The 57,671-nt window shown below is 44.3% G+C and carries 52 protein-coding genes (1 of these 52 running past the window's edge); 22 read left to right on the plus strand and 30 right to left on the minus strand.

Annotation, left to right across the window (positions count from 1 at the left end):
* A partial coding sequence (locus AC1DP6_RS26330) for an FAD-binding oxidoreductase (RefSeq protein ID WP_477057518.1) occupies positions 1-823 on the minus strand: 823 nt, incomplete at its 3' end.
* Between the two features lie 191 nt (positions 824-1,014).
* On the opposite strand from AC1DP6_RS26330, the gene AC1DP6_RS26335 reads away from it, so the two are divergent.
* Complete coding sequence (locus AC1DP6_RS26335) at positions 1,015-1,203, plus strand: hypothetical protein (protein ID WP_477057519.1); 189 nt, start codon at positions 1,015-1,017, stop codon at positions 1,201-1,203.
* 233 nt (positions 1,204-1,436) lie between these two features.
* Here the strand turns inward: AC1DP6_RS26335 and AC1DP6_RS26340 are convergent, their stop codons facing one another.
* The 11 genes from AC1DP6_RS26340 to AC1DP6_RS26390 form a co-directional block, all read right to left on the minus strand.
* Positions 1,437-2,147: a CPBP family intramembrane glutamic endopeptidase gene (locus tag AC1DP6_RS26340; RefSeq protein WP_477057520.1), complete on the minus strand. Its 711-nt coding sequence runs from the start codon at positions 2,145-2,147 to the stop codon at positions 1,437-1,439.
* 63 nt (positions 2,148-2,210) lie between these two features.
* On the minus strand, positions 2,211-2,807 hold the full coding sequence (locus AC1DP6_RS26345; RefSeq protein WP_477057521.1) for a Crp/Fnr family transcriptional regulator: 597 nt from the start codon (positions 2,805-2,807) through the stop codon (positions 2,211-2,213).
* A gap of 149 nt (positions 2,808-2,956) precedes the next feature.
* On the minus strand, positions 2,957-3,979 hold the full coding sequence (locus AC1DP6_RS26350; protein ID WP_477057522.1) for an OmpA family protein: 1,023 nt from the start codon (positions 3,977-3,979) through the stop codon (positions 2,957-2,959).
* A gap of 101 nt (positions 3,980-4,080) precedes the next feature.
* On the minus strand, positions 4,081-4,563 hold the full coding sequence (locus AC1DP6_RS26355) for a YybH family protein (RefSeq protein WP_477057523.1): 483 nt from the start codon (positions 4,561-4,563) through the stop codon (positions 4,081-4,083).
* Positions 4,564-4,652: 89 nt separating this feature from the next.
* The gene (locus AC1DP6_RS26360; RefSeq protein WP_477057524.1) at positions 4,653-5,207 is read right to left on the minus strand and encodes a cysteine hydrolase family protein; all 555 of its coding nucleotides are present in this window, start codon (positions 5,205-5,207) and stop codon (positions 4,653-4,655) included.
* A gap of 74 nt (positions 5,208-5,281) precedes the next feature.
* Positions 5,282-5,866, minus strand: coding sequence for a Crp/Fnr family transcriptional regulator (locus AC1DP6_RS26365; RefSeq protein WP_477057525.1), 585 nt, complete (start codon positions 5,864-5,866; stop codon positions 5,282-5,284).
* A gap of 254 nt (positions 5,867-6,120) precedes the next feature.
* Entirely contained in the window at positions 6,121-7,875 is a 1,755-nt protein-coding gene (locus AC1DP6_RS26370; RefSeq protein WP_477057526.1) for a SusD/RagB family nutrient-binding outer membrane lipoprotein, read from the minus strand.
* A gap of 17 nt (positions 7,876-7,892) precedes the next feature.
* Positions 7,893-11,447, minus strand: coding sequence for a SusC/RagA family TonB-linked outer membrane protein (locus tag AC1DP6_RS26375; RefSeq protein ID WP_477057527.1), 3,555 nt, complete (start codon positions 11,445-11,447; stop codon positions 7,893-7,895).
* A 301-nt stretch (positions 11,448-11,748) separates the two neighbouring features.
* Entirely contained in the window at positions 11,749-12,900 is a 1,152-nt protein-coding gene (locus AC1DP6_RS26380) for a FecR family protein (RefSeq protein WP_477057528.1), read from the minus strand.
* A 72-nt stretch (positions 12,901-12,972) separates the two neighbouring features.
* Positions 12,973-13,560, minus strand: coding sequence for an RNA polymerase sigma-70 factor (locus AC1DP6_RS26385; protein ID WP_477057529.1), 588 nt, complete (start codon positions 13,558-13,560; stop codon positions 12,973-12,975).
* Positions 13,561-13,729: 169 nt separating this feature from the next.
* Positions 13,730-14,539 carry a class I SAM-dependent methyltransferase gene (locus tag AC1DP6_RS26390; RefSeq protein WP_477057530.1) on the minus strand — a complete coding sequence of 270 codons (810 nt, stop codon included), beginning with the start codon at positions 14,537-14,539 and terminating at the stop codon, positions 13,730-13,732.
* Positions 14,540-14,667: 128 nt separating this feature from the next.
* Between AC1DP6_RS26390 and AC1DP6_RS26395 the strand changes: the two genes are divergently transcribed.
* On the plus strand, positions 14,668-15,426 hold the full coding sequence (locus AC1DP6_RS26395; RefSeq protein WP_477057531.1) for a DUF2314 domain-containing protein: 759 nt from the start codon (positions 14,668-14,670) through the stop codon (positions 15,424-15,426).
* Between the two features lie 102 nt (positions 15,427-15,528).
* Here the strand turns inward: AC1DP6_RS26395 and AC1DP6_RS26400 are convergent, their stop codons facing one another.
* A complete protein-coding gene (locus AC1DP6_RS26400; protein WP_477057532.1) occupies positions 15,529-15,936 on the minus strand; it encodes a winged helix-turn-helix transcriptional regulator in 408 nt (135 codons plus the stop codon).
* A 105-nt stretch (positions 15,937-16,041) separates the two neighbouring features.
* Between AC1DP6_RS26400 and AC1DP6_RS26405 the strand changes: the two genes are divergently transcribed.
* Positions 16,042-16,422, plus strand: a complete 381-nt coding sequence (locus tag AC1DP6_RS26405) for a nuclear transport factor 2 family protein (protein WP_477057533.1) — start codon at positions 16,042-16,044, stop codon at positions 16,420-16,422.
* 22 nt (positions 16,423-16,444) lie between these two features.
* On the opposite strand, the gene AC1DP6_RS26410 is transcribed toward AC1DP6_RS26405, so the two are convergent.
* Positions 16,445-16,813 carry a winged helix-turn-helix transcriptional regulator gene (locus AC1DP6_RS26410; protein WP_441577905.1) on the minus strand — a complete coding sequence of 123 codons (369 nt, stop codon included), beginning with the start codon at positions 16,811-16,813 and terminating at the stop codon, positions 16,445-16,447.
* A gap of 161 nt (positions 16,814-16,974) precedes the next feature.
* Here AC1DP6_RS26410 and AC1DP6_RS26415 point away from each other — a divergent pair, with 161 nt between their 5' ends.
* A complete protein-coding gene (locus tag AC1DP6_RS26415) occupies positions 16,975-17,727 on the plus strand; it encodes an SDR family NAD(P)-dependent oxidoreductase (RefSeq protein ID WP_477057534.1) in 753 nt (250 codons plus the stop codon).
* A 25-nt stretch (positions 17,728-17,752) separates the two neighbouring features.
* Here the strand turns inward: AC1DP6_RS26415 and AC1DP6_RS26420 are convergent, their stop codons facing one another.
* Complete coding sequence (locus AC1DP6_RS26420; protein WP_477057535.1) at positions 17,753-18,598, minus strand: AraC family transcriptional regulator; 846 nt, start codon at positions 18,596-18,598, stop codon at positions 17,753-17,755.
* Between the two features lie 84 nt (positions 18,599-18,682).
* Between AC1DP6_RS26420 and AC1DP6_RS26425 the strand changes: the two genes are divergently transcribed.
* Positions 18,683-20,245: an MFS transporter gene (locus AC1DP6_RS26425; RefSeq protein ID WP_477057536.1), complete on the plus strand. Its 1,563-nt coding sequence runs from the start codon at positions 18,683-18,685 to the stop codon at positions 20,243-20,245.
* Between the two features lie 5 nt (positions 20,246-20,250).
* Here the strand turns inward: AC1DP6_RS26425 and AC1DP6_RS26430 are convergent, their stop codons facing one another.
* Positions 20,251-22,473 carry a S41 family peptidase gene (locus AC1DP6_RS26430; RefSeq protein WP_477057537.1) on the minus strand — a complete coding sequence of 741 codons (2,223 nt, stop codon included), beginning with the start codon at positions 22,471-22,473 and terminating at the stop codon, positions 20,251-20,253.
* Between the two features lie 446 nt (positions 22,474-22,919).
* On the opposite strand from AC1DP6_RS26430, the gene AC1DP6_RS26435 reads away from it, so the two are divergent.
* Both AC1DP6_RS26435 and AC1DP6_RS26440 read left to right on the plus strand, forming a co-directional pair.
* Positions 22,920-23,639 carry a hypothetical protein gene (locus AC1DP6_RS26435; RefSeq protein WP_477057538.1) on the plus strand — a complete coding sequence of 240 codons (720 nt, stop codon included), beginning with the start codon at positions 22,920-22,922 and terminating at the stop codon, positions 23,637-23,639.
* A gap of 138 nt (positions 23,640-23,777) precedes the next feature.
* Complete coding sequence (locus AC1DP6_RS26440) at positions 23,778-24,188, plus strand: L-rhamnose mutarotase (RefSeq protein WP_477057539.1); 411 nt, start codon at positions 23,778-23,780, stop codon at positions 24,186-24,188.
* Here the strand turns inward: AC1DP6_RS26440 and AC1DP6_RS26445 are convergent, their stop codons facing one another.
* Positions 24,189-25,499, minus strand: a complete 1,311-nt coding sequence (locus AC1DP6_RS26445; RefSeq protein WP_477057540.1) for a DUF1963 domain-containing protein — start codon at positions 25,497-25,499, stop codon at positions 24,189-24,191.
* 294 nt (positions 25,500-25,793) lie between these two features.
* Between AC1DP6_RS26445 and AC1DP6_RS26450 the strand changes: the two genes are divergently transcribed.
* Positions 25,794-26,672 (plus strand): retropepsin-like aspartic protease, encoded by an 879-nt coding sequence (locus AC1DP6_RS26450; protein ID WP_477057541.1) that lies wholly within the window; start codon positions 25,794-25,796, stop codon positions 26,670-26,672.
* A 97-nt stretch (positions 26,673-26,769) separates the two neighbouring features.
* On the opposite strand, the gene AC1DP6_RS26455 is transcribed toward AC1DP6_RS26450, so the two are convergent.
* Together AC1DP6_RS26455 and AC1DP6_RS26460 are read right to left on the minus strand one after the other, a co-directional pair.
* Complete coding sequence (locus AC1DP6_RS26455) at positions 26,770-28,059, minus strand: vanadium-dependent haloperoxidase (RefSeq protein ID WP_477057542.1); 1,290 nt, start codon at positions 28,057-28,059, stop codon at positions 26,770-26,772.
* 237 nt (positions 28,060-28,296) lie between these two features.
* Positions 28,297-28,755, minus strand: a complete 459-nt coding sequence (locus AC1DP6_RS26460) for a YdeI/OmpD-associated family protein (RefSeq protein ID WP_477057543.1) — start codon at positions 28,753-28,755, stop codon at positions 28,297-28,299.
* A 211-nt stretch (positions 28,756-28,966) separates the two neighbouring features.
* Between AC1DP6_RS26460 and AC1DP6_RS26465 the strand changes: the two genes are divergently transcribed.
* On the plus strand, positions 28,967-29,698 hold the full coding sequence (locus AC1DP6_RS26465) for an ankyrin repeat domain-containing protein (RefSeq protein ID WP_477057544.1): 732 nt from the start codon (positions 28,967-28,969) through the stop codon (positions 29,696-29,698).
* Between the two features lie 21 nt (positions 29,699-29,719).
* Here the strand turns inward: AC1DP6_RS26465 and AC1DP6_RS26470 are convergent, their stop codons facing one another.
* From AC1DP6_RS26470 to AC1DP6_RS26480, 3 genes are all read right to left on the minus strand, one after another.
* The gene (locus tag AC1DP6_RS26470) at positions 29,720-30,685 is read right to left on the minus strand and encodes a S41 family peptidase (RefSeq protein WP_477057545.1); all 966 of its coding nucleotides are present in this window, start codon (positions 30,683-30,685) and stop codon (positions 29,720-29,722) included.
* Positions 30,686-30,751: 66 nt separating this feature from the next.
* Positions 30,752-31,540, minus strand: coding sequence for a helix-turn-helix transcriptional regulator (locus tag AC1DP6_RS26475; protein WP_477057546.1), 789 nt, complete (start codon positions 31,538-31,540; stop codon positions 30,752-30,754).
* 20 nt (positions 31,541-31,560) lie between these two features.
* Positions 31,561-32,562, minus strand: coding sequence for an AraC family transcriptional regulator (locus tag AC1DP6_RS26480; protein ID WP_477057547.1), 1,002 nt, complete (start codon positions 32,560-32,562; stop codon positions 31,561-31,563).
* Positions 32,563-32,672: 110 nt separating this feature from the next.
* On the opposite strand from AC1DP6_RS26480, the gene AC1DP6_RS26485 reads away from it, so the two are divergent.
* The 4 genes from AC1DP6_RS26485 to AC1DP6_RS26500 all read left to right on the plus strand — a co-directional run bounded on the left by AC1DP6_RS26485 (position 32,673) and on the right by AC1DP6_RS26500 (position 36,846).
* On the plus strand, positions 32,673-33,488 hold the full coding sequence (locus tag AC1DP6_RS26485) for an alpha/beta fold hydrolase (protein ID WP_477057548.1): 816 nt from the start codon (positions 32,673-32,675) through the stop codon (positions 33,486-33,488).
* Positions 33,489-33,602: 114 nt separating this feature from the next.
* Positions 33,603-34,007: an antibiotic biosynthesis monooxygenase family protein gene (locus AC1DP6_RS26490; RefSeq protein ID WP_477024373.1), complete on the plus strand. Its 405-nt coding sequence runs from the start codon at positions 33,603-33,605 to the stop codon at positions 34,005-34,007.
* A 130-nt stretch (positions 34,008-34,137) separates the two neighbouring features.
* Positions 34,138-34,455: a hypothetical protein gene (locus AC1DP6_RS26495; protein WP_477057549.1), complete on the plus strand. Its 318-nt coding sequence runs from the start codon at positions 34,138-34,140 to the stop codon at positions 34,453-34,455.
* Between the two features lie 183 nt (positions 34,456-34,638).
* Positions 34,639-36,846, plus strand: a complete 2,208-nt coding sequence (locus AC1DP6_RS26500; RefSeq protein WP_477057550.1) for a glycosyl hydrolase family 8 — start codon at positions 34,639-34,641, stop codon at positions 36,844-36,846.
* Positions 36,847-36,920: 74 nt separating this feature from the next.
* Here AC1DP6_RS26500 and AC1DP6_RS26505 read toward each other — a convergent pair whose 3' ends face one another.
* A complete protein-coding gene (locus tag AC1DP6_RS26505) occupies positions 36,921-38,192 on the minus strand; it encodes an LVIVD repeat-containing protein (RefSeq protein ID WP_477057551.1) in 1,272 nt (423 codons plus the stop codon).
* Positions 38,193-38,465: 273 nt separating this feature from the next.
* On the opposite strand from AC1DP6_RS26505, the gene AC1DP6_RS26510 reads away from it, so the two are divergent.
* From AC1DP6_RS26510 to AC1DP6_RS26535, 6 genes are all read left to right on the plus strand, one after another.
* Positions 38,466-39,605, plus strand: a complete 1,140-nt coding sequence (locus AC1DP6_RS26510) for an efflux RND transporter periplasmic adaptor subunit (RefSeq protein ID WP_477057552.1) — start codon at positions 38,466-38,468, stop codon at positions 39,603-39,605.
* Between the two features lie 5 nt (positions 39,606-39,610).
* On the plus strand, positions 39,611-42,778 hold the full coding sequence (locus tag AC1DP6_RS26515; protein ID WP_477057553.1) for an efflux RND transporter permease subunit: 3,168 nt from the start codon (positions 39,611-39,613) through the stop codon (positions 42,776-42,778).
* A complete protein-coding gene (locus tag AC1DP6_RS26520) occupies positions 42,775-44,172 on the plus strand; it encodes an efflux transporter outer membrane subunit (RefSeq protein WP_477057554.1) in 1,398 nt (465 codons plus the stop codon). The genes AC1DP6_RS26515 and AC1DP6_RS26520 overlap by 4 nt, the downstream gene beginning before the upstream one ends.
* Positions 44,173-44,215: 43 nt before the next feature.
* On the plus strand, positions 44,216-45,133 hold the full coding sequence (locus AC1DP6_RS26525) for a helix-turn-helix domain-containing protein (protein ID WP_477057555.1): 918 nt from the start codon (positions 44,216-44,218) through the stop codon (positions 45,131-45,133).
* Between the two features lie 155 nt (positions 45,134-45,288).
* Positions 45,289-46,005, plus strand: a complete 717-nt coding sequence (locus AC1DP6_RS26530) for a hypothetical protein (protein ID WP_477057556.1) — start codon at positions 45,289-45,291, stop codon at positions 46,003-46,005.
* 53 nt (positions 46,006-46,058) lie between these two features.
* A complete protein-coding gene (locus tag AC1DP6_RS26535) occupies positions 46,059-46,718 on the plus strand; it encodes a Rossmann-fold NAD(P)-binding domain-containing protein (RefSeq protein WP_477057557.1) in 660 nt (219 codons plus the stop codon).
* A gap of 72 nt (positions 46,719-46,790) precedes the next feature.
* Here AC1DP6_RS26535 and AC1DP6_RS26540 read toward each other — a convergent pair whose 3' ends face one another.
* From AC1DP6_RS26540 to AC1DP6_RS26550, 3 genes are all read right to left on the minus strand, one after another.
* Positions 46,791-47,990, minus strand: coding sequence for a macrolide family glycosyltransferase (locus AC1DP6_RS26540; RefSeq protein WP_477057558.1), 1,200 nt, complete (start codon positions 47,988-47,990; stop codon positions 46,791-46,793).
* A gap of 83 nt (positions 47,991-48,073) precedes the next feature.
* A complete protein-coding gene (locus tag AC1DP6_RS26545; RefSeq protein ID WP_477057559.1) occupies positions 48,074-49,090 on the minus strand; it encodes an AAA family ATPase in 1,017 nt (338 codons plus the stop codon).
* A 26-nt stretch (positions 49,091-49,116) separates the two neighbouring features.
* On the minus strand, positions 49,117-51,120 hold the full coding sequence (locus AC1DP6_RS26550; protein WP_477057560.1) for a TonB-dependent receptor: 2,004 nt from the start codon (positions 51,118-51,120) through the stop codon (positions 49,117-49,119).
* 273 nt (positions 51,121-51,393) lie between these two features.
* Between AC1DP6_RS26550 and AC1DP6_RS26555 the strand changes: the two genes are divergently transcribed.
* From AC1DP6_RS26555 to AC1DP6_RS26565, 3 genes are all read left to right on the plus strand, one after another.
* Complete coding sequence (locus AC1DP6_RS26555) at positions 51,394-52,365, plus strand: 3-keto-disaccharide hydrolase (RefSeq protein ID WP_477057561.1); 972 nt, start codon at positions 51,394-51,396, stop codon at positions 52,363-52,365.
* A gap of 152 nt (positions 52,366-52,517) precedes the next feature.
* On the plus strand, positions 52,518-54,068 hold the full coding sequence (locus tag AC1DP6_RS26560) for a hypothetical protein (RefSeq protein WP_477057562.1): 1,551 nt from the start codon (positions 52,518-52,520) through the stop codon (positions 54,066-54,068).
* 340 nt (positions 54,069-54,408) lie between these two features.
* Positions 54,409-55,161, plus strand: coding sequence for a M57 family metalloprotease (locus tag AC1DP6_RS26565; protein ID WP_477057563.1), 753 nt, complete (start codon positions 54,409-54,411; stop codon positions 55,159-55,161).
* An 87-nt stretch (positions 55,162-55,248) separates the two neighbouring features.
* Here the strand turns inward: AC1DP6_RS26565 and AC1DP6_RS26570 are convergent, their stop codons facing one another.
* The 4 genes from AC1DP6_RS26570 to AC1DP6_RS26585 form a co-directional block, all read right to left on the minus strand.
* Complete coding sequence (locus AC1DP6_RS26570) at positions 55,249-56,028, minus strand: acyl-CoA desaturase (protein ID WP_477057564.1); 780 nt, start codon at positions 56,026-56,028, stop codon at positions 55,249-55,251.
* A gap of 112 nt (positions 56,029-56,140) precedes the next feature.
* The gene (locus AC1DP6_RS26575; protein ID WP_477024357.1) at positions 56,141-56,740 is read right to left on the minus strand and encodes a Crp/Fnr family transcriptional regulator; all 600 of its coding nucleotides are present in this window, start codon (positions 56,738-56,740) and stop codon (positions 56,141-56,143) included.
* 138 nt (positions 56,741-56,878) lie between these two features.
* Positions 56,879-57,292 (minus strand): VOC family protein, encoded by a 414-nt coding sequence (locus AC1DP6_RS26580; protein ID WP_441575990.1) that lies wholly within the window; start codon positions 57,290-57,292, stop codon positions 56,879-56,881.
* A gap of 73 nt (positions 57,293-57,365) precedes the next feature.
* On the minus strand, positions 57,366-57,671 hold the 3' portion of the coding sequence (locus AC1DP6_RS26585) for a helix-turn-helix domain-containing protein (RefSeq protein ID WP_477057565.1). 117 nt of this gene lie beyond the right edge of the window; the window shows 306 of its 423 coding nt (coding positions 118-423); its start codon lies beyond the right edge, outside the window; it ends in the stop codon at positions 57,366-57,368.

Genomic DNA, 57,671 nt, shown 5'->3' on the forward strand with positions numbered 1-57,671 from the left:
CTAACTTGCCCAGGTTGCGGKGGTTAAGGAAAAGCAGGCTGAATAGCTGTCGGTAGGGGGAGTCTGGCCCGCTGTGTTGTTTGCTCCATTCCCCGAAATTTTTCGCCAGCCGGGAAAACAATTGCTCATCGAAGTCCTTCCAGTCCCATGCAACGCGGAAGGTGGTAATGGATACTGGTGCTTTGGGCAATGCAGCAGCAGGATCCGATCCGACAGCATCTGCAGACCTTAGCCAGTAGCGGGTAACGATCCCAAAGTTACCACCACCGCCGCCTGTATGTGCCCACCAGAGTTCACGATTGGGATCAGTGGATTCGCGGGTAGCAATAACGCTGCCTGCCTTACCGGATGCATCAACGGTTACCACCTCTACTGCGTAGAGATAGTCTGCCGCCAATCCATATTCCCGGCAAAGAAAGCCGAAAGCACCACCCAGTATATGCCCGCCGACACCGATGGCGGGCAGCTCCCCTGCGGGAAGGACTACGCCCCAGCCCAGAAACAATCTGCGATACATTTCCCCAACGGTAGCGCCGGCCTCCACTAAAAAGGAGGATTGCTTCTCATCATAACGGATATCCGTCATTAAAGACATATCTACGAGTACCTGCACTGAAGGATCTGTTACAAACCCTTCCAGGCAATGGCCACCACTGCGCACTACCAGCCGCCGTTTGCTATCCACGGCCTCTTGTACAGCCGCTACCACCTCTTTCGTAGAGTTAGGCAGGTAAATATATTCAGGCTTTGCAGTAAAGCGTTTGTTGAATCTTTTATCCGCGAGATCCGAATACCGTATATCGCCAGGGGTGATCTTTTCCATATATCAGATTTTTAGAAATTATGCAGGTTTATCATTCAATAATTACATGACGGCGTTAACTGGTTTTTCATTTACTAAAGTAATAAAGCATTGCCGGGAAAGCAATCTAATTTGCTGACGGCCAGTTTATTTTAGTCTAAAGGCCCGGATTAAAGAATTTCTTCTTAAATTAGAATACTAATATAAATAACATGAAGCAGAAATTTGGAAGATCGTTCGTGTTGATTCCTATTGGACTATTTTTTATTGCATTGACATTTATTCTTTCAAGAAAAATAGAAATGCCTGATGTAATTAGAGGGTTTTCCATGGGAGTAGGGCTGGGCTTAATGATATTAGCGTTTGTTGTAAGAAAAATTAAGCCAGCCTCTCATCAATGATGTTGGATAAGCTCAGGTAAACCAATGTTTATCCGTCAAACATTGATACTACAAGCTACTACGAACATGCAGTGCTCCCACAGGGATCATCAGAAAAGTACAACCCCACCTGACGCCTGGGGTTTAAATAAAACAGAAAACCACCTATCTGGTGGTTTTTTTATTTTAGGCGAATAAATAATTTTTTATCAGTCAGGTATCTTCAGGTGATTTAATGGTAAAAAATAATAGCGCTAATGAGGATACAGTTTGGACGCAACAGGGGTGGTAACTTTATTTGTATAAACCAGGTAGCCAATCCAGATAAAAAATATGGCTATTAAAGTGACACTTAGTACAGGCGATTTGTTATCTGCAGCAGAATAAATATCGTAAATGGCATGAAATGCAGAAAGGGCAATGAGAGAATGTGTTTTATCAGCTACAGCATATAATCCCCAGCTACTAAACAACAGTATAAGGAAAAAGCTGAGGTTTGAACTGCTTAATTCGAAGTTAAGGTGCCAGATAAACCATAAGACGGCAACAATGAAAATATTGGCAAACTTAGGCAGGGAGGATAATGCCGGTTGTAAAAAGCCCCGCYAGCCAATTTCTTCCAGCAAACCATAAATAAGTATAGAAAAAGTTACGGTGTTAAATGTTCCTTTGTATATCCATGTAATGATACCAACGGCCAGGAAAGGGAGTCCCCAGAACAGGAGTAAAGGGACAATTTTATTGGAGTAATTGCCCCAGAGTGTTTGAGTAGGTTTAATCCGGAAAGCAAGAAAAGCAATGAATGCAGCAATAGCCGGCCCCATGCCCTGGATGATTACCTTAAGAAAATCTGTTGGTATATACGGAAGCAGGGTGGTTTTGTTGGTAGCATACCTGACGGCAATGGCAATAACGTAAAAGGTCACAATAGCGCCCACTCTTATTTTATCCTTTTGCGGTGTCATATTATTTCTTTTTCACAAAACTATTCTAAAATAAGTTGGCAAAAATTGACTTTGGGTAAGAAATCAGGTTATTTGTTTTAAAGTGACCCTCTTTCTGATCCGGCTGAGGCTTTCGGAAGTCACTCCCAGATATGAAGCAATGAACTTTAGAGAGGTCCGTTGAACAATTTGAGGCCTTACCTTAATAAGCTTAATATAACGCTCCTCAGCGGTGAGTGTCAGTAAATTTATTTGTTCCTCCTGCTTTTTGGCATAAAGCGTTTCGGCCATAATTCTGGCCATTGTACTCCCCAGCATGGTGGAATCATATAAGGACTTCAGGTCGGTATGAGATATTGACCAGATAACAATATCTTCCAACGCTACCGTTTTTAACGGTTTTTGTTCCTGTTTCAAAAAGGAAAGATAATCTCCGAAGAAATCATTTTCATAAAATAGATTGATACAGATATCGTGTTTGCCATTCCAGATAAAAAGTGCTGCGGTGCCGCTTATCAGGATGTTTAAGTATTTTTCTGTAGTACCATAGTCCTTAATAATTTCATTCTTCCGAAAGCGTCTTTCCTGTAGCTTAGATGTGAAGCCCTCCCAGGTTTTTGCATCCGCTTTGTAGAATTGATCAAAAATGTCTTTTATATTTTGTGTGGTGATTTCTGGCATACGGTGCTTTTTTATAGGATATAGCTCAATGGAATGATACATCATTCACGTAGATTCCCATGTAATTTAAGTATTTCGGCGGATGCATACGAAACAGCCTTCCATTCTTAGAATGGAAGGCTGTTCCTTTTAGTATCGTAGCGGGGGTACTATATTTTTACAATCTCCACGCGGCGGTTTTTGGCTTTACCTTCTTCGCTGTTATTGTCAGCAATGGGCTTGTCTGCTCCCAAACCTTTTGCCTGTATCCTGCCGGCGTCAATGCCTTTGCCGGTCAGCGCACTTTTAACGGAATTGGCCCTGTCTTCAGACAGTTTTTTATTGTGGACAGGAGCTCCGCTGTTATCAGTATGACCTTCAATGCTTACTTTCAAACCGGCATTATCTGCCAGCAGTTTTTGTATTTCATCGATAATTGGCTGTGATTCAGATTTGATGCTGGCTTTGTCTGTATCGAAGTTGATATACAACGCAATGTGGCCTTTGCTGTCCAGCTCTTTTTTCATTTCATCTGCTTTAATGAGAGAAGCGGTGGCTTTAAAAGGTTTTGTTTCTAAGATCATCCAGCCTGCGGAAACGCCATCATCTCCGGGGGTGGTCTGTATCCAAATATTTCTATCCGCACGGCGGATCAGATAAGTGGTGGTAACAGCGCTTGAGATAAATCCGTACCCATTCATATATTTCAATTGGTTATCCTTTGGAATAGCATAGGAGGAATCGTTAGGTATTTTACCTTCCGAAACTTTCACGCCCCCAGCACCTGTAATCACTTCATCCAGGTTTTTGATTAGTTCCAGGTCGCTGTATGACTTGCCTTCTTTAGCGGTAATCCTGTTATAGAAGATTTTCCCTTCAGGTCTTTCAAAATGATCCTTCACCCAGAAGTAGGCGATATCATAATCCATTATCTTATTTTTTGAAAAGTTCTGGTAACCTTCCGGCAGGTTAAAGTAGGGGAAGGTACCCAGTGGCTTATCTGATACCGCGATCGCATTGATATCAAATGCTTTTGCGGCAGGCGGTGTGGCGGCTGGTGCAGCTTCAGGGGTAGTGGTCCCGGTTTGTGCGGCAGCAGTACTATCTTCCGTAGGTGTTTGTTTTTTGGGAGAATTGCAGGCAAAGAGTAAGCTGACAGTAGCAGCACATATGGTGAGTGTCCGGAGGTTCATATAGGTCTGTTTTTAATATTTCAAACTTAGGAATTAACCGAGATTCCTCCAAACAAAAGTTACCGGTCCTAACAGATGAAGATGCTGGTAACCCAGCTACACTATTTCGCAGGGGAATGGTTACTGCTAAAGGAATCCCTGAACATTTTCCATCCGTCAGCCGTTTTCTTCCACAACACCAGGAACTTACCATCGTCAAATAGCTGGTTGTTGGCATCAAATGACTGCCATAAGCCTGCTTCTGTTACATATTCAGTGCCATCCCCGAAAACCGCGGTGGTGATAAATTTGCCGCCTCTCAGGCCGATTTTGTCATAGGCGGTACGGAAAAACTGCAGTGCGCCTTCCCGGCCTGATACGGCAGGCATGCCCGGGGCCATAATCTGGCAGTCCACAGCGTATCGTTCCACAAAGATGGAGGAGTCGTTGTTGGCAAAGGACGTAAAATAGATGGCATTGCTGGCTGCAATTGCTTTTTTCGCTTCCTGCAGTGCCGTGTTGTTTTGGGCTGTTGCAGATAAGCTGGTCATCATAACGAGTGCTGGCAAGACAAGTTGGGTAAAGAAAGTGTGTATTGTTTTCATGTTATTTCGATTTACTGACACAAAATTATGCCGGCAGCTGCCGGCATAATTGTACAGATCGGAACAATGAACCACTTTTTACAAGAATACTAATTCGCCATAAATTCGGCTGTAGTGATTACACGGGCATAAAGTCCGTTGAGCGCTGTCATTCCAGCCAGGTAAGCGTCGTTGATTTCTCTGGCCTTTATCGTTTTACCGTATAGCTCCCGATCCCTGGTGGCGCAGGCATCACCGATCACGGTAGTGCTGAAGCCAAGGTCCATTGCTGCTCTTACGGTGGCATCCACGCATACGTCTGTCATCATACCGCAAATAACCAGGTCGGTAATGCCGTTTGCCTGCAGATGTTCCAGTAATGTTGTTTCCCTGAAACTATTCGGGTAATTTTTGATGATTACTTTTTCCTCCGGCCCTGGGCTTACATCAGCATGTATGGCCGCACCCCGGGTGTTGGGGAGGAAGAAGTCTGCGCCTTCGTTAACGGCAAAGTGTTGTATATGTACAACGGAGAGCTGTTGGTTCCTGGCGGTCTGCAATACCTGTTGCGCCTGTTGGCCCGCTTCAGCAGCGTTTACCAGGGTATGTGCGCCGCCGTCAAAATAATCGTTCTGTACATCAATAATCAGCAATGCTTTCTTCATTTCGTGTCTTTTTTAGATCACGAAAGTAGCCGATCGCTATTCCCTGAAATTTGAACTAGTTCAAAAAAAGAAATTTATTTACCGGACAGCTTCTTCCTTATTTTGCTTAAAAATTCATGTGAGATACCAAGATAGGCAGCCAGTTGCTGTTGATTAAGGCGTTGTTCCAGCTTGGGATATTTTTCGATGAATTCCAGGTAACGCTTGTCCGCAGTTTTGCCTAATGAAGAAATGACCCTGCGCTGAAAGGTAACCAACGACTTCTGGTTCATGATACGGAACATCTTTTCCACTTTAGGGAGTGTTTCGTATAAAGTATCTTTATGCGGCTTGTCGATGAGGAGTACTTCACTGTCTTCCAATGCTTCAATGTTCAGGGTAGACGGTCGCTGGTTAGTAAAACTGTCAATATCTGTGGCCCACCAGCCTTCTACTGCGAAATATAAAATCTGGGCATCACCTTTTTCATCGGGATAATAAATGCGGAAACAGCCTTTGGTGACAAAGGCTTCATATTTGCAGATGTCGCCTTCCCGCAAAAGAAAGCTCTTTTTCGTTATTTTCCTGAGATGAAAATTAGCAGCAAACTGCTCAAATTCCGTATCAGTAATTGGGATGTATTGTTCTATATTCTTCCTGAGTAATTCGAAATCGGTCATAAAATATGTTTCCGGTAGCACGCATGCCGCTTTCTTACATTGTTAAAAAATGGCAGGATGAATATTAAAGTTAGGATTTTTTTTATGATACGATATGAGAGGGAGCCTATTTATGAATCAAGGCATTGGGTGGATATCCATAGTAATTTTTAAACGCATGCGAAAAATGGGAGAGGTAAATCAGCGGCTCCGGAAATAACGAAAGAAGGCGCCTCTTTCGGGACGCCTTCTTTCAAATATTCCAATGTTCGCTGCTATTGGTAATTATAATTATCCCAGTAAGGGCTTTGTGCTTTTATGCTAGCAGGCACCCAGAAAATAGGAGAGGTATTATTATTCTGTGCTGCTACTTTGGCGAAGTTGTCTGAGTTGTTGGTCACTTCAATCGCCGGGTAACGTGCTCTCTCCGGCATTGGTTTCCAAACGGAACTATGCCAGGTGAAGGGCTCCAGTTTCGGGTGATGGGTTCTTCTCAGTTCTGCCCATAACTCGTAAGGTTGATAGAGATTCAGGTGCAGGTATTTCTGCTGCATCAGGATTTCCATTTTATCATCCAGAGAAGGGGCGGCAGTAAACTTGTTTTTAATAACATCAGCCCATGCGCTCACTACTGCGGCAGTTGGTCTGGTAGGATATACCAGTGCTGTTTGTGCTGGCGTCAGCTGTGTTTTAGCATAACTGCTCAATTGATTGATGGTATACCAGAAAGCGATGGAGTGCGTTACTTCATCTTTAATGTGCTCTTCAGCAGATTTGCCGGTATTAGCCAATCCTTTCAGCGCAATTTCCGCCAGCAGCAGATCCAGCTCGCCCAGTGAACTCATGTAAACCGGCATCTTCGCATTCTGGTGGAAGGTAGCATGGTTATACATGGATTTAGCATTTGTAGAGAAAGTAGAAGCTACATTATCTGCAAAAGGATAATATTTCTCTCCGCTGCTATATAAGGCATCCTGTGCTTCTATATTGGCAGATACACCGCGGTAGTCCATGTATTTAGTAGGCATGGCCAGTACTGGTAAACGGGGATCGTCAATTCCTTCTTCATAAGCAGGTGTACCATAGTTCAGCCTTTTCATGATAATGTTTGGGATAAAGGAAGCGAAGCAATTTTCATACACTCCGCGGATCCAGGTGCCACCACCGGTTGGCACGATATCGAACCAATAGAACCAGTAATAGTCCGTTTGTGGTAATGGTTTAGCCAATGCCGCCTGGATCAGTGGTTTAGCATATGCTTCTTCTACGCCGGCAATTCTTACCAGTAATTTTAGACGTGTGAAGTTGATAAAAGCCACCCACTTGTTGATATCACCTTTGAAGGCAATATCCTGGTTGGTAAAAATGGTTTTACCCGCATCAGAGGTCTGTGCATAGGCGGCTGGTAATGCGTCTACTAATGTTCCTAATTCCGCAATAATAGACTGATAGACCGCTTTCGGATCATCGTATTTAGGGAACAGGTATTGCGCTCCTCCTTTGATTCCCTGAAAGGCATCAGAATAAGGAATGGAATTAAAAACATCCACCAGCTTGGCACTCTGATAACATTTAATAGCAGCGGCCAGTTTTACATATAGGTCGCCATCTATTTTCATTTGGCCGGTACGCAGTGCTACGGAATCCACGAGCACTTCATAGTTTTTCAGCCGGGTAAAACTATGCTGGAAGAAACTTTGCCCGGTAATGGGAGAATCATCAAAACCGTTGCCCGTGGTGAGATCGTTATACCCGGAGAACCAGTCGTAACGATAAGATACATACCGTTGTGCTACCTGTTCATAACCGGTGATGCTGGTACCGCCATTAAGGAGATAATACCATTCTCCATAATCCTGTGCGAAAATTTTATTGTTGGTCAGCAGTGCCGTAAATAGCCCTGGGACTACATCAATACCCTGACCGGTAGTAAGCTTGTCCTTGTCATAGAACCGGTCTTCCAGGTCTTTTTTACAGGCGCCAAGGAAAGAGGCAGACAGTAGAATAATATATAAATATGCTTTTTTCATTTTTTTCATTTTATACGTTAGAAAGCCACGTTTAATCCCAGGGAATAAGTCCTTTGTGTTGGGTAGATGGTATTTTCTACGAATACATCCGCGCCCAATGCTCCTTCCGGATCAATATTGGGAATAGATTTATAGAGGTAGAAAAGGTTACGGGCAGCCGCAGTAATGGTAAGTCTTTGCATTTTAATCCTTTTCGCCATTGATGCGGGTAATGTATAGGAAAGCGCTACTTCTCTTACTTTGATGTAGTTATTCTCAAACATACGGTCTGGCGGGAAAGCGTTTGCCAGGTCATCTGCATAACTACCATAGTAAGTAGATGCGTTGGTGATGATGTCATTCGTAACATATTTGCCATTATCATCCAGTTTGACACCAGGAAGAATCAATCCATCATGATATACTTTTCCATCTTTCGATAGTGCCGGTGCTGGCTGTGAATGCTGCCACGGAACATTTTTATCGCTGGAGTTGATATAATAGGCCAGGCCTCCGTTTTGTTCATCGCGGTATTGCATGGTATTTTCCAGCTGTCCCACACCTGTTAAGCGGTTATTGGTGTAAGAGAAGATCGTACCACCGTATTTATAATCCAGTCCGATACGGAAGTTGAAATTCTTATACTGGAAATCAGAGATGAATCCACCGTATAATTTAGGCATCACATTACCGGCTGATATTTTCTTCTGGTTGTCCAGGACATAGCTTCCATCGCCATTTACTATTTTGTTACCAGCTTCATCACGCTTATAGTCATAGGTCATGATTTCTCCGTACGGCCGTCCCTCATCTGCATTTATAGAAACACCGGTACCGTTGATCAACTGCTGAAACGGATTATAAATAACACCCGGATAAAGATCTATTACTTTAGATGCCTGTTTGGCTGCATTCAGGGTCAGGTTCCACCGATAATTTTTACCGATTAATGGTGTTCCTGTCAGCGCCAGTTCAAAGCCCCAGGCTTTTACATCACCAGCATTCACGATTAAGCCGGTAGAGCTGGAGGCAGAAGAAATTGGAAGACTGATAATCTGGTTATAGCGGTGATTGGTATAAAAAGAGAAGTCCAGTGTAATCCTATCCTGCGGCAGGAAGGTATTGTTGATACCTATTTCAAATTCACGTTTACGTTCCGGTTTCAATGCTCCGGGTAAGAGATCGCCCGGAGGAGCTACTGAGTTGGCGTTGGTACTGGGAAGGCGGTTATATCCATAAAGGTTGTTGGCAAAATAACGTGTTGTACCATTGCCCACATCGGCCCAGGATAATCTCAACTGTCCGCTGTTAACAGCAGGTAGTGCAAAACGCTCGGTATAATTCCAGGTAACCGCTGCACCAGGATAGAAATATTTATTATTTTCCGGAGGAAGTGTAGAATTCCAGTCTTGTCTTCCCTGTACTTCCAATGTTAATTCATTTTTCCACGATAACGCAGCAGAGGCCAGTAAACTATACAGCACATCAGAACCACGACTGTAGTTCCTCAGCTTATCCATATTGTCGGCGCTCGGTGCTCCAAGTTGATTGGAGAACGAATACCAATCAGGGAAGGTTAATCCACCAACTGTATTGGTACCAAGATAGTCTACTGTACGGAGTCTGTATACGCCTCCACCGAAGGCAAACAATCGTAAATCGTTATTATGGAAGGTCTTATTATAGTTCAGTAACGCCTGATAAGTTTGGGTAGTAGCATTTTGTTTAGCCACTCCGAAAAGGCCGCCCTGTACCGTTGGAAGCACTCTTGTTACACTTTGCTCCGTGGTATAATTGGTGTTATCATAATCCAAACCTGCCTGTCCTACCAGGAAAATGTTTTTGGTAAAGTTCAGCGTTACTTTGGCAGAAGTGATCATGTGCACTTTATCATCCTTGTAACGATTCTGTTTCTGATTCCACAGGTATTCGCCCAATTTGTTAAACGCATCAGATACTCTTGCATTGGAGAGATCACGTTTATAACCGGTGGCATCTGTATAGTAAGGATAAATTTTGCTGTAATCATAGTCTACCGGATATCCCCATGCTACAGGGCCATCGTTCTGGGAACGGCGGTTCTGCGTGGTGATATTGTAGATATTGGAAACTACTTCAAAGGAAGCCAGTTCGGATGCTTTGTAGTTACCATTAAAACTAAAAGAGTTTCTCTTTTGCCAGCCATTGTCAGAAGCGATATCCTGGTAGTTATAGTTGGTGTAAGAAGCTCTGATACTTCCTTTTTCATTGCTACCTGCAATGGCCACATTCGCAGAGGTGGAATGACCTGTCCTGAATAAGGAGAGGAAGTTTCCATTGTGCGGAGAGTTCTTCACCATAGAACTATCGTAAAACATCACATCCGCTCCATCAAAAGCAGGTCCGAAGCTGAAGCGCTTATTCGGCAGCAGCCTGGTTTTTACACCATTGATCGTGGCATAGGTAGTATCATAAAGGTTATCACCCAGGCCGTATTTGTTCTGCAATTTCAGGTAAGATATTGGCTGTTCTACGGTGTACTGCAGGTTGCCGGTCATACCAAACCCCTTTACATTACGGCCGTTTTTGGTGGTAATAAGCATTACACCATTGGCAGCATCACTACCATACAGCACCGTTGCTTTAGCACCTTTTAGGATATCGATAGATTCAATATCATCAGGGTTGATATCATTAATACCTGCGCCATAATCGAATCCTTGTCCAATATCACCGCCTATCTGGGTTTTGCGATCACTGAGGATCACACCATCTACCACAAACAGAGGTCTTACATTCTGGTTAGGATTCATACTTGCTGCACCACGGATGTTGATCCTTATACCACCCTGTGGGCCGGCAGCACCTGTGTTTACGCCCACACCGGCAGCTTTACCATACAGCGCCAGGAAGGGATTCATGGTAGTACCAGCTTTGGTTAATTCATCTCCCTTAATCGTACTGATGGCATATCCCAATGTTCCTTTCGGACGTTTGATACCCAATGCCGTTACCACCATTTCATTTAACCCACTGGAAGCAACTGCCAGTGTAATATTCAGGGAAGTGCTGGTACCTACGGTAACAGACTGCGTGTCAAATCCAACAGAGCTAAATACCAATACCACATTCCCTTCAGGTACATCAATGCTGTATTGCCCTTGTACATTGGTAGTGGTACCGGTTTTGGTACCCTTGACAAGAATGGTGACACCAGGTACCGGAGCCCCGGTAGCATCCCTCACTACACCGCTTATTTTTCGTATAACTACTTCTGGTATAGGTATGAAGGGAGTAGCATTCTCAAGTTTATAATCTTTTTCTTTTACAGCAATAATTTTACCGATTACCTCATAGCTGAAAGGCTGATTTTTGAAAAGCAGCGCCAATACATCTTCCAACGAACCATTCTTAATGGAGATCTCTACCGGCTTACTTTTCTTCAGCATAGCATCTTCATACCAGAACTTATAACCCGATTGCTTTTTGATTTCTTCAAACACCTTCTGAATCGGTGCATTTTTTTGCGACAAGGTTATCTGTTGCGACAGAGTTTTGGCGCTGATCTGCAAACAAACTACCGTCAAGAGGATAGTTATCAACTTTATTTGCATAATCAGTTGTTTTTTTAACTTCAGATGGACGCCTGATTGACGGAATGCCAGGACGCGATCTTTGATGGTTGATAATAGCCCAGGTATATAGACGGGCTTTGCATGACAATTAGATTGCATACATTTGTAGTGTTTGGGTTTAGATAATCTGATTTCTGGTAATATTGATGTCAGTGGCTGACCCAGGCTTATTTGCCAGGGGCGGGTGAGATCGCTCCTGGTTTTTTATGCCGGTTCCTCACTTTCTTTAGGGACCTTTGTTCATTATTAGGTATTTGGTTGATATAATTGAAATAACAAGCTACGGCATCACGATCAGCTTCCGATTCTCCATTTTAAAATGGATCTTGCTGATTTCGAGCAGTCTTAATAGTTCTGAGAGGTTCGCGTCTCTGGGAATATCTCCTGTAAAGCTTCTTACTGGTATCGCGTCACTATATACTACTTCTACATCGTACCATCTTTCCACCTGGCGCATGATTGTTTTGATGTCGGCGCTCTTAAAAGAAGTAACGCCGTTTTTCCAGGCAATGGCGAGATCAATGTCTGCCTTTTCTATAACGTGCATTTTACCGTTTAGTTCAAGTAACGACTGTTCTCCCGGCTTTAATAAGCTGGAAGCATCGTCCCGGGAAACTTTCACGGCACCATCCAGCAAGGTGGTCTTGATCTCCGCTTCATCGGGATAGGCCATTACATTAAAACTGGTGCCTAGTACGGCTATATTAGCTTTGTTTACCGTTACAAAAAAAGGCTGACTGGCATTTTTTGCCACTTCAAAATAAGCTTCTCCACTTAGTTCTACCCGGCGTTCCTTTCCAACAAAGGCGGTCGGGAATTTCAGTGAAGAGGCTGCGTTCAGCCACACCCGGGATCCATCCGGTAACTCCAGCCGGTATTGCCCGCCTTTGGGTGTTCTCAGCACATTGTAGGCTACCCCGCTATTCGTGGAAGAATTTCCCGGATCATATTTCAATAAACCCGGACTCGCCTGTAAATGCACATTCCCCTGTTGGGCCAAGGTGCCTTTCATACTGCTGTCCAGCGCAATCTCATGGCCATTGGCCAGGGTGAGCATCGCTTTGTTGCTACCTGGTGCTACGTCCTTCTTCGTGTCTTCGGTCAATGCGCGCGAAGATTTATCCCCTTTGCGGTCCCGGGTAGCCAGCATCCAGGCTCCCGCGGCAACAATCAAGAATAATACCGCTGCTGCCCAACGCTGCCAGTATACCGGTTGTATAGATGTCCGCACCGGTTCCTGCGTCAGTTGGGGTAAGGAAAAGGGAATTTCCTCGTTATCACCCGACTGTATCCAGGCTTCTTCTATCAGTAATTCCAGATGCGTCTGATTATCTGCCCCATTCAAAAAGTCACTTAACTCGGACTGTTCTCCTGTTGTGAGCTTTTTATTGGCATATTGACTTAGTAGGTAGCGCAACCTGGTATTATCCATTAGTATAGATTGATTCTATATAATAAGACAGCAGGAAGTATGAAAAAGAGGTAATGGAGGAGAAAAAAAATTTTAAAACCGGAGAGAATGGCTCGTCAGTAGTAGTAATATATTGATTTCCGGATGAGCCACCGCGTAGTTCCGGATAGAACGAAGGGCCAGCACCATGTGTTTTTTAACCGTTTCCAGGGAAATTGCCATGCGTTCGGCTATTTCTGCCTGCCGGAGACCTTCATCCCTGCTTAAAAGATATACTTTCTGACGTTGGGAGGGCAGCTCTGATATCGCTTCGTCTATAATACGACGGTAGTTTTTAATGGTAGTGTCTTCTTCCTGATCCTGGGCTTCCACTACACTGAGTTCCCAGGCCTGTTTCCGGGCCAGTTCCCGACCCAGCTTTTTGAGAAATGATAAACTATAGTTCCGCGCTACTGCGTACAGATAGGAGTGAAAATGCTCCACCTGGCTTAGCTTTTCTCTCTTTTCCCATATCCGGATGAAGATTTCCTGTACAATCTCTTCGGCCATGGGCCGGGAGCCGGTTAGTTGCATCACAAAAGCTCCTAACCTGTTCTGATAGGTATTAAACAGCTGTGCGAAGGCAGCCTCGTCGCCTTGTGACACTCTGAATAGTAAATCTGGTTCACTATTTAATTGCACGGTATACAAAATAAATTTAAAATGGTCCCCTTAAAAGCAAATTCTGGTCGATGTGGAAGCATAAAGATATGTATTCCCCCCATGATAAAAAATCACACCTTTGATCTACTTCCGGAAACATTCATTTACCATTGCTATTTGTTAACTGTGAGGAACCAAACGCTTTGTTTTATTTTTGCCCAATGGCCACCCATGCCCTTAGTTCAAATTCAAAAGATCCTGCGCCAAATTGTTGAATAAGTCGTTGCTCCAGTTCTTTTGCGACATCATTAAAAGAGGAAGGCATTTTTTCTTTTACCTGTCTGCCAAGCGGATGATGCAGGAAATAACTGGTGACGATATGTTCAGGAGAATCAGCGTGTCCTTTGAATGGTATAAGTTCAACTTTGTTATTGGAAAACCCTGCCTGTTCCAGGTAGTGATGCAACAGTTTGGAATCATGCAATGCAAACGGTGTATAGAATCGGCTGGTATCTTCCTCTTTAAAAAGTGGTACGATGATTTCATCGATGAGCAGCTTAAACAATGGCATGTTGGACGCATGATCCCACGTGGTGAAAGCAAAATGTCCACCAGGATTTAGTACACGGAACGCTTCATTAACGCCCACCTGCTTATCCGGCAAAAACATTAATCCAAATTGATTGACGACCAAATCAAAAGATGGATCGATGAATGGTAATTGTTGTGCATCTGCTATCTGGAAACTGATGGTAGTACTACTTAGTTGTTGCTGTGCCAGCTCCAGCATGTCGGGATTAATATCTGTAGCAGTCAGTAGAGTCCCGGCGGGGAAATTTTCGTCCAGATGTTTTGTGAGTCTGCCTGTTCCACAGGCTAATTCCAATATTGAACGTACCGGGAAATCAGTAATATGCGGGAGTAGTGCTTTTGCTGCCGGTTCAAATATCAGCGGGCCAAGATACTCCTCATAATTGGCAGCATCCGTGCCGGCAATTTTATATACTTCTTTATTCATTTGGGCTAATTTAAAAAGATAGGTTGTTGGAAAAATGTGGTATTTAACGTTGTACGGAAATTACGTTTAATTTGCATAGCATTGTCATTAAAATAGGTATAGATATTTGTTCTTATAATTATTCAACGATGGAAGAAAAAATAATTTTTTATTCCGAGGCAGACAACCCGGAAATGATAAAAGCTTTTCATAAAGCGCAGGAAACATTCAGATATTTCTGGCGGGAGCTTTCCTGGGAGTACCGCAGAATTATTCCCGGACTGGACCTGGCTTGCGTAAAAGTAGCTTTCATGGAGCAGGTGGTGCATCAGGAAAAACCTATTGTAGAGCATATGTGGATCAACCAGGTAGCATTCGATGGAGATACGATTAGTGGCGTCCTGATAAATGATCCGAATGAACTGACGAACGTTAAGAACGGCGACTTTGTAGAAATACCGTTAAGCCAGATCAGCGACTGGCTGTTTAGTTCCCAGGGAAATACCTATGGCGGATTTACCATACAGCAGTTAAGGGCTGCCATGGGACCACAGGAGCGCAAAGAACATGATGAAGCATGGGGACTGAATTTTGGTGACTATAATGATATTCTGCTGGTGTATGAACAAAAGAAACATCCGGAAAATCTCATAGAACACCCTATGAGTATTAATATGAAAGATAGCTTGGTCGAATTTCTGAAAGCACATCCACTGGAAATCACCAACCAGGATGAAGGAGGTTATACGCTTTTACACCGGGAGGCAATAGCTGGCAATCGCAGTTCTGTTGAAACTTTATTGCAGTTTAATGCAGATAAGAATATTAAAACCAGTAGCGGCAAAACGGCGTTGGATTTCGTAAAGCAGCTGGGATGGGAGCACATCGTTCCATTACTGGCTGACTAAATACACCTGGCATAAAGTATAATATCACCCCGTAGCCTAATCCGCTGCGGGGTTTTTCTTTTCCTGTATGGCAGGTCTTTTGTTTTACAGCAAAGCAGCCCCTTAGGTAGCCTGATTTTTCAACTTTTCATAATACTCCTTAATCACCAGTGCCTTGTCTTTTTTTATTTTTTTGCCGAGTTCCCTGCGGGGACAGTTATCATTATATTTTGCTCCCCAATCCATCATTTCAATGATGATAGGTAAGAGGTCAACTCCTTTAGGGGTAAGACTGTAAATAAACTTGGATTTGTTGGCGGGAGATACCCGTTTTGCCAGGATATTTGCCGCTTCCAGCGCCTTTAAGCGGCTGACAAGAATATTGGTGGCAATCTTTTCCTCTGATTCCAGGAACTCACTGTAAGACAGTTTGCCTCTAAGCATAATATCCCTGATAATAAGCAGTGACCATTTATCCCCAAAAACATCCAGGGAACAACTAATGGGACAATCTGATCTGACCTTTTCCATATCATTTATTTAAAAAGTGCTTGCAATTTGAAATAACTATCTATCTTTACTTGCAAAATGCAACAACAAAGATAGTTATTACTCATTCTTAAAAAAACTGAAAAAATGAGCACCTCCACTTCAACCAAACAATTACTCGAAACTTATTACGCAGGATTTGCCCAAAAGGAAGGATGGGAATCGGTCATTTCAGATGACTTTAAATTTGTTGGCGGGGACATGACCAAAACAGCTCCTACAGTAGGGAAAGCTGCGTATATAGAAGTGATTAAAAGATTTTCCCGGGCATTTGAAACCATGCACGTTAAAGAGCTGATTGTAGCTGGCGAAAATGCCTGTGTTGTCGGCAATTACGACTTTATCTTTCCTAATGGCACCAGGGTCAATGGTAATGTGGCGGAAGTCTGGACTGCAAAGGATGGCAAACTGGACTCACTAACGATATTCTTTGACACGCTTACATTCGATAAAAATATCCCGAAGTAGTCCAGCTTCTCGTCCTGTTTCCCTATTCTGTTTCCTTCGGGATTAAATGACGGTGTTTGCCACCCCAATCGCTCAACTGTTTGAAGATGGGACCGAACGCTGCGGCCATTTCCGTGAGTTCATATTCTACCCTTGGAGGCACCTCTGCATACACGGTTCTCTTTACAAGCCCATCCTGTTCCAGGGCCCGCAGTTGTAAGGTTAGCATGCGCTCCGTAATAAGCGGAAATTCCTTCTTCAGCTCATTAAACCGGAATTTACGGGTCTCCAGCTTGCTGATGATCAGTATTTTCCATCTCCCCCCAATCTTGTTTACCGCATAGGTAAGGTCACATTCAACGATAAATTCTTCGTTGCGGGAATAAGTCGAGTTTTTCTTTCTGGCAGCCATTAGTTACATATTTGTAAGTACCCTACAATTGGTTGTACTGCTTATAAAATTAGATGCTACCCATTACTTTTACAAAGAAATTTTAAAATCATTTTTTAGTACGAAAAAGGAAGCCGGCCAAAAAGTGATTATTTCATTCATCATCAATTAAGACAAAAAGTATGGATCTGTATTTAAAAGGAAAAACAGCAGTAGTAAGTGGCGCCAGCCAGGGAATTGGTCGTGCGATTGTAAAAGAGCTGGCACTTGAGGGCGTGAAAGTGTTGGCCACCGGCAGGAATCAGGATTTATTAAACAGTCTGAAAGAAGAGGTGGTTGCAGCTGGCGGCGTGGAACCTGTTACGTTTGCCCAGGATTTCATGGCAGCTGATGCACCACAAAAAATAGCAGCGGCCGCATTTGCTGGTCTGGGACATATCGATATACTCATTAATAATGCCGGCCGCAGCAATCCCCAGGATATCATCGGCTCTGAAGACGGCTGGAATGACTCGCTGACACTGGACTTTACCCGTCACCGGCAGTTGACACAACAGCTGTTACCTCATTTTATCGAACGTAAGCAAGGTGCTATCCTGAATACCATCAGCACTTATGAGTTGCGTATGATCAATGCCTCGGCGGTGGCTAAAGCAGCAGTGGTGGTATGGTCCAAACAACTCGCCGGACAACTGGGGCAATATGGTATCCGGGTCAACAGTCTGCAGCCGGGCCTCATCGATACGGAGAATATCCGTCCTTATTTTCCGGGTGAAGAACGCCGGAAATTTGCGGAGCGCGAAATTCCACTCGGCGATTTCGGAACGCCACAAGACATGGCTAACATGGCCACTTTCCTGGTATCACCCCGTGCACGTTACATCACCGGCTCCGTTGTTGCAGTAGATGGTGGCATGAGTCACTACTCGTTCTGATATGGATATTACAAAAAGACAGCTTTCAAATCACCAGGTTTGAAGGCTGACTTTTTCTATATGCAGTAAGACTTATATTTCTACGTTTCTTAAAAAACTTGTTGAGATGGCTTTCGTCAGCAAAACCAAATTCGCTGGCAATTTCATTAATCCTCCTGTCGCTGAATTTTAACCGATGCTCAATCAGTCTTAATTTATAATTCGAAATGAATTCCTGGATAGTTTCCCCACATTGGTTCTTGAAGTAGCTGCCCAGGTAAGTATCAGACAAACCAAATACCTCCGCAATAGCCGATGCTTTTAATTTTTGCGGCTCAAAAATATGGAACTGGATATGATCGATGATGTCTAATATTCGCTTATCTACATTCTCCCGCAGGTTGGCAGGCCTTATTTTCGAAATATTTCTTGCAGCAATAACAATCAATGCATTCACAAAATGCCTTGTTAAGTCCTCATCATAAATATCCTTATGGTCAATGCCGGATCGGAGCGACTCCACGATAGCCTTTACCAGCACGGCATCGCACTGGCATCTTAAAATACAGCCAGACAAATGGGTGGCATAATGCAGCAGACACTCAATATGGTCAATGCTTTGCCATTTGTATTCTTTTACATAGCTGCTACTGAAACGGATCAGGAGGAACTCCGTTGTGCTGGAAATATCAAATGAATAATAATCATTGGGAGTTAATAAAAGCAGGTTCTCTGGTTCGTAGGGGCGCCGGTTGCCATTGATTCTCAGTGCGCCTGTTCCGGAAATGATATATACCAGTTGAAAAAAAGTCAACTGCCAATCTGTTAACGGGCATTCATCTACCTTTTTATATATCACCTCCACCGATTGATGTAAATTCTCTTTTCCCATGTGGTAAAGTTACCTTTTTATCATTGAAATGTACCGGAATGCCGACGTTGTTCAGTTTAATTTTGCTAAAACAAGCGAAAAGAAATGGACATAAACACTCGTATCAGCAAGAATACAATCGCATTGGTGGCAATCAGCCTGGCCGCTTTAATGTTTGGTCTCGAAATTTCCAGTGTGCCGGTTATACTTCCAACATTGGAAAAAGCATTGCATGGCAGCTTCAGGGATATCCAATGGATCATGAACGCTTACACGATTGCCTGTACAACCGTATTGATGGCAACAGGCACGCTGGCCGACCGGTATGGACGCAAACGGATTTTCATGATCAGCATCCTCGTATTTGGCATCACTTCTTTGATTTGCGGCATCGCACAAAGCATGTCGGTGCTCATTGTCAGCCGCTTTCTACAGGGGATGGGCGGCGGCGCTATGTTAATTTGCCAGGTGGCCATCCTCTCGCATCAATTCCGTGAAGGAAAAGAGAGAGCGAAAGCCTTTGGCATATGGGGAATCATCTTTGGTATAGGACTGGGCTTTGGACCTATTATTGGCGGTATGATAGTAGCCGTATCAAACTGGCAGTGGGTATTCCTCATACATGTATTATTATCTGTGCTTACACTGATATTGGTGATGAGCAGTATTGAAGAGTCCAGTGATCCGCAGGCGAAAAAGATAGATATTGCTGGTATCATTACACTTTCCCTCACGGTGTTAGGACTAACCTATTTTATCACGCAAGGTCCCGAACTCGGTTTTACCAGTACCATCGCCATCAGCATACTGGTGGTGTCGTTTGTAAGTTTTATTGTTTTCCTTTTTGCGGAGAAAATCAATGCGCATCCGATGTTTGATTTTTCCATCTTCAGGATACGGAATTTTTCAGGCGCACTGCTGGGCTCCATGGGTATGAATTTCAGTTTTTGGCCATTCATGATTTACCTGCCCATCTATTTTCAAAGTTGTTTGGGATACGACAGCATCACTGCTGGTTTGTCTTTGCTGGCTTATACACTTCCTACCCTGGTGTTTCCACCACTGGGAGAGCGGCTTTCCATCCGTTATCAACCCGGCGTTGTTATTCCGTTAGGCTTATTCACCATTGGCGCCGGCTTTTTTGGGATGAGGTATGGCAGTAGTGTGGATCATGCCAGCTGGTTAACCATGCTCCCGGGAGCGTTGCTGGCCGGTGCTGGTTTGGGTATCACCAATACGCCTGTAACCAATACTACTACAGGGGCTGTTGCTACTACACGTGCGGGTATGGCTTCGGGTATTGATATGAGTGCCAGAATGATTTCATTGGCAGTCAACATTGCATTGATGGGATTTATATTAGTAGAAGGTACTTTATCTGCTTTGAAAACAGCTTTTCCTGCTACCGGAAATACCCTGCCACTGCGTGCTTTAGCGGAAAAAATTGCCGCCGGAAATATCGCAGTGCTTCATCATGATTTTCCACAACTATCCCAACTGGACTCCTCAGATGTGGTGATTCATAAAGCACTTGTGCATGGCTTTGACCTGGTGATGCTATATGGAGGGATCAGTATTTGGATATTAGCGGGTATCAGTTTTATCATCTTTGGTTCCTGGAAGAAGCAACTGGCCACATCTTCTCTGAAAGTAAGATCAGATCACTGATGGCTTCAGTACTGTAATGCCTGTTGTAGTATAGGGTCAGTTTCACCGATGGCTTCTTCTTCAGACAGTGTTACGGGGATAGTTGGCTGGATACCTATCCGTTGTGTTTCTCTCTGATCCGGATAAGTAACGCGTAAACCGGAAAAAAAGAAGGCCTGGGCGCCTATCCCTGGTATACTGCTTCGGTCGCCATCAGCGCCGGCTGTTGCGCGGCCTATTAGTGTCGCCCTGTTTCCTGCCTGCAATATCATGGTGAATAGCTCTCCCTTACTCAGTGTCCCTTCATCAATTAACAGGATCACTTTTCCATTAAAGGCAGGATATTTGGACGCCGGAGTTTTGTCCTGTTTTGTTTTTTCCATTACAGCGGGATAACGGCTTTGCCACATAAAGTTAACAAAGGGTGTTTCTCCGGGAGCAAACAGGGATAATATTTCGTGGGCACTGGGAGAGGGGTACTTCCTTAAATCAATGATGGCTTTGCGGATAGCAGGAAGTTGTTCACGGATCTTTGCTGATTCTCCTTTGGCATATTTTGAGATGTCGATATACAAAGTCGAGTCCCGCAATATTTTAGTGGATGCTTCCTTCTCTTCTGGTGGAGTCGCTCCGAAGATATATTTTATCAGGAAAGGACCATAAGCCTTATAGGCATTGATATCAAAAGGTATCGTAGCGTAATTGATTTTTCCATCCCGGGTCCTGTAGACCAGTTGCAGGGAATCATTTACCTGGGGGATACCGGAAAGCAGGTGTTTTTTGGAGATATTATAATATTTCATGGTTAGGTTGGATGCACCCATATAGTCCGAAATTTTTGAAATCCATGTCGATATCACTGTACCGTTAACAGAGAGTATTTTATCGCCTGCCACGATGCCGGTGCTGCGGGAAAAGGTGGAATCAATGTTAATGACTACGACCCGCGTACTGTCAATAATTCTGAACAGCATGGGCAACAGGGCTATTTTTTTGGTGCCATATGCAACCGTCCATAGCGTACTGTTATCCACGTTGGAGGGGGTAATGGCGTGGCCATCCTTGATTTCAGCATTTAATCGCAACAAGGCACTGAGGTAGGCGTTGCGTGTGGTAGCCGCCGTAAAAACAGGGAGATATTTTTCAAGAATGGTGTTCCAGTTCTCTCCGATAGCATATTTATATGGATAATAATATTGAATGATGTTCCAGTATCTGGTCAGCATTAACAACCGGTATCTCATATCAAGTGGTCCACGGATGTTGTAGGAGTCTTCGTACTGGAATGTAGGATTAGGTGAAGAGAGCGTATCTATCTGAATGTAGTAGTTCTTAAAAGGCTTAAATCCTTTTTTAATAAGGCGCAACTGGGTGCTGGTTTTCGTGTCTGGCAGCGCCTGCAGCCACTTATCATCGTAGTTGATGAGTTGTTCTTTTGAGAAGGCACTATCAGCGGTGGCTTTGGCAGCAACGGCTACCTCTGACGCCTGAATAAGTTGCCGGAGTACTTGTTGGAAATCTGCAGCCTTGTCTGATTCAAAAATAGTGGTCACGTGTTTAACAAATACCGCATCCCAGTCGATATGTTTTTCACTGATGGACGGCGCATAATATTTCAGGAACCCCCAAACTTTAGTGTACAATGCGAGCTTATCAAGTAGTGACTTTTCCAGGGTAAGTCTATTAGCATATTTCGATTGCCAGGCTGTATCGAACTCACCTTTGGTAACAGTAATCGTAAGATGTTTCACCTGGATTTTTCCTTTGCCTTTGATGAATACAAAAGTCTGGACTTTATTCATCGGTGTTTCAAAAGGGATGACCAGGTGAATTTTATTAATGGTGTCATTGTTTTTTAACCTGTATTCGGATAAATTCCTGTAAATGGAAGCCGCATTGCCATCCAGGCTTCCCAGTACAGCTATACCTGCATCATCCACATTTGTCAGCAGGTCTGTCTGGAATTCAGCGTCCAGAATAATTGCGCCCTGTGTAATGATGGAATCGAAATGAAAAATATTATCGAAAGAAGCCAGACTATCTGTTTTTTTTTGTTTTTCGATGCCGGCGAAGTCAATTACAGCCGGATCTTTGGCATTCGTTTTTAACTGGTAATGTACTCCTTCCTGTGCATTTGGTCGCCATCCCTGCTGGGTATATTTGAATGGTTGCTGGGATACTGCAATGATAGAAATGGTGATGCAAAAGAAAGTCAGTATTAATTTGTTCACCGGGGAAAAATTATCCATAGTCAATGACGGGTTGTTCCTGTTGCAAGACAATATAAGTTAAAAAAAAGGGAGGGAATGGAAGAAAATGCACTAGATATGTATTTTATAGGATGATAGATAAGATATTTTTAGTTAGATGGAACAACATAAAGCATAGGAGATGAATATCGGTAAATAATAGTATCTTAGTTTTGTAGTGTAAAGCTACTTTTACCTATTCTGTATTGATCTTGATAAATTGAAAATTTATGATAGCACTTTTTGAAACCATTTTGTACATGATTGCTATAGTACTTAAAGTGAAGGCTGTGCGCAAAAGGTATGCAAAAAGCTAGGACATTGTAATCAGGATCTTCTCTCCAAATAATTATACAGCAAACATAATATTATTACCTTTTCATAGAAAGACCCCATGCAGTCAGCATGGGGTCTTTCTATGAAAAGGCGTCGACTTAAAAGTGATCATGGATATTTTAGCGGTAATAAAAAGGATTCTCAAGAAGGATAATGAAAGTGACAATGAAAGCGTTGTTACTTATCACTGGTATTCCCGGGAGCAATTAGCCGCTATACAGCAGCATTTAAAAGAAGCAGAGAATAAAGTTCCAAAACTGGAAGGAATTTATGGGCAAGACTTTGCCTCGTTTTTTTACTCAGCCGGAATAGAAAAAACGATACGGACGGCATTAATGGAAACACTGGAAGTAGCAGTACAATACCGGGATTTCCTGGATAGGGATCATTGGAGCGATAAGCATCCGTTTAATTTTCCGGGAACATTTTATACCGGGGAAACTGATAGCTGTGGTACAGGGGATGGGCAAGCCCCTTTTAATGTGTTGTATGATGACCACTGCTGTGAATATATATTTAAACAGCCTCAAAATTATGCTGAACTGGTGTGTGTAATCGATGCTGCGTATATGGAAGTGTATGGGGGCTACTCCTGTAATGGAAATGATCATTGGACCTACACGGCGTGTAAAAACTGGTGGAGTAACAGATCCGATATAATCGTTGGATTATATGATAACAGACTACAAGAAATGAATGGCGGTAGAGAAAAAATGTACATAGATTATCTGAAATCACCCGCCGCAGCAATGGACCTGAGAAAGTATTGTTATTTTTTAGAACATCATTGTTATCCTGCCAATGACCAGGTAAAGCTGCCCACTTTATAGAACGGAGGTAAAGCATCACTAATTAGTCAAAATCGTGCTGAAATAAGTCAAGGAAGCCATCATACGAATGCCTTTACCAGCTACCTTCGCAGGTATATTCCTCTATGAGGAGGTTCCACCAAATGAAAAAAGTTGATCATGAAAGTTACCTTATACGCATGGCTGTTGCTGTTGGTATGCATATCGGCCTGTAATAATGCTCCCCGACCTGTGAGTCGTTATGCGTCAGTAACCGGTCTCCGCCCGGAGAAAATGGAGGAATACAAACAGTTACATGCTGCTGTATGGCCGGATGTATTAAAGATGATCAGGAAATGTCACATCAGCAATTACTCCATCTATCTGAAAAATATAGAAGATCACTGGTACTTGTTTAGTTATTTTGAATATACCGGCAGCGATTTCAACGCAGATATGCAGCAGATGAAAAATGACAGCACTACCCAGCGCTGGTGGAAAGTAACGGCTCCCTGTCAGTTACCACTGCCGGATGCCGCGGCAAAAGGAGAAACCTGGTCAGGCATGGAAGAAGTATTCCATGCACAGTAATCAGGATTGGCCCCAGGCAAACACGCAATGATCAAAATTCCTGTTTTCCAGGTCGGTCTTTGCAATCAAAACGCTGAAAACGCCTTCATCATTAAAACCATTTTCGCCCACCTGCAGCAGTAATAATTTATCAGAGAAGGTGATAGCGGCTATTTCTTCTTCGCTGGCCTGGCAATGGGTAAAAATGCCGAATATTTTGGATTTGTCGGTACCTGCAAAGTGGTCCCATATCTTCCCTTCGTCATTGGCCTCATCTTCCTCGCTTTCATCTTCCGGATCGCGGAAGCGTTCTTCCATTGTTTCAGTGTCCGCAAAGATCTGGTCTATCAATATGCCCGTGAAGAAGTTGTCATCATGTTCTTTAATCACTCTCAGCAGCTGATCGTTGGGAACATCCGCATAAATAACTTTCCCGGTATCAGAAATAATGTCGGAGAAGAAAAGGAGTTGGCCCGTTTTAGGAAGCAGTCCGGTCTTGTCAAAGGGAGAAAACCTGGAGAGGTCCAGTTGAGCGGCGAACCGCAAATTTTCTGGCATGGCTATTCCCGGAGGGAGGTCAATTACCGGTCCGCCATACCTGGATTGGCCCAGTGCAATGGTGATGTCGGTATGCTTCACATGGCTGTTATCCATCCAGTTTTGCCTTTTCATGGAAGCCGGGTAATATTGTTTGCTGTCTGCCGTGAAACTAATAATATCAAAGTGCTGACCACTGGTGCCGGAAGCAACCGGATGCCCGTTTAAGGGCTCATCATTCGACAAATCTTCATTAAAGAAAGGTTTTATCCAATTGTCAAAGGACGATTTATATTTTTGCTGCGCCGTTTCAATGATCCTGGCCGGATCTTCCACAGGCTCCTGCATAAAATGCTCTTTCAGCCATTCCCGGTAGCTATCGCCGTATTCGCTGGCTTCTTCCTCTCCATCCCTGTAAAAGTAGGTGCGGGTATGATCTACATATATCTCGGTATCATAGGTCAGCAAACGCATTAACTGCAATATATTCTCAGCAACCACATGTATTCCTCCTTCATCGCCAAATACAATGACCGGCATTTCATTCAATTCCTTGCCGGTGCCTTCATCCCATAAAGCATAAAAAGAACCTGATGCATTTGCCTGTGCAAATGGCATCAGCTGATCTAAAAATGCCGGATCTTCAGACCATGATTTCAGACCGGATTTATCATCTGCCAGCAAATAAAAACCTTGTGCATATTCCGGCATTTCTTTTTGAAAAGCATGCAGGTAAACAAACTCTTTTGGGGGGTACTGGGCACCAAAGTTTTGCTGAAATTCTTTTAATTCCATTTGATATCTTTTATTCTTACTCCTGAAGTTCCTATTCTTTATGTTCTTTTCAATATTACCATTTTATTATCTAATAATGAACAGAGATGCTACCTGGTGGCTGCGTTATTTCTGCAGCAGAACCCGGTTCTCCTGTGTAGGAGCGGAGTATGGCTGTTGCCGTATTAGCATTTCTCCTGTTTCAGCATTATCTTGCAGGCGACCAAAATCTGGCTTAATGGAATTTCTTATCGAGTATGTTAAGTGCTTCGGACCAGTTTGGATGAATTTCTCTGTGGATAAAACAACAACAACATGATCAAACGCCTGCTTGCTATTTGCTTCGTTTTAATTTCAACGATTGTACATGGCCAAACGAGGCTGAGTACGCCGGTAAGTATACCTTTTACGTTAACCTCACAGGGACATATCCTGATTAAAGCCAGCATTAACGGCGTAACGGGCAACTTTATTTTTGATACAGGTGCCGGGCTGAATATGCTCACCAAAAAGTTTGCAGATAAAGTATCCGGGCTTAAAAAGACCGATGGTTTTTATACCGGACATCGCGCAACCGGTGAACCCATCACAACAGATGTGTGGAGGGCAGATAGTATGGGCATTGGGTCCCTGAGCTTCGCCAACGAGGTGATCTCTATTATCGATATTGATTTTCCTTTTGATGGCTTAATTTCCCTTATGCCATTTAAAAGTAATCCTGTTACGATCGACTATACCCATAAATTATTGATCATTGAATCTGCTGCATCAGCCAAACAGTTACTGAAAGAAGGAAAATCCATTCCTCTGCAGATTTCTGACGAACGTGGCATTACACTGGGTATCAGCACGTACATCAGGCTTGCCGATGCACTCACGCTTCAGATCACATTGGACAGTGGTGCTGGTGCCGATGTATTCCGGTTTAATTCCAGGTATATGGACAAATTAGGAATAGACACTGCGAAAACAATCCATAAATACATTAAAAGTGAGTTCAATCCTTCCGTAGGTAATAATTACTATGTTGCCAATCTGCCTGTTATCAGCGCCCACGAGGGGATTGCGGAAAGGAAGGATTTCAGAGCCACTTTTATCGAAGGGTTGATATATGAAGGCATCACCAGCATTAACTGGCTGGGAAATAAGATAACGATTGATGTACCTAACAAACGATTGATTGTAGCTAAATAATCTGTAGTTTTTGATATCTTTGAAAGATGAACAACGAAGCCTGCACTTAGTGCGGGCTTCGTTGTTTTGTGCTATATACGTCGGCGTTATAGCAGGATCAATAATTTAGCGACAATACGTCTTGCGCCACATTCTTTCCCGTCAACTTCCCAATCTCGCTGTCAAACTCATAATGAATACCGCCATACACTCTTGAAATGGAGGCTTCATTGATCATGGCGGTGAAGCTGGTAAAAGAGCGGGGCGAAAAGCCATCTACCGTTTTCTGGTTATCGGTAAAGGCATAACCATTGCCAAAGTAAGCGGCTAAAATATTGCCGGCAGCACCGGTAAAAGTAGCATGGCCAGAAGTATAGGAGGGGAAAGGCGGTGTGCCAATCAATGCAGACCAGGTGCTGTCTATATGCCGGCGGATATAGGTGATAGGACGAATCAGGTTATACCGGTACTTATATTTCCAGCAAAGGATGGCGGCGTCATTCAATCCTATTCCTACCTGTGCCAGGATGGTGGCTGCTTCCCCGAGATCCAGCTGCTGATCGTTGACCAGCTGCGCGGTGATGGCAATCATGTGGCCCGGAGGAGTGAAGGTTCCTCCACCGTCTGCCCAGTATTGAGCGATGATCGTTTCTTCCGGGGTAAGTGTTTTCCCTTTTTGATAAACAAGATGAGCCGCTTTGTAAAAGGTGGAATTGGTGTCTGTAGAAAATGCAGGTGGTGCAATATCCGGTTTACCTGCTTTCACCAGGGAGCGGTTGTTGCCCCAGTAAGGTAACATGGCACTTTGGAAGAGTGGGGGTGTGGGCACCCAGTAACCCGGACCTACAGGCGGAATATAGTCAGTGGGGAAGTTGTTTAGATAGCCATCTTTTCCTCCGTCACTGGCAGACCACTGGTAGATAGCGGCGGCTATTAATTTGCCATAATTGATGGAGCGGGTAATTATTTCCGGCGCGCAATTACCGGAATGCGCCTGCAGGTTATTGCTTTCCAGCTGTGTCATCAGGGCTACATTAGTAGTGCTGGCGTTGGGAAACAGATTTTTGATGATTTGGGCCATGGCACTGTTGGCGGTAATGGCCCAATTATATCTTTTCCCTCTTTCCGGTGCGGGAAGACGTCCTAATCCATTTAGCTGGCCTCCCAGGGAAGGCGCGCCATTCATTCCGCCCAGCACCGCTTCATGCAGGGTGATGCCGGTATAGGCAATCGCCCTTGCTGCCACCGGTGGACTAAACCCCGGACTTTCTTTTATCAGTTTTAGCTCTAACTGATACCAGGAAACCGGAACCGCCGCATCTCCTCCGGCTAACTGTGATTTTACGAGTAATTCATTTAATGCCGGGAACGTGTTTTGGACCGGCGTCTCATTTTTTTTACATGCCATCAGACTAACAATAAAAAACAGCCCCATGGCACGGGACAACAAACAAACGGTTTWCATTTTTTCTTTTGTTTAGGAGTTAAGGATCAATGGTTAAATACAATCAATCGCTGCAGTAATCAGTTGTCAGATAAAACTGTTTACACGGCGGGGTTTCCAGGCTAATGCTACAATGACCATTTTGAGTTAAATAACTTTCTAAACCAAGATAATAAATGATTACGCAGTCTATTGGCGTAGTCAGGAGACGGGCTCCATCACTTCCCAGGTGCCTTTACTTTTAGCCATATCAATTAACTGTTGTCCGGCTGGCGTCATCCGTCCTTTTTCCATCATCCTTTCCGCCCGGTCCCGGTTAGGCTTACTCCAGTTGCTTTTGGGTTTGCGGGGTGTCATGGTCAGGTAGAAGCTCTCTCCGTCACGTTTTTTAGCTTTACTGTCTATCCAGCCAAAGCAGAGCGCTTCTTCCATCGCATCATTGTAACTTACACCTGGTACTTTACTTTTTTTATGAAACTGGATTAACCAGATTGATTTCTCCACGGGCGTATTTTGTTTCAGCCATTTCCGCCAGTCCTCTCTCGTTTTGGCATAAACAGCCAGTTTCCCGTCTTTCATCTCTGTCATAAGACGACGGCTATAGGCTTTTTCAGGTGCCATGATGGTGGTATTTTCCGGATGTGATGCTGTTTTTGCCATGCTGATTTGTTTTAAAGGGTTTGTTTTAACAAAGATAAAATGGGGGTGTGACAGCCCTATGTCAGGGGTATATCCGGTCGCCTGAATTTTTTTTACATCAGGCACCGCCACATTTTCATTTACTTTTGTAACTGATAGATTTTCCCCTGCCATAGGAGGTATTTCAACAAGATTGTTCACTATTCATGCTCAACTGATACTGATGGATTACATGAAGAAATTAATCGGCGACATTGAATGTCACTCGGTGGAAGGCATCAGCGTATGCTTCTCCAATGGCATTAGTCCAAATGATTATTTTAATAATAGTCCGCTTATTAACGAATTAACAAGCGAGTATACAAGAACACCCAGGTTTAAAGATTGTGTGCGCGAATTTATCAGGGCGGGGTTAAATTTTGATGAAAAGGAGCTACTGGCTGTTCTTTCAGATGACGCAGAAGCACTGGATAAACAACTGGAAGCCAATCCTGCTGCCCTTAAAAAAACATACACCCTGCGTTCTGCGTATACACCGCTGCAGGAGGCTACCTTATTGCATGTATGCGCTGAATTTAATCACCTGGCCTGTGCGGAAGTACTGGTGCGCCATGGCGCAGATATAAATGCCCGTGCCGGAATGGATGAATATGGCTTTGGTGGACAAACCCCCATATTTCATACCGTGAATCAAAACTCCGATAACTCAGCAGATATGATGGAATATCTTCTTTCAAAATCTGCCGACCTGAAAATTACCGTTCCCGGCATTATCTGGGGCAGGGGGTATCAGTGGGAAACCCTCTGCCCCGCGGTTAATCCGATCAGCTATGCCATGATGGGATTACTTCCTCAAATGCACCGGAACGAGCAACGCATCGCAGCCATTGTGTCCCGGCTTATTAAGCAGGCTTATGGACTTGACTATTTGCCTGCAAATATTCCCAATGCCTATCTGAAATAAACGGCCGCCTGTCCCGACTTTTTATTTCTTCTTCTCTATTACTTTCAACACCTCATTCAACTCTTCCCCCGGAGCCGTTACGATATCCGGTTGCACACCTGTTCCTTCCCAGCTTTGTTGGGTGCCTGGCAATGCCGGTGCGGATTCGGAAATAGAAATAAACACCTCATTATTCACAACGAAATATTCGTTATGATTGGCAGCGCCTGCGGAAGACTGACCCACAATTTTTGCCCGGTGTTGCGCCTGCAGCACATAAGCTAATGCCTCTGCTGCGGAGGCGGTTCGTTTATTGAGCAGTATGTACAACGCGCCCTGGTAGGGCTGTCCTGCCGGAAGTACAATACTGCTGTCAATTTCCTTATTGCCTGTCCGTGAATAAAATTCCAGTAGTGGGAGGGCACCTGGCAAAAAATAGCTTTCCAGCACCGGCTTTATTTCACTGCCGCCACCGCCATTATCACGCAGGTCTATGATCAGTGCATGAGTATGGGATACCAATGTCATCGCGGCCTGTAATACGGGCAAACTCTCATCAGAAATATTGATTTGATCCATCTTTATATAGCCGGTATTTCCATTTAATATCTTCACTTCCCGGAAACCATAGTTTTGCTCCCTGGTTTTGGGGCTGTGAAAGAAATCATCTATGCCCTGTGGCTGTTGCTGGGATCGGATCTTCGCTACTTTGTCGGGGTTGTACCGCAAATACAAATGTCCATCCTGACTGAAATTTCGGAGGATAGCGGTGCCCAGCGAATCAAATGCTTTCCAGTCAGCCACCTGACGGAAAGCCCCTGCTTTATATTTTTCCTCAAGATGACGGGCAATTTTTTCTCCTTTATCTGCAAAAACATAATGACGCCTGAGCAGGGCGGCTGCACTATCTATTGCTTTGGCTACTTCCCGTGTGGGCAATCCCTGCTGCGCGTTTACCGATAAAGCGATACAGCAACATCCAAGACAAACTAATCTCTCAATAAACATAAAACGTATTTAGGCTTTAAAGATCGATGCTGCTGTAATTATAAAATAGTATAAAATTAGCGTGTGTTATAATTGTTGAAATTGTTTGGGGAGAAAACCCGTCACCAGTTTGAAGGTGCGAATAAAGTGGCTCTGATCAAAAAATCCGCAGGAATAAGCAATGGCTGTCAGTGACAGGGAGGTCGTCTGCATCATTTGCATGGCCTTACCTATTTTTATCTCCCGTATATATTCCCCCAGCGAACAATTAAAATATACCCGAAAGTATTTGGAAATAGTGACCGGATGAACGCCCAGGATGAGCGACATTTCCGGTAAGGAAAGGGTTTCGTTCCAACGGTCATGCAACAACGTTTTTAATTGCCGCAGCCAGGGTGGCATCGTTTTTTTTCGTGCAGGCGTTGCCGTGAAGACAGGCAGTAGCAGCGACTGAATAGCGGTGTCTGTCAATGTATCTGCAACAAGGCATTCCCTGTATATTTTCAACAACGCATATTTCATCTCCGTTTGTTGTTCCGGAAATTTTTCCAGCACGCTGAATTGTAATCCATGCTGCGCCAGGAAAGTTTCCGGAATCTCAATATTGATATTTTTAGAGGGATGCTGGGTATGGTTGTTTTTATGCCGCTCCCCGCTGTTATAAAAAAGGAGGCTGCCTGCGCTCACTTCCTGTTCTCTGTGGGAGCGCTGCTCCCTGTTGCCACCTTTTATCAGCAGCGAGATGTGATGATGTTCATGGCAATGCCAGCCCTGGTATACGGGCTCCTGATATACTGTCTGGCTTACTATAAGGCTTTCCCGGTGAAACGCGGCATGTGCCTCGCCTAAAAAATTCCCTTCTTTCAATCTGCGCATCTATACTGATTTATATATTATTAGGCTTTAGAAATGTTTTGATAAGCAGAAGGCGTCATACCGGTCCATCGTTTAAAGCTGCGGGTGAAATTTCCAAGATCATGATAGCCCAGCATCCAGGAAATCTCTTTTACCGGGTAGGTGCCTGATTTCAGATAGTTGGTGGCCAGCGATTTCCTGACTTCATCCACCAGTATTTCAAAGGACACTTCCTCTTCTTTTAACCGGCGTTGTAATGTCCGCACGCTCAGATTGAAATTGGCAGCCGTTCCTTCGAGTGAAACGATCCCTAAATGGGAATTTCTTACCAGGTAGTCGTGCACACGTGCACGTAAAGAGGTGGGCTCCACATTCACTTTAATAAAATCACGCAGCAATATTTGTTGTAACCGATGGTTGGCAGTAATGATCCGCTCCTGCCAGTAATGATGATCGAAAGTAACCGTATTTGCACCTGGGGTAATGTTGGGTCTGCACCGAAGCACCCGTTCATATTCCCTCCAATCGGGTACCTGCCGCCAGTAGCCAACATGTGCCGGCACAATTTTTTTCAGTAATAATCCGTCCAGTTCATGGATGAGGAATATCATCAACAGGTCCAGCGTTTGCCTGGAGGTAACAGATTGTTGCCAATCCGTTTTAGCGGGCAGCAGTGTTACGGTAAAAGTATCCTTATGATGGGTAATAGTGGTGGTGAAAGCGGTGGTAACAGTAGGAAGAATAGAAAGCGCCAGTTCAAGGGCATCTCCCACAGTAGCACTGGTTTTGATGACTTCCCCCACAATGCCCAGGGCCGATAGCTGCAGGGATTCACCGAAATGTAATCCAATAAAAGGATCTCCGCTCATTTCGATGGTGTTTAACCACAACTGCCCTATCTGTTCTGGTGAAAACAATATCGATGCATCGTTCACCATTTCCCACTCAATGCCGGCCGCCCTGCATATCTTTTCAGGCGACAGGTCCCGCTGGGCTGCATAGGCCAACATACTCAGTGCGAGTTGCTTTGAATGATTTTCCATGATGATAATTTTCCAATGATCCAGGTGGCAGCAAAAGACAATCAAATGGCGCTTAAAGATAACCATTATCACAACGCGGCAACGGATCTTTACTTCATAAAAAAAACACGATGTCTTTCCTTACAACAAATGATGGAACAACACTTTTTTATAACGACTGGGGCCAGGGTAAACCTGTTGTTTTCGTACATGCCTGGGGGATGAATTCCACTTTCTGGCAATACACCATGATCTATTTCCGGGCGCAGGGTTTGCGTTGTATCGCCTGCGACAGCCGCGGACATGGGCGGTCCGATGATCCTGGCTATGGCTATGATTTTGATACCCTGGCAGATGACCTGCATTGTCTCCTGGAAAAGCTGGACCTGCAGGATGTTACCCTCGTGGGGCACAGCATGGGAGGGGGAGTAGTCCTGCGCTGTTTCAGCAGACATGGCAGTTCCGGCAGGATTTCCCGGCTGGCATTACTGGGCGCTGCAGACTATCTTCCCAAAGCAGGGGATAACCCCGAAGGTATCGATATGAGTCAGTTAAATAATTTCCTGGCCACTATTTCTACTAACTACCTTGGTTGGCTATATGAAAATATAGATCCTTTTTATTTGCCCGGCACCTTCGGCGTATCGGCCGGCACTATTCGATGGACGATCGACATGATGCTCCAGACATCGATGCTGGCAGTAGTTGATTGTCAGCAACAGGTCATCACCACGGACTTCCGGCCCGAAGCCTGCGGCATCACTATTCCTACCCTGATCATCCACGGCGATAAGGATGCTTCCATTCCTTTTCGTTGCGGGCAGACGTTTCATAAATTGATTACCGGCAGCATTTTTAAGCCTTATCGAGGTGCACCGCATGGACTGATAATTAGTCATGCGGATCAGGTCAACAAAGACCTGTATGACTTCATAGGTACGTCCTGAACACCGGCTATTTCATGGAGCATGTTAGATCGATAAGCAGCCTACTTTTTGGTAAGTTATTGATTGAGGGAGTGATCCGGTCTACCTTCATCTCCATAAAATATTTATCAGCATATGAAAACATTACTGACGATTACCATTTTCTTTATCCAGTTATCATGTATGAATGCTTTTGCACAAACCAGTCCGTCAAAAGCCTCCGACAAAAATTATTCAACAGAAATTATCCGGTATAATGTGCCGGCAACAGAACGGAGTAATTTTGAAAAAGCATACCAGGACGCCGGGCAATACCTGCAGGCATCTCCCTACTGCCTGGGCTACCAGGTTATTCATGGCAATGAAGAACCCAATCATTACATCGTGATCATTCACTGGACTTCCCAACAGGATCATTTGCAGTTATTCAGAAAAGAGAAGGGCTTCTTTGCTTTTTTTAACCTGGTAAAACCTTTCTATAATAATATAGAAGAAATGAAACATTATGATCTTACGCCCAACAAATGGACAAAAGGATAAACCGTTTTATAGCCTTTGCAGCTGCCTTCTGTATTGAATGAAGTAATATACCAGCGGTGTCAGAAATGATAATAACATCACCGCAAATAACCTCATTTCCTGCTGTTCAAAAATGGATACTCCTATAAGGATGCCTACTATCATGGGCAGCAGGAAAAATGAGAGCAGAGACAGGAATGTGTTTGTTCTCACTATCCTAAGCCTGTTGAAAAAAATGGTGAGCGTTGAAAGCGCCATGCAGACTGCGCAAAACACAATTACTATATGGCCCAGACCATACAGCTCTATCTCCCTGCCCGCGATTTCCACTATTTCCAGCCACAACAGTGAAACAACAGTACAGCTGATCATCGTGGATAAGACAGTCCTTAATACAATTCCTTTCAAACCAGGTGCTTCCATGCTTGTTGGTAGATTAAACAGTAATAAATATACGCTTGCCTGCTAAAAGGGAGCAGTACTAATTGTTCCTGCAATTAATATTATTTTATTGTTTTAGATAAAAAAATATTATCTTAATATTGAAATTACGTTAACTTATACAATCGATTGAAATTCCTATTTCTAAATTAGCCCGTAGACCAAAATTTCTGAACTGTAATTTGAATTAAAACCCTTCAAAACAAATGCTATGATTAAGCGCTACACTGTACTGGCGGCGGGATTGCTATGTCTCGGCGGTAACCTCGTACAAGCCCAAAACAAGCCTTACCCACAGGCTATTAATTACCCCAATTGTATTAAACCTAATAATGTTACACAGGCAGCTATGAACGCCAGCGTGAGCAGTTATTATGACTATTGGAAATCCAAGTATCTGAAAAACAACCTGAGTTCCCTGTCAGGTGGTTATTATGTAAAAGGCGACATTACGGGTGGCGCTGATGGCTATACGCCACTTGGTTCTTCAGAAGGACAGGGATATGGAATGGTCATCACTGTATTAATGGCGGGCTACGATCCTAATGCCCACGCTATTTATGACGGGCTATTTAAAACAGCGCGGGCTTATCGCAGTTCCGAAAACAATAACCTCATGGGTTGGGTGGTAGCTGATAACGCCACTGCACAGGGACATTTTGATTCTGCCACAGACGGCGACGTAGATATCGCCTATTCGCTCATCCTGGCCCACTATCAATGGGGTTCCGGTGGTACCATCAACTACCTGAATGAAGCGAAGAAAATGATTAACAGTGGTCTTAAAGTCAGCAACGTTACTACCAACAACCGCCTTAATCTTGGTGACTGGGATACCAAGAGCGCGCTGAACACACGGCCGTCAGATTGGATGATGAGTCATATGCGTGCCTTTTACCAGGAAACCAATGATGCTACCTGGTTGAATGTAATCAATAACCTGTATGCTGTATTTACCCAATTTAGTAACGCTTATTCTCCCACCACTGGCCTGATTTCAGACTTTGTAGTGAAGAATCCGCCGGAACCCGCTCCAAGAAACTACCTGGACGAATTCCCCGAAACAAACGAATATAATTATAATGCCTGCCGCGTGCCGCTGCGTATTGTGATGGACTATGCATTATATGGTTCCACAGATGCATTAGCAATTTCCAATAAAATGGTGACCTGGATCAAGTCGAAAACAGGTGGCAATCCTGCCAGCATCATAGACGGTTACAAATTGAACGGAGGTAATACCGGCTCAAATGCAGAAGCGGTATTTGTTGCTCCCTTTGTGGCAGCATCTGTTACCAGCAGCAGTAACCAGGCTTTCCTGAACAGTGGCTGGAACTGGATGAAAACCGCTAAGTCGGGCTATTACAGCGACTCTTACAGTCTCTTGTGCCAGCTCTTTATTTCCGGCAACTGGTGGAAACCGGAAGCAGGTACACCGGGCAACCAGGCACCTGCGGTATCTATTACCAGTCCGGCTAACAACGCCACCTTTACCAGTCCGGCTAATATCGCCATCACCGCTACCGCCTCAGATAATGATGGAACGGTGAGCAAGGTGGAATTCTTTAATGGCAGCAGCAAGCTGGGAGAAAGTCTTACTTCCCCTTATAGCTTTGCCTGGAACGGTGTCACTACAGGTACTTATACCATTACGGCCAAAGCCACTGATAACGCCAACGCCGTGACTACCTCACAAGCGGTGAATGTTTCTGTGGGGTCAGCTCCTGCCTGTGTGCCAGCTACCGCCAGCAGTGATGATGGCAATGTGGCCGCCAATGTATTGGATAATAACCTCAGCACCCGCTGGTCTGCCAGTGGTGACGGGCAATGGATTCAATTATGTTTGGCCAACAGCGTGAGCGTAACCGGAGTGGAAATTGCTTTTTATAATGGCAATACCCGGAAAGCGAAGTTTGATATACAGCTGAGCACCAATGGCAGCAGCTGGACCACCGCAGCAAGTAACCTGGAGAGTAGTGGCAGCTCTACTGCGCTGGAAACATTTAACATCACGGCAGCTACGGCCAAGTATGTACGAATTCTTGGTCATGGCAACAACGTAAATGCCTGGAACAGTTATACAGAAGTAAAAGTGAAAACAGCTACCTCCGGCGCCAGGATGGCAGCAGCAGCGAATGACAAAGAAGGTACGCCTGAGTTGAGACCGATGCAGATAAAAGTTTATCCTAACCCTGTAGTACATACGGCTACCATTACTTTCAATGTGAAAGAAGCCGGATTTGCCAACCTGGGCGTGTATGATGCAGCAGGTAAACGGGTAGCACAGCTCATCAACGAGCAAATACCTGCAGGTACACAGAAGACTACTTTCAATGGCGGAGGTATTCCGGGCGGTGTGTATATATTAAGATTGGTACACAACGGAAAGGTAACGACGACTAAACTGGTAAAAGAATAAGCAGCTATCATAAGAAACGCCTTGTAATGGGAGCTCCATTACAAGGCGTTTTCCGTTAAGGATATTAACAGATATCAGGGAAGTTTAACCGCTATTTTACTTAACAGTTGTGGTGTGTTCATGACACTGTAGTCATACTGATAAATTCCATCTTTGGCGCTAACCAGCAGGCGGTGCTGGTTTTCAAAAGGGATCACATCAAAAGTTTCTACTCCTTCCACCAGTTTGGTGGTAACGATATGGTTAACATCTGCAGCATTCAGGAAGCGAAGACCATAAGTCCCTTCACATATGAAAAGTTTCCCGTGATCGATACCCAGGCCGAACGGATTTTTCATGTCAACACTGCTTAGTTTTACCGGGCTATCTACATTGCTGATATCAAATACCTGTAACTGGTTGATATTACCGCCGCAGTTAGTACCACTTCTGATGGTAACATATGCTTTGTTGCCTTCTACTACTACCGGATCGCAGGCCCTGAAATGCGTGACCTCAGAACGTTTTTGCGGTATAGCCGGGTTGGCGATATCGTAAATATACATGGCGTTGCGACTGCCAATGAACAGGTATTGGCCATAAGGGAAAATGGTTTCAATACCGGAGTTGATTGTCTGTGAGTGCTTGAATACAGGGTTAGCCGTTTCCGCAAGACTAAACGCTCTTAACTCCGTCCAGTTAACGGTATAGAGGTAATCTTTGAGAATGGTAAAACGGGCCATGGACCCACCTTTGCCGGCGCCTGCAGTCTGACTGCTATATGCCTGGGAGGCGGCGACATTGGAAAAGAGGAGCTTATCTCCACCAAATTCTTTGGTGCAGTCGTAAGTATAGGTGGTATCCCTGGCAGTATAACCTACTACCATACTGTCTGAATATTGCTTCCAGCCGAGTAGCATGCCACTGGCGTCTACCGGGTAAGTCATTACGCCGGGCAGCCGCTTTATAAACGAAACATGACGGGGATCGCTGATATCGAATACAGTAAGATCCGAATAGCTATCGGCATAAAGAACGTTGCCTTTTATGGCCATATCCACATTCCCTATCACTTTCACAAAAGCAATATTCTGCGGAGAGGCAGGGTTGCCGTTGTCTATAATGTGGATACCTTCATAAGGCTCACTCACAAAAATATATTGATCTTTAACATAGATCTTGCCCGTCCTGTTAATCTCTCTGGGGCCGCCGGATGTAGCGGATGCCCAATAGTCTTTGATCGACATCAGGACTGGCGTGTATACTTTTGTAAATACGGTTTTGCTGCACTTATCCTTTACACATCCACTCAGGGCCCATACCGTAACCGCCATGAGGGAGAACTTGATCAAAGTAGAAATATGCATAAGGGTAGGGGGTTTTCCCTTTAAACGGAAACTTCGGAAGAAAAGTTACAATAGTGGTCTCCCGGTAGTTACCTTGATAATTTCATTGTTTCCCGGCAGCTGTGGGTGTAGAACGCGTCCCCCCGTTACTAGTCTTTTTTCATTTTTTTGAAATGATTGAAATGTACAAAACATGGCATTCAAACTACCAATGGTTTCTTCGCTTGCAATTTAGTTTTGCTGTAGAAAATAAATCATGAGGCCCGCCATCAATATTCAATCAACAAATAAAAAATGAAGAAGACAATTGCATTATCAATTCCGGGTATGCTGGCTATCGGCCTGCTGGCCTCCTGTTCGCAGGGGCAGCAGGCTGGTGCTGCTTACGATCCATCTCCCGGAGAATACCCGGTATATACCCTTCAAACAGGTACTGCCATTATCAGATCAGTATATCCTGCATCGCTGGAAGGACAACAAAACATTGARATACGGCCCAAGGTGGATGGCTATATACAACAGATTTTTGTAGACGAAGGCTCGCTGGTAAAAAAAGGACAGCTACTGTTTAAAATCCACGCCCCGCAATATGAGCAGGAAATGCTTGCGGCTACAGCGGCTATCAAAAGTGCTACAGCAGAAGTAAGTGCTGCGCGCCTGCAGGTAAGCAATCTGTTACCACTCGTTAAAAAAGAGATTGTAACGAACACCGCGCTCGAAGCGGCAACATATAACCTGCAGGCAAAAGAAGCTGTGCTGGCGCAGGCGAGAGCAGGTTTGGTGAATGCGCAAACCAATATTGGCTATACTACTATTCTTAGTCCGGTGACAGGAATTGTAGGCGCTATTCCCAATAAAACAGGCAGTCTGGTGAGCTCCTTATCACCGGTTCCATTGACGACAGTTTCTGATACCAGGAACATGTACGCTTACTTTTCTTTTGATGAAAAACAATTTCTCGAATTTTTTGCAAAATATCCTGGTGCTACGGTGGAAGAAAAGCTGAATCATCTTCCTCCGGTAACGCTGGTACTTACAGATGGTACCACGTATGGGGAAAAAGGTCATGTGGAAACGGTGAACGGCATGATTGATAAAAAAACAGGATCGGTTAGTTTCAGGGCCACCTTTGCGAATCCTTCCGGCATGCTCCGGAGTGGCGGTAGTGCCACCCTGCAAATCCCACTTCAACTACCCGCAGCGTTACTGTTACCTCAAAAAGCCACTTTCGAAATGCAGGGCAAGAAACTGGTGTTTGTTGTCGATGAAAAAAACAGGGTGAGAAGTGAGGAAGTAAAGGTGATGGACCTGGCTGCAGGTAACAATTACATCGTACAAAGCGGCGTCCATGCCGGTGACCGGGTTGTAACGGATGGAATGGACCAGCTCAGGGACAGTATGCTCATTAAACCAGGATCTTCTACTATTAAATAAGCGGCATGTTAAAGAAATTTATTGAAAAACCGGTACTCTCTACGGTGATATCGGTCATCATCGTCATCCTGGGATTGTTGGGATTATATGCTCTTCCTATTTCACAATATCCGGAAATTGCGCCACCTACGGTAGAAGTCAAAACGGCTTTTCAGGGTGCCAATGCGGATGTGGTTATGAACAGTGTAATTGTTCCGCTGGAAGAACAGATCAACGGTGTGGAAAATATGGCTTACATGACTTCCACGGCGGGGAATGATGGCAGTGCCGTGATTACTGTTTACTTCAAGCTGGGGACTGATCCTGATCTGGCGGCCATCAATGTGCAGAACCGTGTTACCAAAGCCACCAGCTTATTACCGGCAGACGTGATCCGTTCGGGAGTAACTACCAGCAAAAAGCAAAGCAGTCTCGTTTATATTTTTGAGATTTATAGTAAGAACAAGGCATACGATCAGAATTTTTTGCAGAACTATGTCAGTATTAACCTGATGCCACCACTCAAAAGGGTGAATGGTATTGGTGATGCATTCATATATGGCGCGCAGGATTATGCGATGCGGATCTGGCTTAAACCGGATGTTATGGCGGCTCATGGCCTGATGCCGCAGGATGTTATCGCCAAGCTGGCGCAACAGAATATTGAAGCAGCCCCGGGTAAATTCGGAGAAAACGGTCTCCAGGCATTTCAATATGTGATCAAGTATAAAGGGCGATTGAAAACCGCTGCAGAATTTGATAATATCATCGTCCTCGCGTCCGACAAGGGCGGCCTGATACGGCTGAAAGATATTGCCCGCGTAGAAATGGGAGCTTTGAGTTATGCGAGCACCTCAAAGGTAGATGGATACGATTGTACGGCGATTGCCATCACGCAATCTGCCGGTTCCAATGCACACGATCTGATTCAGCAATGCGAGAAGATCTTAAAAGAAAGCGCGAAAGATTTTCCCGAAGGAATATATTATGCGCCGTTCCTGAATGCCAACGAATTTTTAGACGCCTCTATCGAAAAGGTGATTCGTACATTGGTGGAAGCATTCATCCTTGTTTTTATCGTTGTATTTATTTTCCTGCAGGATTTCCGGTCCACATTGATTCCTGCGATATCCGTTCCGGTGGCCATTATCGGCACCTTCTTTTTCCTCCATCTTTTTGGGTTTACGATCAACCTGTTAACCCTGTTTGCATTGGTACTGGGCATTGGCATTGTGGTGGATGATGCCATTGTGGTGGTGGAAGCCGTGCATGCCAAGTTGGATCAGGGAGCTACATCGGCAAAGAAAGCGACGATGCATGCCATGCGGGAAATCAGTGGGGCTATTGTGTCCATTACACTCGTGATGGCGGCGGTGTTTGTACCGGTTTCTTTCATCAAGGGCTCTGCTGGTGTATTCTATAAGCAATTTGGATTAACACTGGCTATTGCGATTATTATTTCCGCCGTGAATGCGTTGACGCTTAGCCCCGCATTGTGTGCTATTTTTCTTCAGCCACATGAACCCGGTGAACAGCCACAGAAAGGGGTGTTGCGGCGTTTTTACGCCGGGTTTAATACTGCCTTTACCGCTATGACGGGAAAGTACAAACAGTCGGTTTATTGGCTGATCAGGCGTAAATGGTTGGTGATTCCTATTATAGGGGTGTTTGCAGGGACTTGCTGGTTGCTCGTGAAGACGACCCCCACAGGCTTTGTGCCCAACGAAGATGGGGGCGCTATTTTCGCGGATATCATACTGCCGCCATCCGCCTCGCTGGAACGTACTACCGCTTTAGCTGACGAGGTAGACAGCATTGCCCGCAGTATTCCTGAAGTAGCATCTTCTGTACGGCTGGCTGGGCAGGATTTAATCAGTGGTCCCGGAGGCTCTTATGCGGCGCTTTTCATTCGTTTGAAACCCTGGGCGGCACGCAGTCATAAAGGACAGGATGTAAACAGTATTGTAGGCCAGCTTTTTGGCAGAACGGCACATATCAAAGGTGCGAGAATTATCTTCTTTGCATCCCCCACGTTAATGGGCTTTGGCAATACGAATGGTTTTGAGTTATCACTACAGGACCGCTCTGCAGGTGACCTTAATCAGTTTGGTGGTGCAGTGTACCGGTTTTTAGGTGCATTGAATCAGCGGCCGGAAATTTTATATGCCACCACCTCTTTTAATAACAGCTTCCCTCAGTATGAGCTGGAAGTGAATGTGGCCAAATGCGAAGAGGCCGGCGTGGATGTCAGTACTGTATTAACAACGATGCAGGGATATTACGGCGGCATCTATGCTTCGGACTTTAACCGTTTTGGTAAACAATACCGGGTGATGGTGCAGGCAGAGGCATTTTACAGGGCTACACCAGAAAGTATTCATCAGATCATGGTACGGAATGTGGCCGGTAGAATGGCGCCTATAGCTGAATTTGTTACGCTTAAGCGGGTGTATGGTTCGGAGTTTATTAACCGCTTCAACCTGTTTACTGCCGCCGGCATCACCGGTGTACCTAAACCGGGTTATAGTTCCGGAGATGCCATCAAAGCCATACAGGAGGTGGCGGCGCAAACACTGCCTAAGCAATATACGTACGAATTTTCCGGTTTGAGTAAAGAAGAAATCGCGAGTGGTAATCAAACGGTATTGATCTTTTTGCTATGCCTGGTGTTTGTGTATTTCCTGCTGAGCGCACAGTACGAGAGTTATGTACTTCCTTTTGCGGTATTATTGTCGCTGCCTATCGGGCTTGCCGGTGCGTTCTTATTTGCCCGGTTATTTGGTGTAGATAATAATATCTTTTTACAGATTAGTTTGGTTATGCTGATTGGGTTGCTGGCCAAGAATGCGATCCTGATTGTTGAATTTGCGCTACTGCATCGCCGCAGCGGAGAAGATATGATCCAGGCAGCAGTAGCCGGTGCCGGAGCACGACTAAGACCTATCCTGATGACCTCCTTCGCTTTTATTTTTGGCCTGATGCCACTGATGCTGGCAACCGGTGCGGGCGCTGTGAGTAATCGTTCCATTGGCACGGCTGCCATCGGAGGCATGCTGACGGGAACCATCTTTGGCATCTTCGTAGTGCCGGTACTCTTTATTTTATTTCAAACATTGCAGGAGCGCATAAGCGGTGTCAGTCCAAGGCCTCCTGCTTCCCCGCGTGACGCACACCATAAATTTATTCAAGCATGAGTAATAGGAACGCAACATATACTGGTATCGTGATCATTATATTCACCGTACTATCCTGCCAGGTAACGAAGCCATATCAACAGCCGGCGGCTGCCGATGATCCCAAAGACCTGTTCCGTGACAAGGCGGCTGCCGACAGCAATAGTATGGCCCGGATACCCTGGCAAACTTATTTTAATGACACCACGCTGCGGGCCTTCATTGCAGCCGGATTGAAAAATAACCTGGATCTTAAAGTAGCGATAGAACGAATGATGATAGCCCGTGCGGAACTGCAAAAAGGAAAAGCCGCCTTTTTGCCTGCTGTCAACGCAACCGCCGGCGTACGTCCATCTATAATAGCCTATACCCAGGGGTTTGGATTTGTTACCAATGCTACGCAGTATGATGTGGGACTTAATGCCTCCTGGGAGGCGGATATCTGGGGTAAACTCCGCAGTGCCAAACGGGTGGCTGTTGCCGGATTACTGCAAAGCGAAGCGGCTAAAAGGGCCGTGCAAGCCCAGTTGATAGCCGACATCGCGGGTAATTACTACCAGTTGCTGGCTTTGGATGATCAGTTAGACATCCTTCAGAAAACGGCTATTAACCGCAGCGACGATGTTGCCACGATGAAAGCATTGCAGGCATCGAATATCGTTAATGGGGCGGCTGTTGTGCAAAGCCAGGCTAACTACTATGGCGCGGAAGTAGCTATTCCGGGCGTGAAAAAAAGGATCCGCGAAACGGAGAATGCGCTCAGCGTGTTGCTGGGCAGGAATCCCGTCGCCATAGTCCGCGGTACCCTGGCCTCGCAGCAATTGCCGACGGGTTTGAGTACGGGGATACCGGCGCAACTGCTGGCCAATCGCCCCGATGTAGCGCAGGCGGAACTGGCATTCAGGGCGGCTTTTGAAAACACCAATGTGGCACGGACTTATTTTTATCCGGCACTGAGTCTGACTGCCGCCGGAGGCTTTTCCAGCTTTGACCTGGCTGGCTTCTTTAGTAACATCAACCTGTTTGGTAATATTGCCGCCGGCATTTTGCAACCGGTATACAACAAAGGTATTAACAAAGCCAGGCTAAAAACAGCGGAGGCACAGCAACAGATAGCGCTGTATAATTTTCAGCAATCCCTGTTGGTGGCGGGACGTGAAGTATCTGATGCGTTGTACGCTTACCAGACGGTGGAAGACCGGAAAGCTAACCGGCAACGACAAATCCAGGCATTGGAAACAGCAGTTGATTTTACTAAAACCTTATTGAGATACAGTACCACTACTAATTACACCGATGTACTGACTACCGAACAAAACCTGTTATCTGCTCAGCTTGACCGTGTCAATGACCAGATGGAACAGTGGATGGCGGTGATCAGTCTTTACCATGCCCTTGGAGGAGGTTGGCAATAATATTTAGTAATTTAAAGTCCGGTAGCTTAAATTGAACGACCACATGAAACATAAAAAACTGCAACGTGAAATCAAAACACTGGCTCCCGAAGTCTTTAAGAAATTGCATATTATTTCGGAGACAGTTGATTTGAGCAAAAGCATGGGATGGGATGATTTTTTTATTCATGACCTCAGTTCCAAAGAATTACAGTTAAAATATCCGCTGCCTCCACACCGGAAAATCGTCAACGATCTTATTTATATTCACAAGGGGACAACCGTACGGAAGTCGAATACGGACCTCCTTGTTTCTGAAGCCAATATGCTGACAATTGTGCCTGCACTCACCATTACAGAAACATTAAGTATGGATGAACAGGCAGAAGGCTATTATCTTCATTTCTCTGATAAATTTATCATGAGTAGCGGTTTGGGGGTAAAGGACCTGGTCCGGTTAAAATCTACGTGGCCGGCGCTGTTGGGTTTAGATAACGCCCATGCGAAAATTATTTATCGGATGCTGCAACGCATAGCGCATTTGTATCAGAAAAAGAAACAGGATGATTTAATAAGATTGTACCTGCTGACACTTTTCAAGGAGATTGAAATGTATAGTCTGCAAAACAGTACGGTGTTAAAAAATAAACCTGATATCACCGTGGAGAAGTTTAAAACTTTAGTGTCCAAAAATTTATATGAACATAGAAGTGTGACCTACTATGCGTCTTTATTGCATATTACACCGAATCATCTGAATAAATTAATCAAGAAAAACACAGGGATGCCTGCTATCTCATTAATTAACCAGATGATTATTTTAGAGATAAAAGTGCTGTTATTGCAAACGGATTTATCGGTGAGCGAAATAGCTTTCGGTATGAATTTTAGTGACGTATCTTACTTTAGCAAGTTTTTTTCAAAGCATACCCATACCAATCCATCTGCTTTCAGGAAGATGATTGAAGCGTATAAAACCTGATTGTTAAATGATCTTATGGCATAAGTGTATCTTATCTGAATTTAAAATATTATTTTGTGAAGAAGCCGTATAGTGCAGGCGACAATAATCTTTTAATGACGGCGAAAGCCTTTTGTTGCGAACCAGTCCTTTTAGTAAAAAACCACTCAACAAACATGACCCAAAGAAACATTTTCCTTGTCCTTTTTCTTATTGTAATTAACTCCTGTAAAAGTCAGACTCCGCCTGAATTTGTAGGGCAGCATTCATATGACCTGAGTAAGCTGGATACTACGCTGGACGTCAAAAAATTTTATTCAAAAGCCCTGGTAGAAGGGGAGAACTGGGCGCAATTCAAAGATACCAAAGAAAGATACCAGCATTCTTTCAGGCGTGATACCTCTTATGGTCCTAACGAGCGTGGAGATGATGAGGATACGGCTGTTAAATACATTGTTTATAGTCATGTTAGTTCTTCGGTTAGCGACAAGCTGGCTGATTGGAATGGTACCAACTTTAATAAGCTGGATATGATTGCCAATAAATTTAATAAACTGATGGCTGTTGGTGCGGTAGCCGAAGAACGTGATCAGAAAGTCTATGAGGATCTTTTGAAGGAACTGGATGAGAAATTTGGAAAGCATACCACTGTCCACAAAGATTTTTTTGGTGATGTAACGATTAACCTATGGCAAACGGATGCACTGGAAATTCAATTGGTACCGTATACTAATGATGGGAGCAATACAATGAAAATTGTTGTTGACAACAATGGCGCCTCGCAGGAAAAAGCAGCGCCCGTATTTAATTTTTTCCTCTATATTTTTGTAAAACAGTATAAGGAATTAGATCATGGAAGGATAACTATGGGTGATTTTACACGATGTAATTAAGCGTAGGTTGTTTATTATTGCAAACTAAGCAGGTACCAGGTAATATATAACTCATGAAAATTAAAGCAATCATCACCGGCTCAACGGGCATGGTAGGAGAAGGGGTATTACTAGAATGTCTGCAACATCCTGATGTAGAAGAAGTCCTGGTCATCAACCGGAAGCCGGGCGAGATATCACATCCGAAGCTGCGCGAGATTATTCATTCGGATTTTTTTAACCTGGGGTCTATTGAGCCGCAGTTGGCGGGATATAATGCCTGCTTTTTTTGTCTGGGTATATCCTCTGTGGGTATCAGCAAAGAAGTGTATCAGCACATTACCTATGACCTTACCCTGAGCGTAGGAAAGGTGTTGGCAAAAGTTAATCCGGAGATGACCTTTTGCTATGTAACTGGTGCCGGTACAGATAGCAGCGAAAAAGGAAGTGTGGCATGGGCACGTGTGAAAGGTGCTACCGAAAATGCGTTGATGCAGTTATTCAAACGGTCGTATATGTTTCGCCCGGCGTTTATGAAAGCATCCGCGGGACAGAAGAATTTAAAATCTTACTATAAGTATTTTGCCTGGGTGTATCCCATTGGCCGCGCACTTTATCCTGCCGGCTTCTGCACCTTGAAGGAGGTAGGACTGGCCATGATCAAGGTGGCCAGTGCAGGATATCACCAACGGATTGTGAATGTGAAAGACATTGTGGAGCTGGCAAAATCCTGATGCCGCCATCAAAAATAAAATATCCCGGAGACATATAACAAGCCTCCGGGATATTACGTATATACCTGGCTGTTAGTTAACTATTCCCTTCTCTCTTTTCAGTGCAAAAATTTCTTCCACCGCTTTTGGGTAACCCCCTGCTGCTTTAAAAGAGTCGCTGATCTTTCGGATATTTTCAAGGTAGCCAGGATCATTGACGACTTTTTCCACCGAAGCACTTAATATTTTAGGGGTAAGCTGGTTGGCATCGAGTGAAATGGCAGCGCCTAACGTTACCGCTTTTTCAGCAAGTACGGGCTGATCTGCTCCCAGCGGGATTGCCACAAATGGTGTATTACTGTATATTAAATCACTGATACTATTCATGCCGGCATGCGTGATAGCCACATCAGTATATGCTAAGACCGCTGATTGTGGTACATAATTCCTGACGATGAAATTTTCGGGAATATCATAGCCGGAAAGATCTACCTGGTAGGCGGCCATTACTACTACCACGTCCTGATCTGCAAAGCTGTTGAAGAAAATGGGGTAGAGGGCAGGGTTGTAATTGCTAAATATTGTACCCAGTGAAATGTAAATCACTTTCTTATTTTGTAAGCGCTCAAAAGGAAAATCCATGTTTTCTTTTCTCGCATAAATGGGTGGCCCTACGAATTTGAAGCTGTCATCAAAGTATTCAAGGTCTGGCGTAAAATATTTGGAAGTATACACGAGGTTGATATCTCCTGTATTGTAAATCATCTGCATAAAATTTTCCGGTAAGCCCACCGAATAAGTATCATGGAGCTTTTGAGAGGCCGCTGCATAAGTTTTCAGCATCCCTTCCATACCCGGAAAGGCTTCATGCGATTGATTCATTTCTTCCATAAAATCCCTTAAACCGGCAAATATGGCCAAAGAAGATACCGTAGGGATTTTCAGCAGTGGTGCTATCACTTTTGTAAAAGGAAAGGCGGCAGAATGGATGAGGTAATCAAATGATATCCCTTTGATTTGATCCAGGATGTCTGCTATGATTTTATCTGCGTCTGTAAGTATCCGGATCAGTGGATCATCTGCATTGTCATGGTCTTCACTATCCATTTTAAAAATATTCATATCTGCTGAGTAGGCGCGGAATTCGGCGCCTGTGGCCACTATCTTATCTTTGAATTCGTCGGCCGCGAAATAGACCACCTCTTCGCCCTGGTTAACCAGCTCACTGATTAATCCCAGGGTAGGGTTAATATGTCCATGGGAAGGAACACCTAAAAAAAGCACTTTTGACATAGAGCATCTGTTAATTAGTTAGTAAGGTAGACGAACCAACTGCTTTTTTATTTTACATGGCAATAAAAGATATAACGGGTATACTAGTAGCTTTTTTCTTTATGATACCAGCTTTCCACTTTACGTTGCAGGAGTTGTTCTACTAATTTGACCGATTTTTTAAACCGTTCCTCCCAGTTGCCGGTAATTTCTTCGTAGGGGATGCTGAATTTATCCAGCGTGCGGCGATGTGATAGGTCCAGCCGGTTTCTTTCTGTTTCGCTCAAACGGGTACCATCCTGCACATAATCTACATCGTTATTGAGATAAAGATAGAGGTCTGCTTTATTGGCCTGCCAGGTACCCTGGTCTATCTGCAGGGTTTCCCCAAAAGCATATTCACCGTAGGATAAAGTAATATGAATATCCGTATCAATGATCAGCAAAGGGCTTTCTCCTAACGCCATCTGCCTGATGCCGGCGGCATGTGTTGCAGCAATCAGGTATAGATCATCGGTGTTAAAGTCATTGGAGTCGGCTACAATATCCCGGGCGGCTTCCATCACAGCGCCTGCTTTAAAATGTGTGGCCAGCTTGCGGGTTAGCGTGGTTTTGCCGGTCGATTCTGTACCCAGCAATACTACTTTAGTCACCAGCGATGCTTTTACCGCATCCGGTAAATACGCCCATGTATTCAATAAGTCAGCCCTCACGTTGGTGGCTGATATGGGATAAAGATTTTTTTCTATGTTAAAGGGAATATGGCGTATACCCATGAACCCGGCTACTAAATCGCCATAGGGTTCAGAGGTGACTACTATATTATAATCCGGAAAAAGCGTTTTAAACTGCGCTGCCCATATCTCCGATACGGCAGCAGATGTTTCGGAGGTATTGGGAAGCAACTGTTCATCGTAGCAGTAGGTCAGGATCTCTATTTGCGGTATATGCCGGAAAGTATCTTCCAGCCAGGATTGCCGGAGGGTGGCGGGTATTGGCTCCTGGTCGCTGCAGCAAACCAGGACTGTTAAGAAGTCACAGGCAGACAAAGCAAAGTTAATCATCGCCTCATGTCCTTTATGAAAAGGCATAAACTTTCCAAACACAAATGCTTTATTCATACACAATTTTAATAAAAAAAATTTTATCAGAAACTATATTTAAAAGCTACATATACGTTTCGTGGCGCCTGCACAAAGTATTGCCGTGTACCATCTGCTGCCACAGATCCGTTGTTGTAGTACTTTGTGTTGGTGAGGTTGTTAACAAAAAAGGATACCACATAACGTTGAAGGGTATACTGAATTCTTGCATTTAACAACACGTATTCTTTGATGGTAGCGTTGTTGGCAAAGTTAATATAGGACTGACCTTGATACCTGCCGGCTAAGGCGAGCAGCAAGCGTTTATGTAAGTACGCCACCTCCTGGTTAATGATCAGTGCAGGCGTTAAAATGGGACGGAAGGTAGTTGTTTCTTCTTTTATACGACTGTAATTAAAGGAAGAATTGTTGGTAAAGCTGAATGCGCTATTCAGCTGATAGGTGGCATATAATTCCAGTCCTGTTCTGAAGCTGCGCTGCACCTTATTCGTCAGCAATAAACCATTCGGTCCCAGTTGTCCGTTTAATACGATTTCGTTTTTGAAATTCATGTAATAGCCGTTGAACTGAAGCGCCAGCCGGCGGTTATTGATACGGATACCCAGTTCATGATCTATTACAGATTCCGGATCGCGGTTTACAATAAGTGCTTTGTTGCTGCTGTCTGCCGGCAGATCATCATTGCCACCGAAGATATCATTTCGGGTAGGTTCCCTCCCGGTTTTTCCAATGCTGTAGTAGATATTCGTCTGATCGTTTACCGCAAAGCTCAACCCCGCTTTCGGATTTAAAAAATGCCAGTTCATTTGTTCAAAAGGCACACTGCCTTTGTAATTGAAAGAAGAAAACCGGTATTGCAGATCTGCATATAACGAGAAGCGATGCAGGTAATATTCTATTTTGCTGAAGGTGCTTACTTCGTTTTTATAGCCATCATTTTTATACAATTCGCCCAATTGCTGATCTGTACCCACATGTTGCCGGGTGTAAATATTACCATGTATGCCTGTCGTCCATTTGAAGTGGTCGTATGCCAGGGTGTAGTTACTGAAGAAGCCAGAAAAATGAGAGCGGAACCCGTAATGGAATAAATTGTTATCTGAAGGTACTCCGATAAAATTATTTACATCGAAATCATAGCCACCTTTCAGGAAGGTATAATAAAGACTGGAAGTGAGGGTACCGTGGGGAGATGATTGCCATACGTTTTGCAGTTGCACGAGCCCCTGGAAAAACTGGTCTTTTTCCGCTTTTGTGTTGGCATTTGTTCTCCGGTCTTTTGTAATCAGGGAATCTGCTACCGGGAGCCAGGCCATGCCATTTTGCTGATGTCCGGCCATAACATTCATCTTCCAGGTACTTTTATGATAGAACAATCCACCGCTGATGAAAACGGACTGGGAATTATTGAAAGCATGATTTTTATAGCCATCTGTATATACCTGTGATGCCCTCACATATAAAGCCTTYCTGTTTTTAACACCGCTTTTATATTCTCCGAAAACCCGGAAACTGTTGTAGGAGCCATAGCCAATGCCCAGTGTGGCGCCGGCAGCATCGCTTAAGTCCGGTGAAAACAACTGCATACTGCCGGCATAGCTGGCAGCGCCGTTTTTTGAGGTGCCTACGCCCCGCTGGATTTGTAGTCTGCTGACAGAATTCAATATATCGGGGTAATTGGAAAAATAGGCACCCTGGTCTTCCGGTTCATTCAGTGGCATGCCATCCAGGGTGGTATTGACCCTGGTTTGGTCCATCCCACGTAAACGGTAGTACGAATATCCCTGCTGATTCCCGGCATCCGAATACACGGTAATGGCAGGTGTTTCAGATAGGAGGAAAGAAGGTTCCTGCCCGGTATTTTTCCCGCGCAATACCTTCATGTCTATGTTTTGATAGGTAACGGGCGTGGTTTTGTTAGCCCGGTAATTGACGACTACTTCTTCTAAATGCCGGCTGCTATCTTTTTGCTGTGTTAAAGCATCCTGCGCATGGGCTAACAAACTAAACAACAGGGATACAACGGTCGCTGATAAATATCGCTTCATGATCTGTGTACTGAAATTCCCTGGATTATAGACCACACGACTATACGTAATTGGTAAAAAATAGCAATGGTGGCCTGTTAGACAGGGAAATTATAATTAGTGTAATAATTACACAAATATATTAACTTATTCCAGCAATTGATTAACACGTTTGTGTTAGATTGTCTGCTATTGGTCTGGTAGAGGGAAACTTAAATAAACCCAATAAAGGACTATAAAAGCAACATCAAATATTTATCTTTATAGCTTTCTTCATCAAATACGAACATGGACATGAATAAGAAATGTATTATCGCTGGTCTGGTATGCTGTATGGGCCTGGGGTTGGTGAATACTACCCAGGTGATGGGACAGGTGTCAGCTATTAAGACAGAAACGGTGAATGGTGGATCGCTGATTGGACGCTGGGATATCAAAGTCAATGAAAATGGCGCAGACAAGCCTTCCTGGCTGGAAGTGGAGCTTTCCGGCTTCAGTACGCTGGTAGGTCGTTTTGTAAGCACCGGTGGCAGCGCCCGACCTATTTCCAAAGTAAACTTCGATAATGGCAAGTTCAGCTTCGCAATTCCGCCACAATGGGAAAGAGAAGACCGCGACCTGACATTGGAAGGAAACGTAACCGCCAGCGGCATCAGTGGTACTATACATACCAGCGGTGGACAGTCTTACTCATTTACCGGCGTAAAAGCGCCTGATATGAAACGCACTGGTGCACCAGTTTGGGGCAAGCCAGTGAAATTATTCAATGGAAAAGACCTGAGTGGCTGGAAAGCAGCAGGAGAAAACCAGTGGGTCGTAAAAGATGGCATCCTGAGCAGCCCGCATTCAGGTGCCAACCTGATCTCTGAACAAAAGTTTAAAGATTTTAAACTGCATGTAGAATTCAGGTATCAGAAAGGCAGCAATAGCGGTGTTTACCTGAGAGGCCGTTATGAAACGCAGATCATCGATAATCCTAAGACGGATCATCCCAACAGCCATCTGTTTGGTGGTGTATATGGTTTCCTTGTGCCTAATGAAATGGCAGTTGGTACTCCCGGTGAATGGCAGACTTTCGATATTACCCTTGTAGGCCGCCTGGTAACAGTAATTGCCAACGGTAAAAATATCATCTGCAACCAGGAAATTCCCGGCATCACCGGCGGTGCACTGGATAGCAATGAAGACGAACCAGGACCTGTTTATTTCCAGGGCGACCATGGACCTATTGAGTTCAGAAACATCACTATTACTACCGCTAAATAAACGGAACTTAAAAGCCGTCATCTTACTATACAAAATAAAAAACGTGATATGCTTCTCCGGAAGATATCACGTTTTTTATTTTACACAGAATTGGAAAATATTCATTTGAAATAGTAGCTTTAAGAAATTCGCGTACCACATTTTGTTCCCTTATGAAAAACACCATCCGCCAGCGTACCCGCCCATGCATGTTGTCTGCCATCGTTACTGCTTTCCTGCTTACTACTACCACCTCATTGCATGCACAACAAAAATGGATATCGTTATCTGCAAAAGGCAAACTGGTATATGATACAACTGCTCATGGCGATAAAATAATGGATTTCTCGTACGCCGGTTACAAAGGAGGAGGGGTGAAGATTCCGGAAGTGCCAGTGAAAATTTCCCTGCAGCCTGTTGCCGGAGATAATTCCACTGCTATTCAGGCGGCCATCGACCAGGTAGCAGCGCTGCCCCTGGTCAATGGCTGGAGAGGCGCTGTATTACTGGCCCCCGGCACCTACAATTGTGATAAAACGATTACGATACAAACCAGCGGTGTGGTATTGACAGGCAGCGGCCATAAAGAAAATGGAACGCTGCTGCAGTTAACAGGTGCGCCGCATGTAGGCGTGGTCATTAAAGGAAAGCCGGTATATGTTTTATCCGGCCCTGCGGCTGCTGTTACAGACGCTTATGTACCAGCCGGAGCTATGCAATTGCACGTTAGCAACCCTGCTGCTTTTCAGGCCGGTGATACTATTCGTATATCCAAACCCGTTACACCAAAATGGGTGAAGTTTATGGGCATGGATGACCTGGTTCGCGATGGTAAAAGTCAGACCTGGATCAATGGTGAGATCACCACAGACCGGATTGTGCAGCGGGTAAAAGGAAATACGCTGTTACTGGATGTACCGCTGACGGATAGTTACGATGCTATGTATACATCGCCACAAGGCACTACGGTAAATAAGATAAGTGTTAGCGGAGAAATCAGGGATTGCGGGATATCCAATTTCAGGATGATTTCTCCCACACAAACAGGTACTATTAATGACCGGCATCACCAGGCATTTTTTATCAGTGGTATTACAGATGCATGGGCTACTGATATCGATATCTACAACACGGTAAACAGTGTAAGTGTGACCGGCAAACGGGTAACGCTGGATCGCATCAATATCTATCACGACACGGTGACGGTAGGTGCTGCAAAGCCGGCAGACATTAATGCCAGCGGTCCGCAGTTGTTGGTGCGGCGTTGTCATATTACCGGTAGCAATGTTTTTTATATCGCTACCGGTGCAAAAGCGACAGGACCTATTGTAATAATGGATTGCCGGTTTGAAGGTGGTGGCTGGATTCAGCCCCATCAACGCTGGGCAACAGGCATGTTGGTGGACAATTGTGAAGTACCTGGTGGTGGCATCGAATTTATGAATCGTGGTGAAATGGGATCAGGTCATGGCTGGTCTATTGGCTGGGCAGTTGCCTGGAATTGTATGGCGAAATCTTTTCTGAATCAGCAACCTCCCGGCGCTATGAACTGGATAATAGGTTGCAGCGGTGAACGCCGTCAGGAAGGCCGGCCATTTGAAAGGATAGGAGTGCTACCTGACGGTATTTATGTATCACATGGTACACCAGTGCAACCAGCTAGTTTGTATTTACAGCAATTGCAGGAACGTTTAGGAAAGAAGGCAGTGGAAAATATCGAATGACTATAGTATGTTTTCAAAATATATAATCGATCACTTTACATTCCCATACTGTTATATCACATCACCGGTCGTGAAAAAATATTTTTCTGGTCAGAATATATTTGTATTATTGTGATAACCAAAATCTGTACAACGTTTAGTAACCTAATCACTAAAATTTAGCGGAAGTGTTGAGCACACATATGAAAGCACTATGAGCAATGCCGTAGCTGGCAATTAACCTTTTATTGCTGTTAACTGAATGACAACCCTTGTTGTCGTGGGCTGTCTGTAGTTCCGCGCAGGAAATGACATGTATTAATTCTCATACCATTTTTTCTAACCTAAACAAAACCCGCACATGAAAAAGAACATGTTAGTTGCCATGGCCATGCTGATCGCCATCGCCTTTGTTGCCTGTAAAAAATCTGCTGATGCCCCTGCAGAACCACAAACCTTACGTACTGAACAAGCCCAGAAAGTTTATTCTTACATTATCGGCCTGGGATTTTTCGCGCACACGATCGTTGAGCATCCTAACGAATTTATTGTAGAGGAAGATATCATCTTCCCAAAAAACATGAAGGTACCTGATGGCAAGGTGAGCACAGAACAGTACTATACTGGTAGTCTTGTTTCCGCCACCAATGTCACCAACATTCGCCTGAAGATTGATCCATCGATGACTTCTATGACATCAGAAATCAATTCTGCCATTGCCCAGTGGAACAGTGTTTCCGGCTGTACGATTCACTGGACCGTAACTACCGGCACTTCCGATGTGCTGATCACCGATTTCAACCTTGGCAGTGGCATTTGCGGTCAGGGTACTTTCCCGTCCGGCGGAGTAGCAGGTAATCTTATCCGCATCAACAAAGCTTATATTGCGGGTAACAGCTTTGCACAACGTGCACGCACCATCTGCCATGAGATGGGCCACAATGTATCATTCAGACACACTAACTGGTCTGCTATCGGCGAATCAAGCGCTACTCCTGTTCCAGGCGTAGGTGGCACCGATGCTTCATCTATCATGAACGGTGGCCAGTGCGGAAGCGGTGCTACTGTATTGTCTACAAAAGACAAACAGGCAGCCGTTGCACTTTATCATTAATTTTAACAGAGGTAGCCTTTAAATGACAAGCGTTTCACTATTACAGTGAAACGCTTGCTTTTATTTTTTAAAAAGATGTATAACCGGTTATGCCGCCTTTGCATTTTTTAGCTGTGCAGAAGTAATCATTGCTGGTTTCAGCTTAATGATGCCCACAAAGTTCAGCAGTTTCATTACCTGGTAACTCGGATCAAACTCATACCATTTCTTGGCGAAGTTAGGACTGTCTTTAAATTTGTGGTGGTTGTTCTGAAACAGTTCTCCCATCAGTATAATACCCCATGGAGAAGTATTCCTGGAATGGTCGCCATTTTTAAAGTTCTGGTAACCGTATTTGTGACCGCACCAGTTAACGATAGCACCCTGTACAGGTCCCATCAGGAAGTGGATCGGTAATAACAAATAGAGGTACCACATACCGGCTGGAACAAATACCGCGTAGAACGCAATATATACGGCTATCCAGGCAAGACGGGTAATCCTGCTGTCACCGAATTTGTCCAGCGCATCCCATTCTGGTAATGGTTCCGCCATGAATTTAGGATCGATGGTGCTGGTACGGGTTACAAAACCATTGTAGATTTTGCGGGTCTGTACCATCATGCCCCAAACGTCTTTAAAGAAGTGTGGAGAATGCGGATCGTGCTCGGTATCGCTGAATTCATGGTGCATGCGGTGCATAACGCCATAAGCTCTTGGAATCAGGTATGATGAACCTTGGAAAAACCAGGTACTGAAATAAAAGAAACGTTCCCAGAATTTACTGGTGGTATACATCTGGTGAGATGCATATCTGTGTAAATAGAAAGTGTGAAAGAACAATGAAAAGAACCAATGCACACAAAAGAATATCAGAATAGCTGTCATTTCTATACGTTGATATGTGATGAAAAATTGTTAGGGGAGAATTGATATCTCCTGCTTTACGTAACAAAAATAAATCTTCCCTATCTCCTTTTCGTTCACAAATGTGAAGAAATCAACCTCCGTTCATTATTTCTCTTCTTAAGCGGCTTAAGCTCTGTGGGGCAATGCCCAGGTAGGAAGCAATGTAGTAATGGGAGAACTTATTTAACAAATAAGGCGTTTCTTTTAACAATTGGAGGTATCGCTCTTTGGCGGATTTTGTAAATAAGTTGAAAGCGCGCTGATACGTATAGCTAAACCCGTTGTCGGTGAATATTTTTACGATGTCGTGCATTTTGGCGGATGCCGCCATCATAATTTCAAAGTCTTTGTACTGCAGCTCTACCGCCTCCAGGTCCTTGATCACTTCTACCGTAAGTGCGGAAGGCGTTTGGTTAATGAAGCTATGATGGTCTATAATAATGGAATTTTCGAAAGTCGCATCTTCGTCATTGAAATTGAATGTCCAGGTGTATTCCTGTCCCTGATCGTTGACAAAAAAGGACCTGGCGGAGCCTGAAATGACAAAATACATCGCCTCACATACATTACCTCCTTTAAATATCACCTCGTTTGCTTTATATTTTTTCTCTGTCAGAAAGCTGGATAGATATTCGGCATCTTCATCACTCACTGTGGTGAATTTAGAAATAAAGTCAACAATCATTTTCATTGGCCAAAGATAGATGTAAGGGTGGTAAAATAGCCACTAACTTACACATTTTAGGCATTCGGAGCTAAAAATAATATAACGCAGTTCCCCGTATTAAATGAAATGCCAGGGAATGGTCCCTGGCATTTGGCTGATTATTTATTTTTCCAGCTGAGCAAGCGAAGCCCAGTTACCTGAGTCATCTTTAAATAATGCTTCCAGTCCGTAGAACTCCTGTTTAGGTGCTTTAATAAATTCAACACCTTTGGCTTTTAATTCCTCATAAGTAGCGTAGATATCTTCGCAGGTAAAAACACCAAATCCAAAAGTACCGTTTCTCACCAGGTCTTTCACCACTTCGATGGTTTCTTTGGGGAATTGTTTGCTTTCCACGATGGGCGTTAACACAATTTCAAAACCAGGTTGCTCAGGCGGTGAAACGGTTAACCAGCGGGTATCTTTTCCCATAGGGACATCCGTGATAACTTTAAATCCCAGCTTGTTAACGTAGAAATCGTAGGCGCTGTCCTGGTTAATAACATGTATACCTACATGCGTTAATTTAGTGATCATGGCTTGTATGTTTTAATTACATGAGCAAAGAAAGTGTATCCTGTGAGCATCCATTTCTCCGAAATTGCTATTATTATAACCAACCGTTTTTATCCGCTATACAGGCGGGTATAAAGTTTAAAGGCGACGTTAATATTTGCGTTTTTATTTTTTGTTGCTGTGCTAAATAGGCAGAAGGTGTAATACCAATCATCCGTTTAAACAAGCTGCTAAAGGAACCCAGGCTTTCAAATCCGATGGCATAACAAACATCTGACACGGGCGTATTGGCTTTCAGTAATTCTTTTGCTTTTTCTATTCTCACAGATACCAGGTACTGATGTGGTGTTTTCCGGTAGATAGTTTTGAACAGCCTGATGAAATGAAATTTAGAGAAGTA

It is taken from the genome of Chitinophaga sp. 01L420 (assembly GCF_056399985.1).

What these genes read in the sequence shown, in the direction of transcription:
- AC1DP6_RS26335 (WP_477057519.1), top strand. Translation starts at nt 1,015, where the DNA reads ATGAAGCAGAAATTTGGAAGATCGTTCGTGTTGATTCCTATTGGACTA.
- AC1DP6_RS26345 (WP_477057521.1), bottom strand. Translation starts at nt 2,807, where the DNA reads ATGCCAGAAATCACCACACAAAATATAAAAGACATTTTTGATCAATTC.
- AC1DP6_RS26350 (WP_477057522.1), bottom strand. Translation starts at nt 3,979, where the DNA reads ATGAACCTCCGGACACTCACCATATGTGCTGCTACTGTCAGCTTACTC.
- AC1DP6_RS26355 (WP_477057523.1), bottom strand. Translation starts at nt 4,563, where the DNA reads ATGAAAACAATACACACTTTCTTTACCCAACTTGTCTTGCCAGCACTC.
- AC1DP6_RS26360 (WP_477057524.1), bottom strand. Translation starts at nt 5,207, where the DNA reads ATGAAGAAAGCATTGCTGATTATTGATGTACAGAACGATTATTTTGAC.
- AC1DP6_RS26365 (WP_477057525.1), bottom strand. Translation starts at nt 5,866, where the DNA reads ATGACCGATTTCGAATTACTCAGGAAGAATATAGAACAATACATCCCA.
- AC1DP6_RS26370 (WP_477057526.1), bottom strand. Translation starts at nt 7,875, where the DNA reads ATGAAAAAAGCATATTTATATATTATTCTACTGTCTGCCTCTTTCCTT.
- AC1DP6_RS26375 (WP_477057527.1), bottom strand. Translation starts at nt 11,447, where the DNA reads ATGCAAATAAAGTTGATAACTATCCTCTTGACGGTAGTTTGTTTGCAG.
- AC1DP6_RS26380 (WP_477057528.1), bottom strand. Translation starts at nt 12,900, where the DNA reads ATGGATAATACCAGGTTGCGCTACCTACTAAGTCAATATGCCAATAAA.
- AC1DP6_RS26390 (WP_477057530.1), bottom strand. Translation starts at nt 14,539, where the DNA reads ATGAATAAAGAAGTATATAAAATTGCCGGCACGGATGCTGCCAATTAT.
- AC1DP6_RS26395 (WP_477057531.1), top strand. Translation starts at nt 14,668, where the DNA reads ATGGAAGAAAAAATAATTTTTTATTCCGAGGCAGACAACCCGGAAATG.
- AC1DP6_RS26400 (WP_477057532.1), bottom strand. Translation starts at nt 15,936, where the DNA reads ATGGAAAAGGTCAGATCAGATTGTCCCATTAGTTGTTCCCTGGATGTT.
- AC1DP6_RS26405 (WP_477057533.1), top strand. Translation starts at nt 16,042, where the DNA reads ATGAGCACCTCCACTTCAACCAAACAATTACTCGAAACTTATTACGCA.
- AC1DP6_RS26410 (WP_441577905.1), bottom strand. Translation starts at nt 16,813, where the DNA reads ATGGCTGCCAGAAAGAAAAACTCGACTTATTCCCGCAACGAAGAATTT.
- AC1DP6_RS26415 (WP_477057534.1), top strand. Translation starts at nt 16,975, where the DNA reads ATGGATCTGTATTTAAAAGGAAAAACAGCAGTAGTAAGTGGCGCCAGC.
- AC1DP6_RS26420 (WP_477057535.1), bottom strand. Translation starts at nt 18,598, where the DNA reads ATGGGAAAAGAGAATTTACATCAATCGGTGGAGGTGATATATAAAAAG.
- AC1DP6_RS26425 (WP_477057536.1), top strand. Translation starts at nt 18,683, where the DNA reads ATGGACATAAACACTCGTATCAGCAAGAATACAATCGCATTGGTGGCA.
- AC1DP6_RS26430 (WP_477057537.1), bottom strand. Translation starts at nt 22,473, where the DNA reads ATGGATAATTTTTCCCCGGTGAACAAATTAATACTGACTTTCTTTTGC.
- AC1DP6_RS26435 (WP_477057538.1), top strand. Translation starts at nt 22,920, where the DNA reads ATGGATATTTTAGCGGTAATAAAAAGGATTCTCAAGAAGGATAATGAA.
- AC1DP6_RS26440 (WP_477057539.1), top strand. Translation starts at nt 23,778, where the DNA reads ATGAAAGTTACCTTATACGCATGGCTGTTGCTGTTGGTATGCATATCG.
- AC1DP6_RS26445 (WP_477057540.1), bottom strand. Translation starts at nt 25,499, where the DNA reads ATGGAATTAAAAGAATTTCAGCAAAACTTTGGTGCCCAGTACCCCCCA.
- AC1DP6_RS26450 (WP_477057541.1), top strand. Translation starts at nt 25,794, where the DNA reads ATGATCAAACGCCTGCTTGCTATTTGCTTCGTTTTAATTTCAACGATT.
- AC1DP6_RS26455 (WP_477057542.1), bottom strand. Translation starts at nt 28,059, where the DNA reads ATGGCATGTAAAAAAAATGAGACGCCGGTCCAAAACACGTTCCCGGCA.
- AC1DP6_RS26460 (WP_477057543.1), bottom strand. Translation starts at nt 28,755, where the DNA reads ATGGCAAAAACAGCATCACATCCGGAAAATACCACCATCATGGCACCT.
- AC1DP6_RS26465 (WP_477057544.1), top strand. Translation starts at nt 28,967, where the DNA reads ATGAAGAAATTAATCGGCGACATTGAATGTCACTCGGTGGAAGGCATC.
- AC1DP6_RS26470 (WP_477057545.1), bottom strand. Translation starts at nt 30,685, where the DNA reads ATGTTTATTGAGAGATTAGTTTGTCTTGGATGTTGCTGTATCGCTTTA.
- AC1DP6_RS26475 (WP_477057546.1), bottom strand. Translation starts at nt 31,540, where the DNA reads ATGCGCAGATTGAAAGAAGGGAATTTTTTAGGCGAGGCACATGCCGCG.
- AC1DP6_RS26480 (WP_477057547.1), bottom strand. Translation starts at nt 32,562, where the DNA reads ATGGAAAATCATTCAAAGCAACTCGCACTGAGTATGTTGGCCTATGCA.
- AC1DP6_RS26485 (WP_477057548.1), top strand. Translation starts at nt 32,673, where the DNA reads ATGTCTTTCCTTACAACAAATGATGGAACAACACTTTTTTATAACGAC.
- AC1DP6_RS26490 (WP_477024373.1), top strand. Translation starts at nt 33,603, where the DNA reads ATGAAAACATTACTGACGATTACCATTTTCTTTATCCAGTTATCATGT.
- AC1DP6_RS26495 (WP_477057549.1), top strand. Translation starts at nt 34,138, where the DNA reads ATGCCTACTATCATGGGCAGCAGGAAAAATGAGAGCAGAGACAGGAAT.
- AC1DP6_RS26500 (WP_477057550.1), top strand. Translation starts at nt 34,639, where the DNA reads ATGATTAAGCGCTACACTGTACTGGCGGCGGGATTGCTATGTCTCGGC.
- AC1DP6_RS26505 (WP_477057551.1), bottom strand. Translation starts at nt 38,192, where the DNA reads ATGCATATTTCTACTTTGATCAAGTTCTCCCTCATGGCGGTTACGGTA.
- AC1DP6_RS26515 (WP_477057553.1), top strand. Translation starts at nt 39,611, where the DNA reads ATGTTAAAGAAATTTATTGAAAAACCGGTACTCTCTACGGTGATATCG.
- AC1DP6_RS26520 (WP_477057554.1), top strand. Translation starts at nt 42,775, where the DNA reads ATGAGTAATAGGAACGCAACATATACTGGTATCGTGATCATTATATTC.
- AC1DP6_RS26525 (WP_477057555.1), top strand. Translation starts at nt 44,216, where the DNA reads ATGAAACATAAAAAACTGCAACGTGAAATCAAAACACTGGCTCCCGAA.
- AC1DP6_RS26530 (WP_477057556.1), top strand. Translation starts at nt 45,289, where the DNA reads ATGACCCAAAGAAACATTTTCCTTGTCCTTTTTCTTATTGTAATTAAC.
- AC1DP6_RS26535 (WP_477057557.1), top strand. Translation starts at nt 46,059, where the DNA reads ATGAAAATTAAAGCAATCATCACCGGCTCAACGGGCATGGTAGGAGAA.
- AC1DP6_RS26540 (WP_477057558.1), bottom strand. Translation starts at nt 47,990, where the DNA reads ATGTCAAAAGTGCTTTTTTTAGGTGTTCCTTCCCATGGACATATTAAC.
- AC1DP6_RS26545 (WP_477057559.1), bottom strand. Translation starts at nt 49,090, where the DNA reads ATGAATAAAGCATTTGTGTTTGGAAAGTTTATGCCTTTTCATAAAGGA.
- AC1DP6_RS26555 (WP_477057561.1), top strand. Translation starts at nt 51,394, where the DNA reads ATGAATAAGAAATGTATTATCGCTGGTCTGGTATGCTGTATGGGCCTG.
- AC1DP6_RS26560 (WP_477057562.1), top strand. Translation starts at nt 52,518, where the DNA reads ATGAAAAACACCATCCGCCAGCGTACCCGCCCATGCATGTTGTCTGCC.
- AC1DP6_RS26565 (WP_477057563.1), top strand. Translation starts at nt 54,409, where the DNA reads ATGAAAAAGAACATGTTAGTTGCCATGGCCATGCTGATCGCCATCGCC.
- AC1DP6_RS26570 (WP_477057564.1), bottom strand. Translation starts at nt 56,028, where the DNA reads ATGACAGCTATTCTGATATTCTTTTGTGTGCATTGGTTCTTTTCATTG.
- AC1DP6_RS26575 (WP_477024357.1), bottom strand. Translation starts at nt 56,740, where the DNA reads ATGAAAATGATTGTTGACTTTATTTCTAAATTCACCACAGTGAGTGAT.
- AC1DP6_RS26580 (WP_441575990.1), bottom strand. Translation starts at nt 57,292, where the DNA reads ATGATCACTAAATTAACGCATGTAGGTATACATGTTATTAACCAGGAC.